This window comes from Corynebacterium uterequi, assembly GCF_001021065.1.
GTDB lineage: Bacteria > Actinomycetota > Actinomycetes > Mycobacteriales > Mycobacteriaceae > Corynebacterium > Corynebacterium uterequi.
Genome location: NZ_CP011546.1, coordinates 1,484,166 through 1,541,836 on the forward strand (window position 1 = coordinate 1,484,166; position 57,671 = coordinate 1,541,836).

Below are 57,671 nucleotides of genomic sequence, written 5' to 3' on the forward strand. Positions count from 1 at the left end.
AAGCCCTACTTCGGTGACCTCGCCGAGATGACCTACGCCGAGGTCCTACGCCGCTATGTCGAGCTGACCTTCCCCTTCACCGACATCTCCTGGCAGCAACGCCTCCTCGACCTGTGCCAGCGCTTCGAGGCCCGCCTGTGCAAGCAGGACTACGGCCCGATCGAGCCGATCTTCGCCGACCTGGACGACGTCGCCGACGCGTCCACCGTCATCCCCCGCTTCGTCGACGCCTACCCCCTAGCCATCGACATCACCCTCACTCCCTTTGACGTCGCCTGGTTCATCGAGCTGTGCCGCCGCTACCCCAAGCCGGTGCCCTTCGTGCCGGCCATCGACGAGTCCCTGCTCGCGTGGTGGGGCACGGACGGGCTGTGGCAGTCGCACGACCGCCGCTACCGCGCCGACGAGGTCCGCATCATCCCCGGCCCCGTCTCTGTCGCGGCGATTACCACCGTCGACGAGCCCGTCGCCGAGATCCTCGGCCGCTACGAAGACGCCATGATCGAGGCGATCGGCACCGACGCCGACGCTCCCGAGGTGTTCTCCCGCACCGCCGAGACGGTCGAGGACTACCTCCGGCAGTGCCCGCACATCAGCTGGCACGGTCACCTGATGGATAACCCGGCGGCCGTGCTGCCCGAGGCGACGCTCACGCCCACGGACGCCGGGATGGACATCGTCGTCGCCCTGGACACCGCCTGGGACGCCACCGGCTCCGACCAGCACGCCGTGAAGGAGCTGCGGATTCCGCTCCTGCTCGGCGACGGGGTGCGCACCGGTGCCGTGCCCGTCGTCGACGACGCTCGCCTCAGCGACACCATGTTCGGCCTGCTGGCCGCCACCGCCGGCGTGGGGTCCACCACGGTCACCGGCACCCCCATTACCTCCCTGCCGAGCATGACCGACTCCGCGGATTCGCCCTTCGGAGAGGCGCACGCCGACGTCGCGCTCTCGGCGGACCTGGGGGCCCTGCACGCCGGGGTCACCGCCGCCACCCTGCCCGCCGACCTGCCCTTAGCCGGCATCGTCCCCTCGGCTGTGCTCGGGCTGTGCTGGCCGACGATCTACGCCGCACTCGGCTCCGCCCTCGTCGACGACTACCCGGTCATCGAGGGCCTGCTCAACGCCGTGCACCTCGATCACACCGAGGCATTCGACGTCGCCGAGCTCGGCTCCGCCGACGCCATCCACACCCGCTCCTGGTGCGCCGCCATTACCGAATCCTCCTCCGGCCGGGTGGTGGTGGTCCCCACCGAGGTGAGCATCGACGGCCGAGTCATCGGCCGCTTCACCGAACGCTTCGCCATCCGTGGTCGCGTCCACGGCAGTGAGCTGCCCGCGGACCCGCCGGTCGCCGGCGGGGTCCTCAAAGAAACGGCAGACACCCCGCACAGCCTCCTGCGCCGGGTCAGCGTCACCGCCCCGGCGGACATGACCGCATTCGCCATGGTCTCTGGCGACTACAACCCCATCCACACCTCTCACCGGGCCGCCCGCGTCGCCGGCATGGCGGCGCCGTTGGTTCACGGCATGTGGCTGTGCGCTGCCGCCCAGCACGCCGTGGCCTGCGACTACCGCATCATCGGGTGGACCTACCGCATGTTCGGCATGGTCAACCTGGGCGACCAGGTCGACATCAGTGTCGAACGCGTCGGCATCGGCGCCGGCGGGCACCTGCTGCTCGACGTCACCTGCCGCGTGGGCCGGGAGATCGTTTCCCAGGCGACTGCCGCCGTCGCCCCGAAGACCACCGCCTACGTCTACCCCGGGCAGGGCATCCAGGAGCGCGGCATGGCGTTGGCCGACCGGGCCAACTCCCCGGCAGCGCGCGAGGTGTGGCGTCGTGCCGACGAGCACACTCGCTCCCACCTCGGCTTCTCCATCCTCGCCGTGGTCCGCGACAACCCCACCGAAATCACCGCCGGTGGGCGCGTCTTCCGCCACCCGGAGGGCGTGCTCCACCTCACTCAATTCACCCAGGTGGCACTCGCCACCGTCGCGTTCGCCCAGACTTCGACGCTGCGCGAGGCCGGCGTGCTCGTCGACGGCGCATACCTCGCCGGGCATTCCCTCGGCGAATACAATGCGCTGGCGTCCTACGCGCAGATCTTCCCGCTCGAAACCGTGCTCGACATCGTCTACCACCGCGGCTCGACGATGCATCACCTCGTCGAACGCGACGCCGAGGGACGATCCAACTACCGCATGGCGGCGCTGCGCCCGAACCAGTTCGGCGTCACCGACGCGAAGGTCCGCGACTACGTGGCCGACGTCGCCGAGCGCTGCGGAGAATTCCTCGAAATCGTCAACTACAACGTGGCTGGCTCGCAGTACGCCGTCGCCGGCACCGTCGCCGGCATCGACGCTCTCACTGCCGACGCCACCCGGCGCGCCGAGGCCGCCGGTGGACGCCGCGCCGTCATCCCCATCCCCGGCATCGACGTGCCCTTCCACTCCTCGCGGCTGCGCGCCGGCGTGCCTGAGTTCCGAGATACGCTCGACGCGCTGCTGCCCGCGGACATCAACCCCGACGTGCTTCTGGGCCGCTACCTGCCGAACCTGGTGGCACGGCCCTTCGAACTCAGCGAGGATTTCCTCGACGCAATCCTGGCCGTGGCTCCCTCCGAATACGTCACGCAGCTCAAGGCGCGGTGGTCGGAGGTGGACCTCATCGCGGAGCGCGCTCAGCTGTGCCGCGGCCTGCTCATCGAGCTGCTGGCCTGGCAATTCGCTTCGCCGGTGCGGTGGATCGAGACCCAGCAGTGGCTCTTCGGCCGCGCCGGTATCTCCACCGTTATCGAGGTGGGGCTAGGTAATTCGCCGACCCTGGCCAATATCGCTGCCCGCACCCTGGCCATGCCTGAGTTCCGCGCAGCGAACTGTACCCCGCTCAACGTCGAGCGGGACCGGGACGAGGTGTTCCATCGCAGCGTGCGCGCAGCGGAAGAGCCCGAGCCCGAGCCCCAGGCGGCACCGGACACCGCCCCGGCACTCGAGGCCGCAGCGAGCCAGCCGGTCTCGCCTGCGCCCGCAGCGCCCGCCACGACTACGGCCGTGGTCGCGACCATCGCCGACGTTGACTTCACCGCAGCCGACGCGGTGCGGGTGCTGCTCGCGGCGTCGACGAAGCTCTCGCTCGCGCAGATCGCCGAGGCGGACACCATTGAGTCGCTCACCAACGGCGTGTCCTCGAAGCGCAACCAGGTCCTTATGGACATGTCCTCCGAGCTGAGCCTGTCCGCCATCGACGGCGCCTCCGAGGCCACCATCACCGAGCTGTCCGCCACCGTCAACGCCGCCGCGCACAACTACCGGCCCTTCGGCCCCGTCCTCGGCGAGCACGTTCACGAGGCCATCCGGGCCGCCTTCGGAGCGGCCGGGGTGAAGGCCTCCGCCATCGAACGGCGAGTGCGCGACGCGTGGGCACTCGGCGACGGCTGGGTGACGTGGACCACCGCCATGATTCTCCTCGGCACCCGCGACGGGGCCTCTCTGCGCGGCGGCGACCTGGGCTTCCTGCCATCGGCGACGAACGCGAGCGACGTCGATAGCCTCATCGATGCCGCCGTCGAGGCCGCCGGCGCTCATCTCGGCGTGGCCGTGGCGAAGCCCGCCGCGGCCACCAGTACCGGCGGCGTCGTCGACTCCGCAGCGCTGACCGAGTTCCGCGAGCAGCTCACCGACGCGTTGGCCGCCAATGCCCGCGACTTGCTGGAGCGGCTCGGGATCTCCTCCCCCGCTGTCGAGGCGCCCGCCGCCGAAGACCTCTACCCCGTCATCACTGCTGAGCTCGGCACCGGCTGGGTGGAGCTGGTCTCCCCCGCCTTCGACGCCCGCAAGGCCGTCGAGCTCAACGACCGGTGGGCCACCGCCCGCGAGGACCTCGCCCACATCGCCGCCGGTGAGGACGTCACCGCCTGCTTCATTGCGACCGGCGCTGAGGTCGCCCGCCAGGCGCGTTACCGCGCCGAGTGCGCCGAGGACCCGGCGATTCGCGCCCGGCTGCTCGCCGCCGCAGATGACGCCGAGGACACCACCGCCGGCGAGTTCTCCGGCCAGGTGGCCGTCGTCACCGGCATGACTCCGGTGTCTATCGCCGGCGCCGTTGTTCGTCGCCTTCTCGCTGGTGGCGCCACCGTCATCGCCACGGCGTCGTCGATCAGCCAACAACGCCTGCTCGACGCCCGCCGTCTCTACCGCGAATCCGCCCGCGGCGACGCCAGCCTGTGGCTGGTCCCGGCAAACCTCTCCTCCTACCGGGACATCGATGCTCTCGTCGAGTGGGTCGCCACCGAGCAGGTGGAGTCCGTCGGCGGGGCACCCAAGGTGATCAAACCGGCGCTGCTGCCGGATTTGCTCTTCCCCTTCGCGGCCCCGCCGGTCGCCGGCACGCTCGACCAGGCCGGCCCCGCGGCGGAGAACCAGGCCCGCCTCATGTTGTGGGGCGTGGAGCGCCTGCTCACCGCGCTCGCGGCCATCGGTTCCGATACCCACGTCGATCACCGGCTTCACGTCGTGCTCCCCGGCTCGCCCAACCGTGGCCTCTTCGGCGGCGACGGCGCCTACGGCGAGGTCAAGGCGGCTTTCGACGCGGTGGTCAACAAGTGGTCGGCGGAAGACTGGGGGCGTCGCACCACGCTGGCTCACGCCCGCATCGGGTGGGTGCGCGGCACCGGCCTCATGGCCCACAATGATCCCCTCGTCGCGGCCGTCGAGTCGCGGGGCGTGCGCACGTTCAGCACCGCAGAGATGGCCGACGAGCTCCTCGCTCTCGCCTCTGTTGACACTCGCCACGAGGCGCTGAGCGGCCCCGTCGACGCTGATCTCACCGGCGGGCTCGCCGCCGTGGACTTCGCCGCGCTCAAGGCCGGCGTCGAGGCCAACAAAGACGCCGAACCCGCCGATCCGCCGGCATCACCGAGGCTCAACGCCCTACCCACCCCGGAGTCGATCCACCTGCCGGATAATTCCGGCGCCTTCCTGTCCGGCTCTGCCCGACCGGAGGATCTGGTGGTCATCGTCGGTGTCGGCGAGATCGGGCCCTGGGGCTCCGCCCGCACCCGAGGCGCCGCGGAGTTCGGCATCGCCGCCGACGGCGATGTGGACCTCACCGCCGCCGGTGTTCTCGAACTGGCGTGGATGATGGGCCTGCTCACCTGGCATGAAACCCCGCAGGCGGGGTGGTATGACTCCGCTGACCAGCTCGTTGAGGAAGGCGACATCTACGCCCGCTTCCGCGACGAGGTTGTCGCACGCAGCGGCGTGCGCGAGGTGTGCGACCTGGGCGCCATCAGCGACGGTGGCACCGTCGACGCCGCCACGGTGTACCTCGACCGGCCCATCAGTTTCACCGCGGCCGACGCCGACGAAGCCCGCGCCTACCAGGCTGCGGATCCCCAGTTCACCGAGATCGCCTGCGTCGACGGCGAGTGGGTCGTGACCCGCAGGCAGGGTGCCACCGTGCGCGTGCCGCGCCGGACCACCCTCACCCGGCATGTGGTGGGCCAGATTCCCACCGGCTTCGATCCGGCGCGGTGGGGCCTGCCGGCGTCCCTCATCGAGAACATCGACGTCATGGCCCAGTGGAACCTCGTGGCCACCGTGGATGCGTTCCTTTCTGCCGGTTTCACCCCGGCCGAACTGCTCGCCGCCGTGCACCCCACCCAGGTCGGCTCCACCCAGGGCACCGGCTTCGGCGGCATGTCCTCCATGCGGCGGCTGTTCGTGGACCGCTTCAACTCCGAGGCCATCCCTCACGACGTGCTTCAAGAAACCCTGCCCAATGTCATCGCCGCCCACACGATGCAGTCCTACGTCGGCGGTTATGGTCCCATGGTCCAGCCGGTCGCGGCGTGCGCGTCGGCGGCGGTGTCTCTGGAAGAAGGCGTGGACAAGATCGCCACCGGCAAGGCCAGCTTCGTCGTCACCGGCGCCATCGACGATCTTTCCGTGGAATCCCTCCAGGGCTTCGGCAACATGAACGCCACCGCTAACTCCGACGAGCTCGCCGCCAAGGGCATTAACCCGCGCTTCAATTCCCGGGCCGGCGATTCTCGCCGCGGCGGCTTCGTCGAAGCCCAGGGAGGCGGTACGGTGCTCATCGCCCGCGGCGACCTCGCGCTACAGCTCGGCCTGCCCGTCTACGCCGTGGTGGGATACGTGCAAACCTTCTCCGACGGCATCCACAGCTCCATCCCCGCCCCGGGGCTGGGTGCGCTCGCCGCCGGGCTGGGTGGCCGGTACTCGCGACTGTCGCGCCAGCTCTCCGCACTGGGTATCAGCGCTAACGACATCGCGGTGGTGAGCAAGCACGACACCTCCACCAACGCCAACGACCCCAACGAGGCCGAGCTGCACGAGCGGCTCGCCACGGCGATCGGCCGCAGTGAAGGCAACCCGTTGCACGTCATCTCCCAGAAGACCTTGACGGGACATGCCAAGGGCGGCGCCGCCCTCTTCCAGATCGCGGGCCTGACCCACGTGTTCGCCTCCGGGTGGGTGCCGGGCAACCGAAGCCTCGATAACCAGGATCCGGTCTTCGCGGACCGGAAGTACCTGGTGTGGCCACGTCAGCCGCTGGAGCTGGGTAAGGCCGGGCCGATCAAGGCCGCCCTGGCCACGTCGCTCGGCTTCGGCCACGTCTCCTCCGTCATCGCCCTCGCTCACCCGGGTGCCTTCGAGGCCGCGGTTCAGCGGGCGCGCGGTCCGGAAGCGCTCGACACGTGGCGTGCCTGGGCCACCGAACGCCTTCGCACCGGGGTGCACCGCTTCCAGCAGGGCATCATCGGCCGCGGCGAGCTCTACGCCCCGGTGGAGGGCCGTCGCCTCACCGGTGACGCCCACGACGCCGAGGTCACCATGCTCCTGGACCCCAACGCCCGGCTCGGGGCCGACGGCACGTATTCGGTGTAGCACGCACTGACTAGCGTTCGCGGAATCCTACCTCGCCTCTCGGGGCGAGGTACTGCTCGACGACGACGTCAACCCGCCCCGGGCGGCCACACCGGCTCGGATTCTCCCGCAGGAGAGTGAGGAGTTCGTCAGTGGCCTTCCGGGGCCCTTCCGCGACGACCTGCACGCGCCCATCCGGCCGGTTAGTGGCGTGCCCGCTAAGGCCCAGCTCCAGGGCCCGCGCACGAGTCCACCAGCGGAAACCTACTCCTTGGACCCGACCGTGGACAAAGGCCACCATCCGCGTGTCAGTGCTGCTCATGACTCGAAAGCCTAACCTGGGCTCGGTTAGATCTTGTTGGGGTAGGTGCCATTCGGGTCATCGGGATCCTCGTAGATCCATTCCCCGATCACCCCAGGCAGCACCTTGCGCGGCTCGCCCAGCAGCGCCAACCGGTTCGCATCCCGCTCCACCTCAGTAATCATGATCTTGGGTGGCTTGTTCTTGCGCCCTTCTCTGCGGCCAGCACCGCCGAAGCCTCCGGCCATCATCGGCGATGCACCGCCGCGCCCACCTGCCCCCGGCGCGGCATTCATCGATTCTCGACCCGGCGACGGCTGCGAGCCGAACCCCGGTGAAGAGCCGCGTTGTAGCCTGCCGTTTGTGTGGGCTCCGGAATCGCCACCGCGAAGCTGACTCGATGCGCCACCCCTGCGCTGCGCCCGATCATGCCCGATCGGAGTTGAATCAGGCACCGCCATCAACTCCGAGTACCCGGTTCCCATCAGGTAGCGTGCCGTGGCGGACAGCGGCTGCCCCTGGCGGCTGTGCGCCACCGGCATGCCCGAGTCTCGCGACGCCTGGGCAGCCCCATTCCACGCCGGCATCGACAGTGACGGCGACGCGACAGTAGGGGCCGCGGGCGACGGCGCAGCGGCAAGAGGACGCGGCGAGAGTTCACTCGGCGGCGTAAGCGTACCCGCCGTCGACGGCGCAGTGCCGATGGATGCCGGATGAAGAATGCCCGGATGCTCCAGGTTGCCGGAGTGGCGTGACATCTCCTGCGTCAACGCGTTGATCCGGCCAGCCTGATCCGGGTTCGCGTAGGCGAAATCACGCAGTGTATCGACCATCGCCTGCGGTGCGACGAAACGGGTGCCGTCGAACCCAATCCCGCCGTCCGCCGCAGTGAGAGTGGTAATGGGGCTGGCCGCGGCGGCCAGGACCGGGTCGGTGAGCCGAATAACGCGCGGAGTGATCCCCGCCAGTGTGGCCTGCGTCGTCACTGCGTTGTGTGCAAGCAGAACCCGCTCGGTCGCCGCTGCGATGGCCGCCCCTTCTCCACCTGTGGCGGCAAGGGCTGTCAATTCTGCCTTGAGCTGCTCCAATGTGGTGAGGTTGGCTATCCTGGCCGGCTCGAGCTGTGAGAGCGTGTCCTCGAAATGATGGGCGTTGCTGCCAATCGTTCGGGCGGCGACGCCGGTGCGTTGCAATCGGTTGATGATTGCATCAACGGTATCGCCGTAATTGGCGGCACCGAGATAGTTGGAGATATCGATAAGCCCTTCGGAGGCATTCTCGGCGGCGACAGCCAAGTCGGCCCACGTCGAGGTGGCGGAATGGACGGCACCGGCATCCGTCGCGGTGAGATCAGCGATGAGTTCATCGAGGCTCGCCGCCGGCACGACGACGACCTCCTTTCGGTACATACCGGGAATATGGCCGAGCCCGCCGTGTGCCAGCGCACCCAGGGCAGCCGATCCGGCCTCTCCGATGTCTGCGCGATGCAACACCCGCGCAAAAATGGAATCCTGCTCCTGGTAGGCGTTGCGTGTGATAATGAGATTCTCGGCAAGTGCAGAGAGCTCATCAGTCACTCTCTGCATAACCGCCGACGCGGAGCCGGGCGTGGTATTCAGTGATTTTCCGTGAATGACACCGAGTTCGTGGTACCCCGAGGCTGGTGAGTAACCGGGGCCGATTGTTGTGTGGCTGGCGTTCTGACTGGCATGATCTGCCTGGTCAATGTTAGATCCGAAACCGCTGGCTGCTACGCCGAAAGACTCAGGATCAATTGTAAACTTCACTTTCCCTCCCTTAGCGAATTGTAGATTTTGTAGAAAGCCTTCTCTGCCATGTCACAGTGCTCCGAGATAGGCCGCTCTTCGGAATGATGTCGGACAGAGACGATAAATATACCTCTTGGCGTATCTGCAGATATGAAGCAGCCATTTCCCGGCATCGAATTGAAAATTGCGCCGTCGATCCCTTCTAGCTTCCGATCTTCGATACGCATCCCCCGTTCCACATATTCACTATTAAAGGGCGGACCACCATTGATAACCAGACCATAGTCTCTGCCAACCAAGTCAGGGTCATGTTTTAGATTCTCATCCACAGAGGCGGAGCACCCGACTAAACCGAAGTATGTTCCCCCGCTACGCTCCCCGCGTTTCATCCCGATGTCCTCCAGGACCTCTTCCGGGATCTCATTGCACGGATCAATCCATTCCGGATCCGGTGCGCTCGGATCCCTGGGTTTGAACTCAAGGAATTCTCCGCTCAGGTAGAAGCCCTCTGGTAAGTCATCGTTGAGAACCCTTGAGTAGGAACTATCTGAGCATCCCACCAGCGAGCCCAGCAACGCCACGGCGCCACACGCCGCTAGCGATCGCCGAACCCACCGCGGGCAGCGCTCTGTTGCTTTCACTGCACACCCCCGAAGTCAGGAATCAAGACATCTTCTTAGACGGCTGTGAGCCCCTAGCGGTTCCCCTCAACCGCATTTCCCCCCGATGCAACGGGTTTGGCCCCCAGCCAGTCATCTCCTGACTTCAACTTTGCACACCACCTGGCTGTTCGCAACAGCTCGGGGCGGCTGGTGGCTACACGTGTAGCCACCTGTCCCCCTGACTACCGCGGGTTAGTGCATCCCGTGCTGGTCGGCAATGAGCCGATCCTCGGCGCTGCGGCGGGTGACGGGATCGCTGCCGTCCCAGCATTCGACGTTCTTCAGCTCGGGCAGCATGTCCCGGTGGAACACCGGGTCGACGCCCTTCGCACGCTGCTCGGCGTAGTTCTTGAGCAGCTTCACCGCCACGCCGCCCAGCGGGACGATGGCGAGGCAGTTGATAAAGACCATGATGGCGGCGAAGGTGTCGCCCAGGCTCCACACCAGGGAGATGGAGCCGATGGCGCCGCCGAACACGCAGAGCACCACCAGGCAACGGAACCCGTTGAGCACGATCTTCGAGTCGGACAGGAACTGGATGTTGGCCTGGGCAAGGTAGTAGTTGCCGATGATCGAGCTAAAGGCCAGGAAGAAGAGGATGAAAGTGACGAAGTGCGTGCCCCAGGCGCCCACCTCGCTGGACAGGGACGCCTGCGTGAAGGACGAGCCCTGGATTTCTTCGCCGTAAACCGGCTGGGGGCCGAGCAGGACGATGAACGCGGTGATGGAGCACACCACGAGGGTGTCGAAGTAGACGCCGAGGGTCTGCACGAGGCCCTGCTTCACGGGGTGAGACACCGTGGCGGTGGCTGCCGCGTTGGGGGCAGAGCCCTGGCCGGCCTCGTTGGAGAACAGACCGCGGCGCATGCCGTGGGCGAACGCGGCGCCGATGCCGGCACCGGCCACCTGCTTCAGCCCGAGGGCGTGGCCGAAGATGAGGGCAAACATGCCGGGCACTTCGCGGATGTTGATGATGATGACGAGCAGGCCGACGACGATGTAGGCCACCGCCATGAAGGGGACGATGATCTGGGTGACGTTGGCGATGCGCTTCAGGCCGCCGAAGATGATGCCGGCCGTGACCAGGGCAAGCACCAGGCCGACGACGACCTTCATGCCGAGATCGTCACGCTCCAGGGATCCGCCGATGGCTTCAACGATGGAGTTGGTCTGGATGGAGTTGAAGACAAACCCGTAGGTCACAGAGATGGCGACGGCGAAGATGACAGCCAGCGGGGTCCAGCCCAGCCCCCGAGTCATGTAGTAAGCCGGCCCGCCGTGGTAGGCGTCGCCCTCGCGCACCTTCCATAGCTGTGCCAGCGTCGACTCAACGAAGGCGGTGGCGCCACCAAGGATGGCGATCATCCACATCCAAAACACCGCGCCCGGCCCGCCGAGTGTGATGGCCAGTGCCACACCGGCGATGTTGCCGGTGCCGACGCGGGAGGCGGCGGAGATGGTGAACGCCTTGAACGCGGAGATACCACCGTAGTCGGCGTCGTGGTCCTGCCCGCTCGGGGATTCGACGACGGCGCGGAACATGTCCGGAACGCGTCGGATCTGGACCACCAGCGTGCGGATGCCGAAGTACACGCCCACGGCAATGAGGAGCACCGGGATGACGCTCCACAGGTGCGCGTTGATGACGTCGGCTACGAACGTCTCGATAGATTCCATGGGGATAGACTAGTACTCGACAGGTATTTTTCGTAAGTCTTTCAGATGACTTGACACTCCGGGCAGTAGTGCGTCGACCGGTTTTGGAAGGCCACACGCGCGATGTCACCGCCGCAACGACGGCAGGGCTGCCCCTGGCGACCGTAGACGTTGAGCGAGCGGGAAAAGTACCCCGACGCCCCGTTGACGTTGACGTAGAGGGAGTCGAAGCTCGTCCCCCCGGCTTCGAGCGCTTGGGACATGACGTCCGTGGCGTCGTCGAGCAGCCGTCGCACGTCGCGCTGCAGCATCCACACCGCCCGCCGGGACGGGTTGATCCTCGCTCTCCAGAGGGATTCGTCGGCGTAGATATTCCCGATGCCGGAGACAACCTCCTGGTTGAGCAGCACCGACTTAATAGTGGCGCGCCTGGTGCGGATGCGCCGGGCTGTAGCCACCGGATCGAAGGCAGGCTCCAGCGGGTCCAGCGCGATGTGCGCGACGGGCAGCGGTACCTCGCCGCGACCACGGTCGATGATCGGGGTGACCAACCATCGGCCGAAAGTCCGCTGGTCCACGAACGCCAATTCGCGTTCCCCCGCATCCGTTGCCAGCAGCGCCCGAATGCGCAGGTGCGGGGAGGTGCACGCGCCCGGCCGGCCGACGAGCATCTGTCCGCTCATTCCCAGATGAACAAAGAGGGCATGTCCGTCGTCGAGGACCAACCACAAATATTTCCCCCGTCGGCGCACGGCATCGACGCGTCGACCCCGCAGTAAGTCCGCGAGCGGCGCATCCTGTTCACGGTTGGCGCGCGGGTGCAGGACGGCGGCGTCGAGAAAGGTCGCGCCGAGCACGTGATGCTCAAGGCCGCGACGGACGACCTCAACCTCGGGCAGCTCGGGCATCAGCCCGCGGCCGGCTCGCGGTTTTCGCCCTCATGCAACAGCGCCGGGTTGTCACGCACAGCGTGCCAGGCGTTGCGGGCTGCCTCCTGCTCGGCGAGCTTCTTGTTGCGTCCAACACCGATGCCTAGCACGCGGTCATCCAGGGTGACTTCAGAGGTGTACACCCGGTCATGGTCCGGGCCTTCCGAAGTGGACTGGTAGTGAGCCATGGCGACCTTGCCCTCGGAGAGGCGGACCTGCAGGGCGGTTTTCCAGTCCTGACGCCGCCCCTTCGGAGAGGCGTTGGCGATGCGGTGGGCGAAGAGTCGAAGGACCATCTGCCGGGCGGTTTCAAAGCCGTGTTCCTCGTACACCGCACCGAGCAGCGCCTCGAACGTGTCCGAAAGGATCGAGTCTTTATCCGCCCCGCCGGTGATCGCCTCGCCCTTGCCGAGCAGCACGTGCTCACCGAGCTTGATCTCCCGTGCGATCTCGGCCAGCGCGTAGCGAGACACCAACGAGGCGCGCATCTTGGAGATATCAGACTCGGAGCGGCTGGGGTGGTCTTGAAGCAACTTCGTCGCCACGGACAACCCGAGCACCGCATCACCCACGAATTCCAGGCGTTCGTTGTTGGGCAGGTAGCCGTGCTCATTGGCGAAAGAGCGGTGGGTCAGCGCGCGACGCAACCGTTCCGGTTCCAGCTCCACGCCTAAGCGCTTGAGCAACGGGGCGTGGTCGGTGCTGTCGAAGGCCCTATGCCACACGACTTCGCCGTGGCTGAGATGCGCGTTACTCACAGAAACTTCTCCAATCCGGCCCAGCGTGGATCGACGCTTCCCTCGACGCGTTCGCCAGAAACGCCGTCCGGCTCCGGGACGTCGGACTCGCCCTCGGGGCACTGCCCCTCGCACGTCGGGTTGAAGGGCAGCGCCAGCACCGCCTCATCAATTACCGTCTGCTCCAGGTCGATGGTCTCGTTGACGATGAGCGGCACCTCGTCGTCATCCTCAGCATCGTCACCGGTGATGACGTCGGCATCGGCGACGAACATCTGGCTGACGTGCAAGGAGAAGTCCGGCGTCAGCTCCCGCAGGCAGCGAACACAATTGCCGGATAGCGTCGCGGTGATGGTGGCGTCGACGAGCACCCCGGCGCCGATGGGGGTGAGCGTGGCGTCGACGTCGACGGGGGCGCCTTCGGCAATGGCGATCATCTCCGGGCCGATCCGCGAGGGGCTCGGTCCGGTTTGATGACGCTCTTCCGGCATCGTGGCACTGGGGCGAGTCAGCTCCGCCACGGGGAATACAAACGGTGACTTCATAGCGCGGACCAGTCTACCGCGCTGAGGTTAACGCTCGGTACGTGGGCGACGCTGCCGCGGCTGGCGCTGGGCGGCGGAATAGCTTCCGGCTGTGGTCGGCCGCGGGGTGGGCGCCGAAACCCCGGCGCCGCGGCGCAACGCCGCCCGATCGCTGGTCACGGTGCGCAGGATGGCCGACAGCGAGCTTTCGAACTCGGCGAGCTTACCGTCGACGAACGTATCCGCCTCCGTCCGCAGCCGGTCGGATTCGGCATGGGCGCCGTCGACGATGCGATGGGCCTCCTCGTTCGCCCGCCGCATAACTTCGGACTCGTCTACGAGGCGCTGCTGTTCGGCGAGGCCTTCGTCGACATAGCGCTGGTAGGTGTCCTGCCCATCCGTGATGCGGCGTTCCGCCTCGGCGTGGGCTTCACCGACGATACGATCCGCCTGCTGCTCGGCCTCCGAGACCATAACCGTGGCGTTGTGCTGCGCGTCGGCGATGATAGCTTCGGCGTCGCTATGTGCGGTGGCCACAGCATTCTCCGCTTCCGTGTCGGCCGCGGCTAGGGTCTCAGCGGCACGGTCCTCGGCCCCACGAAGAATCTCGTCCTGCTTGTCCAGAACATCCTGGGCGTCGTCGAGCTCCACGGGCAGTGCGTTACGAAGGTCGTCCAGCAGCGTAAACACTTCGTTACGCGGGACGACACAGTTAGAGGTCATGGGGACGCCGTAGGCGTTTTCAAGGATCTGGTTGAGTTCGTCGAGGGCTTCAAAGACTCGGTACATGGGCCAACCGTACCGCGACCGGGGCCGAAAATGCGGAAAGGCCCGCAGGGCATGTCCTGCGGGCCTAGCCTTAGGCGGTCTTAGATGACGCCCTGGGCCAGCATCGCGTCGGCGACCTTCTTGAAGCCGGTGATGTTGGCACCGACGACGTAGTTGCCTTCGCGGCCGAACTCGGCAGCGGTGTCGGCGGAGCGACGGAAGATCGAGGTCATGATCTTGTGCAGGCGCTCGTCGGTGTACTCGAAGCTCCAGGCGTCGCGGGAGGCGTTCTGCTGCATCTCCAGAGCGGAGGTGGCGACGCCACCAGCGTTGGCGGCCTTGCCCGGGCCGAAGTGGACACCGTTCTCCTGGAAGACGTCGATGGCCTCCGGGGTGGACGGCATGTTCGCACCCTCGGCGACGTACTTGACGCCGTTGTCCACGAGCATCTGGGCGTGCTCGCCGTTGAGCTCGTTCTGGGTGGCGCAGGGCAGGGCGACGTCGGCGGTGAGGCTCCAGATGGTGCCGTCGGTGTGCAAGGTCGCGCCTTCGGTCTGCTCAACGTAGTCGGCCACGCGGCCGCGGTCGACCTCCTTGACCTTCTTGAGCAGTTCGACGTCGACGCCGTTCGGGGTCTCGACCCAGCCGGAGGAGTCGGAGAAGCCGATGACGGTAGCGCCGAGCTGCTGGGCCTTTTCGATGGCGTAGATGGCCACGTTGCCGGAGCCGGAGACGATCACCTTGGCACCGTCGAAGGACTCGCCGTGCTCCTTCATCATTTCGGCGGTGAAGTAGACGCAGCCGTAGCCGGTGGCCTCGGTGCGCACCAGGGAGCCGCCCCACGTCAGGCCCTTGCCGGTGAGGACGCCGGACTCGTGCTCGTTGGTCAGGCGACGGTACTGGCCGAAGAGGAAGCCGATCTCGCGGCCACCGACGCCGATGTCGCCGGCGGGGACGTCGCGGTACTCACCGATGTGGCGGTACAGCTCGGTCATGAAGGACTGGCAGAAGCGCATGATCTCGCCCTCGGAGCGGCCCTTCGGGTTGAAGTCCGAACCGCCCTTGCCGCCGCCGATGGGCAGGCCGGTCAGCGAGTTCTTGAAGATCTGCTCGAAGCCGAGGAACTTGATGATGCCGAGGTTGACGCTCGGGTGGAAGCGCAGACCGCCCTTGTAGGGGCCGAGGGCGGAGTTGAACTGAACGCGGAAGCCGCGGGAGACGTGAACGTTGTTGTTGTCCGAGACCCAGGGGACGCGGAACATAACCTGACGCTCCGGCTCGCACAGCCGCTGGATGAGGCCGTAGTCGGCGTAGTGCGGGTCCTTCTCCAGGACGATCTTCAGCGAATCAAGCACCTCGGCGACAGCCTGGTGGAACTCCGGCTCACCGGCGTTGCGCTTGAGCAGCTTGTTGTAATACTCGTTGACCTGGTCGTCGATGTTCGACATCCCGTCCTGCCTTTCCTTGTGTTGGCTACCCGTCGTGTCAGCACCGGGTTTTCTAACGATGAACAGTTTTATATTTTTTGCCCGGTTTCGCAAGTCCGCCGCGCCCAGCCCGGGTGTGATCTCCCCCACTATCCTTCACGCAGCGGTGACGATCACCGCGTTATGCTGAACAACCATGACCACCTCCCCGACCACTGGCCACCCCGTCACCGCCCTTGTCGCCCCCTCAGCATGGGCCCTGACCAGCGCCGGAAGCGCACTCACCCCCGATGCCGCTGCCCAGGCGATCGCCGAGGGTATCACCAGCGTCATCCACGACGCCGAGGTCACCCTCGCCGCCGTGCCCGACGGCACCCAGGACGTGGCAGCCCTCATCCCGGGCGAGAGGATCACCCTACCGACCACCGACGCCACCGGCGCGCTCACCGAAGCCACCTACACCTTGCACCGCGAGACCCGTACCGCGTATGTGGACCTCGCGAGCGTAGCCGGAGACGTCGACGCCGGCGACCGCGGCGACACTTTCGGCCTAGGAGTGCTCATTGCCGACGCCGCCAGTCGCCGAGCCCAGCGCATCTACATCGCGGCCGGCGGAGGACGCTGCGTCGACGGCGGCACGGGCGTCCTCGTAGCGCTCAGCGCTACCCCGGTTGACGCCGCCGGGCGGGTGTTAAGGAAGGGCGCTGCCGGTCTGAGCGACCTTGCCGACCTGGATACCGCGAAAATCAACGCGGCCGCCGCGGCGATGGACTACGAGCTCGCCGTCGACGCACCGGCACCCGTCGACACCAGCCACCCGGGCCTGGCGCACCTGTGCGACGTCGCGGGCGTCGACGCCACCACGCCCGGCTACGGGGCGGCCGGGGCACTCGCCGTGGGCCTGCACTGGCTCTCCGGCATCATTCACCCGGCGGCGCCGCGCGTCCGCGTGCGCGCCGGATCCGGCCTCCTTGCCGAGCATCTCGGATTTACCCAGGAAGCATCCGCCTTTGATCTCGTGGTGTGCTCCGCCGACCTCGGCGGCGATCTCCCCGCTACCGCTGCGACGAAGCAGGACTTGTGGACTGCTGGCGCCCAGGCCGCCAGCGATTACCTGCGGATCTCAACTGTCCAGGGATAAAGCGCCGGAACCTCGAAATCGAGCTGCCGCTCAAGGGCTACCGGGTCGGCGGGAAGCTGCGCCCGCGGGGTGAGGATCCTCGCCAGGCTCATGGCCAGGTCGTTGTAGCTCAGGCCCGGCGCGTCGGCGGCGATGGCGAAGCGATGCAGCTGCGCTTCCCCCGGCGAGCGTCCGTGCTCGCGGGTATACACCTGCGCCAATTCAGCGACGACGGCCGGCGGCACCCCCTCGGCCACACCCGCGGTGACCTCCGCGGAGGTCAATCGTCCGTGGCTTACGAGAATCTCGACCGCTGTGGTAAACGCTTGGTGCAGCTGAGCCGGCGCTTCCCCGTCGCGGCGCGGGATGAACACGTCAAATACTATCGTCGGCATAACTTCAAACCTTAATTTATCCTGGTAGCCATGACTATCAACGGACTGCATCTGCCCGCTCCCCTGACCACCATGTCGGACGGAACGATCAAGCAACTCAATCCCTTCTCCGGCACCGAGGTGTGGTCCGTCCCGGGCCGCGGTAATCGTCCCCTGTCCAAGCCCAAGGACAACCCCGCCCCCCTCACTCACTCCGGCCCGGAGGACTACTGCGCGTTCTGCGAGGCCCGTCCGTTGGCCACCCCGCCGGAGAAGTCTCGCATCACGGCGCGCGGGGACATTCTTTATGGCGTCATTCCCGAGGCCCTCGACCACTCCACGGCTGAGTTCCGCCGGGTCCCCAACCTCTTCGAGATCGTGTCCTACGACTACTGGCGCCGCAACTACGGCTACAAGCCGGACATTGAAACCCGCAAGCGCATGCACGGCTATCTCACCGCAGAAGGGGGCCTGGAGCACGTCGACGCGATCGTCAACACTCGCATGAAGGCGGCGGGTCGAAACCCCGAGGAGCTCACCGAGGAGGAGCGCGAGCACTTCCGCGAGGCGTACTTCAGCGGCAGCCACGACGTCCTCGTGGCCCGTCGCCACTTCGTCGACGGCGCCACCCACGACGATCAGCTCGCCTCCTCCGGCACCTTGAGCGTCGCCGAGCACCGGCTATTCATCCGCCACGCTGTGAACTCCATGTTCGACCTCTACGAGCGCAACCCCTACGTCCGCTATGTCTCGGTGTTCCAGAACTGGCTCTCCGCGGCCGGCGCGTCCTTCGACCACCTGCACAAGCAGCTCGTCGGCATCGACTCCCGCGGCGTCCACGCCGAGGAGGAGATCCAGCGGCTGCGAGGAAACCTCAACATGTACAACGAGCTCGGGGTCGACTTCGCTGCTCAGAACAATCTCATCATCGCCGAGAATGACCACGCAGTCATGGTCGTCGGCGTGGGTCACCGCTTCCCCACCGTCAGCGTCTACTCCACGTCGGCCACGTGCCGCCCGTGGGAGCAGAGCTACGAGGAGATCGACGCCATGAGCGACCTCATTCACGCTGGCCACGCCGCCACCGGTCCCGACGTCGCGTGCAATGAGGAGTGGCACCACCAGGCCATCGACCTCGACCTGCCGATGCCGTGGCGCATCAACATCAAGTGGCGGGTATCCACCCTCGCCGGCTTCGAGGGCGGCACCAAGATTTACGTCAATACCCTCACTCCCTTCGACACCCGTGATCGCGTCGTATCCGCGCTGTACCGGCTGCGCGATGAAGGGGTCATCGACCCGTCGATCCGCATCGCCACGGAATGCTCCCTGGCGCCGAACCGGCTGCTGTACAACCCGATCCTGTCCTCCCGAACGACGCGGCTATAGTGGCGGACACATTGTCTGCCCTATAACCGCCGCGTAGCGACGCGGCAGAAGGATCGCCTCGCTGTGCCCGCCCCGTCCGATATCGCCCAACTGCTCAACCATCACACGGCCGACTTGAGTTTCCAGCGCCCGTTCTACGAGGACCTGCACGAAAGTCCTGAGTTGTCCGGGCAGGAGGCGGAAACCTTCGCCAAGATTAGCCAGCAGCTGGAGCGTTTCGACTGCGAGATCGTGGCACCGATCGGCGGTTTCGGGCTTTGCGCCGTCTTTCGTAACGGCGCCGGCCCCACCGCGCTGTTCCGGGCGGACATCGACGCTCTTCCGGTCAAGGAGGAGACCGGGGTGGCGTACGCGTCGACGCGTGTGCGCCCCCGGGCAGACGGCACCATGAGCGGGCTCATGCACGCCTGTGGCCACGACATGCACACCGCCGCCCTGATGGGGGTGTGCGCCATTCTCGACGCCCACCGGGCAGACTGGTCCGGCACCTTCGTCGCGCTCTTCCAGCCCTCCGAGGAGACCGGCACCGGCGCGAGCGCTATGGTGGCGGACGACTTGACCAGCCGCATTCCCCGCCCCGACGTCTGCCTCGGCCAGCACATCATGCCGGGGCGCGCCGGCGAGGTGCAGACCATGCCGGGCGCGATCTTTGCCGCGTGCGACTCCATCCGCATCACCGTCTACGGCCGGTCCGCCCACGGGTCGATGCCCCACCGCGCCATCGACCCGACCTACATCGCCGCCATGGTTATCGTCCGCCTCCAAGGCATCGTCGGGCGCGAGGTGGACCCGGACGATTTCGCCGTCGTCACCGTCGGGCAGATGAAGGCCGGCGCCGCCAACAACATCATCCCGGACTCTGCGGAGCTGGTGCTCAATTGCCGCTTCTTCTCGCTGGCGACGAAGCGTCGCGTGTACGCCTCCATCCGCCGAATCGTCGAGGCCGAGTGCCACGCCTCCGGCGCCACCCGCGAACCGGAGTTCGAGTTCTTCGCCCACGGCGAGCTCGTCGACAACACCCCGGAGGTCTACGCCACCGTCCGCCCCACGTTTGACCGGGTCTTCGGCCCCGCCAGCGTGGACGCGCAGCGCTACAGCGTCTCCGAGGATTTTTCGAACATCCCGCGCGCCTTCCACAGCCCGTACCTGTTCTGGACGGTGGGCTGCACGCCGGCGAGCGTCTGGGACGCCGCGATGGCCGACGGCACCGTCGATACGACGGTGCCTGTCAATCACCAATCGACCTTCCTGCCTGACTATGAGCCGACCGCCGACGCCGCCACGAAGGCCGGCGCCGCAGCCGTGCTGACTTACTTGGGACGATAAGTCCGCGGCGATAGTCTATTCTGACGAAGCATCCCCAACCTTGATTATTGAAAGTAGGTAATGCTAGTGGAAATCTCTTCCACCGCCGGACACGTCCGGGCCGCTGCCGGCAGCACCCCGGAGCAGGCCACCGATCGAAAGTTCTGGTTCGGTCTCTCCCGCGCCGTCATCGACCGCATCGCCGACAACTGGGAGAAAACCCGGCAGCAGTACGCCGGTACCCGCCAGCAGCACTATTTCTCTGCTGAGTTCCTCATGGGACGAGCGCTGCTCAACAACCTCACCAACCTGGGTCTCGTCGAAGAAGCCCGCGCTACCGCCGACGAGCTCGGCCACAATCTCACCGATGTGCTGGAGGCGGAGAATGACGCCGCCCTCGGCAACGGTGGCCTCGGTCGCCTCGCGGCCTGCTTCCTCGATTCCGCTGTGACCCAGGATTACCCCGTCAACGGTTACGGCCTGCTGTACCGCTACGGTCTGTTCCGCCAGGAGTTCGAAGACGGCTTCCAGAAGGAACACCCGGACCCGTGGCGTGAGGATGGCAATCCCTTCACCATCCGCCGCACTCAGCGTCAGCGCACCGTCGCCTTTGACGACATGGTCGTCCGGGCCATCCCCTACGACATGCCGATCACCGGCTACGGCACCAACAACGTCGGCACCCTGCGCCTGTGGAAGGCGGAGCCGCTGGAGGAGTTCGACTACGACGCGTTCAACTCCCAGCGCTTCACCGAGGCGATCATCGAGCGCGAGCGCGTCAACGACATCGTCCGCGTCCTCTACCCGAACGACACCACCTACGAGGGCAAGAAGCTGCGTGTTCGCCAGCAGTACTTCTTCACCTCCGCATCCTTGCAGGAGATCGTCGAGAACCACCTCGCGCAGCACGGTGACATCGAGTCCTTCGCCGAGTTCAACTCGGTTCAGCTCAACGACACCCACCCGGTGCTGGCCATCCCGGAACTGATGCGCATCCTCATCGATGAGCACGACCTCGGCTGGGATAAGGCGTGGGAGATCGTTTCTGCCACCTTCGCCTACACGAACCACACCGTGCTCACGGAAGCCCTGGAGACCTGGGAGGTCTCCATCTTCCAGCAGATGTTCTTCCGCATTTTCGAGATCGTCCAGGAGATTGATCGCCGCTTCCGCGAGGACATGGCCGGCCGCGGCCTGTCCCAGGAGGTCATCGACCGCATGGCGCCGATCCAGGATGGCTTCGTCCACATGGCCTGGATCGCCTGCTACGCCTCGTTCTCCATCAACGGTGTTGCCGCATTGCACACCGAGATCATCAAGGCCGACACGCTCAACGACTGGTACGAGCTGTGGCCGGAGAAGTTCAACAACAAGACCAACGGCGTCACCCCCCGTCGCTGGCTCGCGATGTGCAACCCCCGCCTGGCGACCCTGCTCACCGAGCTCGCCGGCGATGACTCCTGGGTGACCGACCTTGACCGTCTCGCCGAGCTCGCCTCCTACGAGGACGACGCGGAGGTCCTGGGCCGTCTGCGTGACATCAAGCGCGCGAATAAGGAAGACTTCGCCGCCTGGATCAAGGACCGCCAGGGCATCGACGTCGATCCGGATTCCATCTTCGACGTACAGATCAAGCGCCTGCACGAGTACAAGCGGCAGCTGCTCAACGCCCTGTACATCCTCGACCTGTACTTCCGGATCAAGGAGGACGGGGAGACCGACGTGCCGAAGCGCACCTTTGTCTTCGGTGCCAAGGCCGCCCCGGGCTACGACCGCGCCAAGGCGATCATCAAGCTCATCAACACCATCGGCGAGCTCATCAACAACGACCCGGAGGTCTCCAAGACCCTGCGCGTCGTGTTCATCGAGAACTACAACGTCTCCCCGGCTGAGAAGATCATCCCCGCCGCGGATGTCTCCGAGCAGATTTCCACCGCCGGTAAGGAAGCCTCCGGCACCGGCAACATGAAGTTCATGATGAACGGCGCGCTGACGCTGGGCACCATGGACGGCGCGAACGTGGAGATCGTTGAGGCCGTCGGTGAGGACAATGCCTACATCTTCGGCGCCCGTAACGAGGAGCTGCCGGAGCTGCGCGCGTCGTACTCCCCGCACGAGTTCTACCTCAACGTCCCGGGCCTGAAGCGGGTGCTCGACGCGTTCGACAACGGCGTGCTCGACGACCGCGGCACCGGCCAGTTCCACGACCTGAAGAACTCGCTCATCCACGGCTATGGCGACACCGCCTCGGACGTGTACTACCTGCTGGGCGACTTCGAGGACTACCGCGCCACCCGCGACCGCATGGCCTCCGACTTCGTCTCCGACAACGATCACTGGAACCGGATGTGCTGGCGTAACATCTGCCACTCCGGTCGCTTCTCCTCCGACCGCACCATCCGCGACTACGCCAACGAGGTGTGGAAGCTGGAGCCGAGCCCGATCGCGTCCGCGGAGCCGACCCCGGCGGCGCAGGGCAACAGCGACGCCGCCCAGGCCGCGAAGAGCGGCGAGGAGAGCGACGGCCTGCTCTCCAAGCTCACCAAGAAGGTTCTGGGCTAGAACTCGCTGAGGTCGACTTCGGTCGTGGTGCCCAATAGGGCCCACGCACCCGTCGGCTGGCGGGAAAACGTGAGCGCGTCGCCGTCGATCCGCCCGATGGACGGCGACAAGGAGCCGCAGAGCAGGAGTTCGCGCTCCGGATAGATGTGACTGTTGAGTTCATCCCCGGAGCGAACGATGAGTGCGGCCTCCCCGGCGTCGGGGACCGGGAATCCCTCAGGGAGCGGACCCGTCGGCCAGGAGCAGGCGGTCAACGACACCGCGACGGCGAGCAGAGCCAGCGCTGGGGACATACTCATCGCAATCCATCCTCTCCTTACTAACGACTAAAGGCCGGTACCCCCGCAAGCCACGGGGTACCGGCCTTTCCGCTAGGCGGACGTTACTTCGTCTCGGCCTTATCGGCCTCCGTGACGGCGTTCAGCGAGGCCGTCGTCGGCTCGCCGAGGGAGTGAACCTGAATCATGTTGGTGTTACCCGAGACTCCCGGAGGGGTACCGGCAACCACGACCATCATGTCGTTCTCCTCGTACTGCTCCAGCTTGAGCAGGTCACGGTCGAGCACCGCCATCATGTCGTCGGTGCTGGCCGTCGTCTCGCAAAGGAAGGTCTCCACGCCCCAGGTCAGGGCCAGCTGGGAGCGCACGCTCGGGTTCGGGGTGAACACGAGCAGCGGCAGCCGGGAGTGCAGGCGGGCCACGCGGCGGGCGGTATCACCGGAGGTGGTGAAGGCAACGATGGCGCGCGCGTTGAGGCGCTCCGCGATGTCCCGGGCCGAGTAGCTCACGACGCCACGCTTGGTACGCGGGACGTGGCTCAGCGGCGGCACCTCGCCGTCGCGCTCCGCGACGCGAACAATGCGGGCCATGGTGCGCACGTTGTTGTGCGGGTCCCGGCCCACGGAGGTCTCGCCGGAGAGCATAACCGCGTCGGCGCCGTCGAGCACCGCGTTGGCGACGTCGGAGGCCTCGGCGCGGGTCGGGCGGGAGTTCTCGATCATTGAATCGAGCATCTGCGTGGCGACGATGACCGGCTTGGCATTCTCTCGGGCGATGCGAATGGCGCGCTTCTGGACCAGCGGGACCTGCTCCAGCGGGATCTCTACGCCGAGGTCACCGCGGGCAACCATGATGCCGTCGAAGGCCAGCACGATGGATTCGAGGGCGTCGACCGCCTCCGGCTTCTCGAGCTTGGCAATGACCGGAACGCGACGGCCGACCTCGTCCATGATCTCGTGCACCAGGTCAACGTCCGCCGCGGAGCGGACGAAGGACAGCGCCACGAGGTCAACGCCCAGCTTGAGGGCGTAACGCAGATCCGCCTTGTCCTTCTCACTCAGCGCCGGCACGGAGATGTCCATGCCGGGCAGGGACACACCCTTGTTGTTGGAGACGGGGCCGCCCTCGACGACCTCGCAGACGACATCGTCGCCGTCGACGGAGCGGCAGACGAGTGCCACCTTGCCGTCGTCAACGAGGAGGCGGTCGCCGGGCTTGGCGTCCTTGGCAAGGTTCTTGTAGGTCGTGGAGACGCGATCATGCGAACCCACCACGTCTTCGACGGTGATGCGGACGATCTCACCGTTGTCCCAATAAGTAGAACCGGTCTCGAATCGGCCGAGGCGGATCTTGGGACCCTGGAGGTCAGCGAGCACGCCCACGGCCCGGCCCGTCTCGTCCGATGCCTCCCGCACCCAGTTGTAGTTCTTCTCATGATCCGGGTGATCGCCGTGCGAGAAGTTCATGCGCGCGACGTTCATTCCAGCTTCGACCAGCCCCTTGATGCCTTCCTTAGAGGCAACTGCCGGGCCGAGAGTACATACGATCTTGGTTCTTCTATCCACGGAGTCCAGCCTAACCGCCCTGAGGGCGTAGTTCTCATTTGGTATGACCAGTTGTGTTGTTCCTGCGTATTCCAAATTACCCGTGTCGCACGCTTCCGGCTAGGGATTCGTCGTCGCCTCGCAGCCGAGGGTTGACCTCCTCCGGGGTCTCCTGCCCGCGCGGTAGCCGAAGGAACACCACCAGGGCGACGAGGAACACGCCGAGGGACACCCACGTATTGACTCGCTGGCCCAGGATCATGGTTGCGGCGTCGTCGCGCATCAATTCCACCCAGAAGCGCCCAAGCGTGTAGCTGACGACGTAGAGGGCGAACACTCGGCCGTACCCAAGGCGGAAACGACGCTGCGCCCAGATCAGGAAGAAGCACACCGCCACGTTCCACAGCATCTCGTAGAGGAATGTCGGGTGCACCGACGCGATCACCTCTCCCGTGGAATGCCCGGTGACCGGCGCATAGCGGCCGGCCTCGTCAACACGGTAGTAGATGTCCAGCGCCCACGGCACATCGGTTGGGCGACCGTACAGCTCCTGGTTGAACCAGTTACCGGCCCGGCCGATGCCCTGGGCCAGGATCACGCCCGGGGCGGCCGCATCCGCGAAGGGTGCCAAGGGCACACCTTTATATTTAAAGAGCAGCCACACGCACAGCGTGCCCAGCGCAATCGCCCCCCAGATCCCCAGGCCGCCGGCGGTGAAATTCAGTGCCTGCCAGGGGTTACGCCCCTCCCCGAAGTACTTCTGGTAATCGGTGAGCACGTGATAAGCCCGCCCACCGATGAGCCCAGCCGGAATGGCGACGATTGCCGCGTCCCACACGTCGTCGGCGTGGCCGCCCCGGGCGGTGTAGCGCTTGAGCGTGAGCCACAACGCCACCACAATGCCGGTGATGATGCACAGCGCGTAGGCCCGCAGCGGAATGGGACCGAGGTACCACACCCCCTGCGGCGGTGAGGGGATGTTGGCCAAAATCATGGTTTGCACCTGCCCCACCTTAGCCGACCCTATCGGGACGGACACGCCGGATGCTGACCGGCCGCGACCAGCGTCCGAGCCGCCTTCGCCGGGTCCTCAGCGGTCATGATCGTCTCCCCGACCAGCACCACATCCGCCCCCGTACCCGCGTACGCCAAGAGATCCACGGAGGTCCGCACCCCGCCGAGGGCAACCCGGTACACCTCCTCCGGCAGACCCGGCACGATGGCGGCAAAGTTCTCCCGATCCAGGTCGGCGGACGTGATCGACCATGCGTTCACCCCGATCACCCGGGCACCGGCAGCCAGCGCCCGGTCCGCCTCCTCCGGGGTGCGGACCTCGGCCAAACCCAGCATCCCTAGCGACTCGATCCGGTCGAGCAGGGACACGAGGCGGGCCTGCCCCAGCAGCTCCACTTGGAGGGGGACAATGTCCGCACCGAAGCATCGAGCCTCGTGGATCTGGTAGGGGTCGACGATGATGTCTCGACACATGACCGGCAGGGACACCGCTCGGTGCACCTCCCACATGTCCTCTAGGGAACCGGCGAAGCGCAGCCGTTCCGTCTGACAGGCCAGGATGTGGACGCCGGCGTCCTCCAAGCCGGTCGCCAGGTCCGCCATGGAGGCGATGTCGACGCGCCGACCGCGATGAGGCAGAGTGCGCTTCATCTCCACCGCCACGCCACAGCCGCGACGCCGTAGCGCCGCCTCCCCGTCGCGGGGCGGGGGGCAGCTGCGCGATCGCGCCTTGATGTCGGGGAAGGGGACCTGGGATTCCCGAGCGGAGACGTCTTCGAGGATGCCGGCGACAATCCGGTCTAGCGCCCATGGGGGTTCCATGACCATCCCTCCCCTGCCTCTCACGACGCTCGTTGTCCGCCTAAGAATATCCGGGGCTAGTGACCACGGGGAAATGGTCCCCCGGCCTCGGTGGGATCGATGTCGTCGTCGAGGGCGTCCCACAACACCCGCCCGGAGTCCGGAGCTTCCGCCAGGTCCGCGGCCAGGTGATCGCGTCGCTGCGACGAACGCGCATACTTGCGGTCCTGCGACGGGTCTGCACCTGGGCGCATGGCCAGCACCACACCGGCGACGATCGCCAGTGCCGCACCACACAGCGTCACCGCCGGGCCGGCCACGGCGGGGTCAATCGCCTCGACGCTCGCCCACTGCGCCACATGGACCGGATGGCTCGCTCGAGCACTCGCGGCGCCTGCCACGAGCAACCGGTGGGCCCGCTCCGGATCCGCTTGGCCGGCGAGAACAAGCGTTCCCGGCAGCGCCATGAACGCCGCCGCTACCGCTGCGATTACGCCAACGACCTGGCGGCCCCGTCGACGCAGCGCCACGCCAGCCACCGCCGCAGCCATGAGTACGAGGGCCAAGGCGGGAACCTCCGTGGCCCACGCCGCCCCGGGCAGCTCGATGCTGCGCGCCCCCGACAGGTCGTCCGTCACGTTCACGGTCAACCACGTGAGGCGCGAACCCAGCCAGCCCAGGACTGCGGCACCACCGAGCACAGCCGCGGCGAGGTGGGCCAACCGGCGGGAATCCTTAGACGCCATCGGCCTCGCCCAGCAGGAGATCGGCGTCGAAGCAGGTGCGGTCGCCGGTGTGGCACGCCCCGCCTTGCTGCTGCACGGTCACCAGGAGGGTGTCGCCGTCGCAGTCGAGCCGCACCTCCTCGACGGCCTGAGTATGCCCCGACGTCAGGCCTTTGATCCAGTACTCGTTGCGTGAGCGGGAGAAATACGTGCCCCGGCGAGTCGCCAGCGTGTAGGCCAGAGCGTGGTCATCCATCCACGCCATCATGAGCACCTCGCCCGTACCCGCCGCCTGAACGACGGCGGGCACCAGGCCGCGGTCATTGAAGCGCACACGTCGGGCAATGTCCGGGTTGAGCGCATACGTCGACGGATCGTCGGACATCTCAACGCACCTCGTATCCGGCGTCGGCCAGGCTCGCCTTGACGTCGGAGATAGCGACCTCCCCGAAGTGGAAGATGGAGGCGGCGAGCACCGCGTCCGCACCGGCTGCCACTGCTGGCGGGAAGTGGTCGGCGCGCCCTGCACCGCCGGAGGCGATAACCGGAACGCTGACCTCTGCCCGGACCTTCTCGATAAGCTCAACGTCGAAGCCGTTCTTCGTGCCGTCCCCGTCCATGGAATTGAGCAGAATCTCCCCCACACCGAGGGCTTGGCCGCGCACCGCCCACGCGACGGCGTCGATGCCCGCCGATCGGGTGCCTCCGTGGGTGGTCACCTCGAAACCGGAGGGTTGCGCGGGTTGTCCTTCCGGCACCCGGCGGGCGTCCACGGAGAGCACAATGCACTGGGAGCCGAAGCGCTCGGCGAGTTCGGTGAGCAGCTCTGGGCGGGCGATGGCTGCGGTGTTCACCGACACCTTGTCCGCCCCGGCGCGCAGGAGCTCGTCGACGTCCTCGACGCTGCGCACCCCACCGCCGACGGTGAGGGGGATGAACACCTGCTCGGCCGTCCGGCGCACCACGTCCAACATAGTGCCGCGACCAGCCTTGGAGGCGGTGACGTCGAGGAAAGTCAGTTCGTCGGCGCCCTCTTCGTTGTAGCGGGCGGCAAGCTCCACCGGGTCTCCGGCGTCGCGGAGGTTGTCGAAGTTGACTCCCTTGACAACGCGACCGTCGTCGACGTCCAGGCAAGGAATGACTCGGATAGCCACGGCCATGTGAAAGTGTCGCCTCTCTGTGTAAAAGTTCAAAAATTAACGTAGGTCCTGCAAAATACCGAACAGTGTCGCGTGCGCCCCCGGAGTGCCGGCGATGACGCCGCGCGAATCCGGGGTCCATTCCGCGCCATCGAGGTCCGTCACGACGCCGCCGGCCGCGCGCACATGAGCAACACCGGCAGCGTTGTCCCACAGGTGCGGCGAGAAACTCACCGTGCCGTCGGACACCCCCTGAGCGGTGAGCGCCAGATCCACCCCCACGGCACCCGTGATGCGCGGGCGCAGCCGGGTCCGGGCGACGCGGGCGAGCAGTTCCTGACGCAGGGACGTCGGGTAATCCCGGGTCGACGACGCAATCGAGGACAACCCCACCTGGGTAACGAGCTCATCCCGATCCGCCAGCCCGTCGAGGCTTCGGCCGTTGACCAGCACCGATTCCCCATCAACGGTGGTCAACCGCCGGTTCAGCAAGGGCATGGCGCTCACCGCGACCACGGGGCGGCCGTCGATCACGAGGCTGACCAAGATGGCGCACAAGGGATTGCCGGCGGCGTAATTGGCGGTTCCGTCGATGGGGTCCACCACCCACACCGCATCGGAGTGGTAACTGCCGCCTTCTTCCTCCCCCAGCACGGGGATGGCGGTACGCCGGGTGAGCACGGAGCGGATCGTCGCCTCGATCTCCAGGTCCACCTCGGTGGCAAAGTCCCCGGCGCGCTTGAGCTCCGCCGGGTCCGCGCCTAGGCCGGCGACGAACATCGCCTCGGCTTCGTCCACGGCCTCCTCGGCGATGCCGAGCATGTCATGTAGGTCTCGCACCGGTGAGCTCCGCTTAGGCGACGGCGGCCAGGGCTTCGGCGAGCGTGAAGCGACGCTCGTAGAGGGCCTTACCGATGATGACGGAATCGATGCCCTCGTCGGCGTAACGTGCCACCTGCTCCACATCCGCCAGGTTGGAGATTCCGCCGGAGGCGGTGACCGCCGCGTCCGTGGCTGCGGACACGTCGCGCAGCAACTCGATGTTCGGCCCGGCGAGGGTGCCGTCCTTGGACACGTCGGTGACCACGAAGCGCTGGCAGCCGGCGGCGTCGAGCCGTTCGAGGACCTCCCACAGGTCCCCGCCGTCGGAGACCCAGCCGTTGCCTTTGACCCGCAGCGTGTCACCGTCGGCGAGCACCGCCAGGTCCACCGCTACCTGCTCCGGGTAGCGGGCAAGCACTCCGGCGATCCACTCGGGACGCTGCAGCGCCGCGGTGCCGATATTAACCCGGGCGGCCCCGGTGCCCAAGGCGCGTTCGAGGGACTCGTCGTCGCGGATACCGCCGGTCAGCTCCACCTTGATGTCCAGCCGCCCGGTGATCTCGGCCATGAGTTCATGATTCGAGCCACGGCCAAAAGCGGCGTCGAGGTCCACGAAATGCAGCCACTGCGCGCCCTGTTCCTGCCACGTCAACGCGGCGTCGAGCGGGGTTCCGTAGCTCTTTTCCGTGCCGGCCTCACCCTTGTTGAGGCGTACCGCCTGCCCGTTGACAACGTCGACGGCGGGCAACAAAGTGAAAGTCATATCCTCATCCTATCTAGAAGGACCGCAGCCAGTTCTCAAGCAGCGCCATGCCGGCGTCGCCGGACTTCTCCGGGTGGAACTGGGTAGCCCACAGTGGGCCGTTCTCCACCGCGGCGACGAATTCGTCTCCGCCGTGTTGCGACCAGGACACTTTGGGCGCGGGCATGGGCTCCTCGGGGTGCAGCTCCCACCGCCGCGCCGCGTAGGAGTGCACGAAGTAGAAGCGCGTATCCGCATCGATCCCGGCGAACATCTGGGAGTCCTGTGCGGCCTGGACTCGGTTCCACCCCATGTGGGGCAGCACCGCGGCGTCGAGCTTTTCGACCGTCCCCGGCCACTCTCCGCAACCGGCGGCAACCTGTCCGTGTTCTTCGCCGCGTTCGAAAAGCACCTGCATACCCACGCAGATGCCCAACACCGGCCGGGACCCGGCCAGGCGTTCGCCGATGATGCGGGGGCCTTGAACGGCGTGGAGCCCGGTCATGCACGCGGCGAAGGCACCGACGCCGGGAACCAGCAGGCCGTCGGCGGCGACGGCCTCTTTGGGATCGGAGCTCACCGTCACCTCGGCGCCTACGCGTTCCAGGGCGCGGTGGGCGGAGCGAACATTGCCGGATCCATAATCAAGCAGTACGACGCGAGTAGCCATGCGCATCAGTGTAAAACACGCCGTCGCTACATCCGCCCATGGTGCTTCCTAGCCCGTCGGGCCAACGGTGAGACCTGCTGCCACCGGATCCGCAGATTGTCGTACTCGCTCACCCGGTGGCGCCCCAGAACCCGGTCGGCGACCGTCATACCGATGCCGGCGATGATGACACACGCCCCCAGGGCGAAGGCTCCAGCGAAGGCGAAACGGGCGACAACCATGGCGTAGATCACGGACCCAAGCCCGGTGCCCGCGTCGTAGAAAATGTTCCACACCGCCGACGCCTCGGAGACCTTCTCCCGGGGCAGGCGGGCGAACATGGACAGCAGCGCCTCATTCTGCACGATGCCGAAGGAGCCGCCGAAGAGCACCGCCGACGCGACCAGCAGCCACACCGACCAATTCAGGGCGACGATCGCGGCCATGAGCGCCATGCCCACCGCGCCAACAACCTGGGCCGGAATCATGAGCACGCCCGCCTCCCCTCGGCGGTCAGCGACCACGCCGGAGATGTAGCGGAACACCATGGACGCACCGCCGGCGACGGACAGTACCACCCCGGCGATCGCCGAGGATGCCGCGGAGTCCATGCCCCGGACGGCGGCGGGCAGGAAGGAGGACACCGCGCCGTAGCTCATGGCCAAGGTGGTCACTGCTAGCGCCGGGACGAGCACCAGTTTCCAGGCGGCGACCCGTCGGCCGGTGATTTCCGACGGCGGCAGCACCCGCGCGGCCTTGATGCGCGGGATCCGCAGGCACATGACCGCCCCCAGCAGGCCGACGACGGCCGCGGCGACGTACACCGCGGGGTAGCCGAAGGAATCGGCGATGAACAACCCCATGGCGAGAAAAACCATCTGCGCCAGGCCAACCGCCACACCGAGCAGGCCCGTGGCCTTACCCAGGTAAGTGCGGGGCACCAGTTCGGCGATGAGAGCGGACTCCGCCACCGTGATGGCGCCGAAGCCGATTCCGCGGAGCGCGGAGAAGAGCAACACCACCCAGGCCTCGGTTCCTAGCAAGTGCCCTAACGCGGGGACACCGAGCATGAACGCGGAGGCGACCATGACCGGGTTGTAGCCCACTCGCCGCAGCATCGCCGGGGTGCCGATCTGCGTGATGACGGTGGCGAGGATGAACGCCCCCGTCGACGCTCCGGCCAGCATGGCGGAGCCACCGCCTTCCAAGACGGCGAGGGGGACGACGGGCAGCAGGAGCGACCAGGCGCCGAATGCCGACGCCACCGCGATGAGGGTGGCGGTGAAGCCTGGTGTAGCCCAGATGCTGGCCCTGGGGTACGGGTTACTGATAGCGCTGTTCACCCGGCCCAGGCTACCAACTGCCCTTAGAGGGATCCCTTGGTGGACGGCACACCCGTCACTCGGGTGTCGGGTTCGGTGGCCTGCCGCAGTGCGCGGGCCACGGCCTTGTACTCCGCTTCGGTGATGTGGTGCGGGTCCCGGCCGTAGCGGACGTTGACGTGCAGGGTGGTCCGGGAGTTAAACGCCAAGGTCTCGAAGAAGTGCCGGTTGATGACCGTGGCGTAGTGCCCGCCGATGACCTGCCAGTCCATGTTGTCCGGCTCGCCGTTGAGGACGAAGTAAGGCCGCCCGGAGATGTCGATGACGGCCTCCACCAGGGTCTCGTCCATGGGCAGCAACTGGGACCCGAAACGCCGGATTCCCTTCTTATCCCCTACCGCGTCGAGCAACGCCGTGCCGAGCACGATGGCGGTGTCTTCGACGGTGTGGTGGGCGTCGAGCTCGATGTCGCCCACGGCGCGGACCGTCAGGTCGAAGGAGCCGTGGGTGCCGAAGGCGTTGAGCATGTGGTCGAAGAAGGGCAGGCCGGTGTCGATGTTGGTGCGGCCGGTGCCGTCGAGGTTGATCTCGACGGAGATGTCGGACTCACTGGTGGTGCGCCGGGATCTACCGATGCGGTCTGAGCTCATGGCTGTTCTCCTAATTGCTGATGTCGCGGGCCGCGGCGAGGAAGGCGTCGTTTTCCTCCGGCAGCCCGATGGTCACGCGCAGGTGCCCGCCAACACCCACGTCGCGGATGAGCACCCCCCGGTCGAGGAACTTCTCCCAGGCGGCGTGCGGGTCCTCGAAGTGGCCAAAGAAGAGGAAATTGGATTCACTGGGCACGCAGGTGTAGCCGTACTCGGTGAGGGCGGCGGCGACGCGGTCACGCTCCGACGCCAGCTGCGCGACGGTCGCGAGCGTGTCCGCGCGGTGCCGCAGGGCGACGATGGCAGCCGCCTGCGACAGCACCGACAGGTGGTACGGCAGGCGCACGAGCATGACCGCCTCGACGAACGCGGGCGCGGCGACGAAGTAGCCGAGCCGCCCGCCGGCGAAGTCAAAGGCTTTGCTCATGGTGCGCGACACGACGAGCGTGGCCGGGTAGTCGGCGAGCAGCGTCGTCGCCGAGGGCGAGTCCGAGAACTCCGCGTAGGCCTCGTCGACAATGACGATGCCCGGCGCGGCGTCGAGGATTCGCCGCAGGTCGGCAAGTTCCGTCACGTCGCCGGTGGGGTTGTTCGGGGTGGTGACGAAGACGATGTCGGGGCGCTGGGTGGCGATGGCGGCCACGGCCTGGTCGACGTCGATGCGGAAGTCCGCCCCGCGGGCAACCTCCAGAAACTCGGTCTGGGTGCCAGCGGAGAGAATCGGGTGCATGGAATACGACGGCGTGAACCCCATCGCGGAGCGACCAGGGCCGCCGAAGGCTTGCAGCAGCTGTTGCAAGACCTCGTTGGAGCCGTTGGCCGCCCACACGTTGTCCCTGGTTACCGGCACGCCGGTCTGGCCGCTGACGTAGTCCGCGAGGGCGTCGCGCAGTTCCACGGCGTCCCGCTCCGGGTAGCGGTTGAGGGTCGGGGCCAACCGGGCGATCTCGGCGAGCAGGTCCTCAATGAGCGCCGGCGAGGGCGAGTAAGGGTTTTCGTTGGTGTTCAGTTGCACCGGCACGCTCAGCTGCGGGGCACCGTATGCGGTTTTTCCGCGGAGCTCTTCGCGCAGCGGCAGGTCAGCGAGGGTGACCTCGGCGGCTAGGGTGTTGTCCTGCATGGTCTAGTCCTCGCTCTCAGGGGAGTCGCTGAAGCGGGCGCGGATTGCCTCGCCGTGCGCCGGCAGCGCCTCCGCGTCGGCGAGGGCGACGATGTGCGGGCCAATGTTCGCCAACGCCGCCCGGTCATATTCGATGAGGTTCACCGGGCGCAGGAAGGTGTGGGTGCTCAGGCCGGCAGCGAAGCGCGCCGTCCCGGAGGTAGGCAGCACGTGATTGGAGCCGGCCGCGTAGTCGCCGAGCGGCACTGGCGCGTACGTGCCCACGAAGATTGCCCCCGCGTGCGTGATGCGCTCGGCAACCGCCCGGGCGTCACGGGTGTGGATCTCCAGGTGCTCGGCGGCGTAGGCGTCGGCGGCGGCGATGCCCGCTTGAAGGTCGTCGACGAGCACGATGCCGGACTGGCGTCCGGTGAGGGCCACCTCGACGCGTTCGGCGTTGCGGGTGACGGTGTAGCGGGCGGACACTTCGGCGTCGACGGCGCGAGCCAGGTCTTCGGAGTCCGTAATGAGCACGCTGGCGGCCAGCTGATCGTGTTCGGCCTGGCTGATGAGGTCGTAGGCAACGTGCACCGGGTCGGCAGTCTCGTCGGCGAGGATGGCGATCTCGGTGGGGCCGGCCTCGGCGTCGATGCCAACCACCCCGTTGACCAGCCGCTTCGCCGCGGTCACGAAAATGTTGCCCGGGCCGGTGATCATGTCCACCGGCACGAGGTCGGCGGCGTCGTCGCCATAAGCGAGCAGGGCGACGGCCTGGGCCCCGCCGACCGCCCACACCTCGTCCACCCCGAGCAGGTGGCAAGCGGCGAGGATGGTCGGGTGGGGCCAGCCGCCATGCTCCGCCTGCGGCGGGCTGGCCACGACCAGCGACGTCGCACCGGCCTCCTGCGCCGGGATGACGTTCATGAGCACGCTCGACGGGTAGACGGCCTGGCCGCCCGGCACGTAAAGACCCACCCGCTCAACCGGGAGGAACTTCTCCGTCACCGTGGCCCCCGGCGCTAACGTGGTGGTGTGATCCGCCGGCTTTTGCTCGCGGTGCACCGTCCGGATCCGCGCCATCGCTTCTTCCAGCGCCCGGGTGACCTCCGGCGACAGGGTGTCCACGGCGGCGGAAACGACTTCGGCGGGCACTCGCACCGATTCGGGTCGGATGTGATCGAAGCGTTCTCCGTACTCCAGCGCTGCCTCGGCGCCGCGGCTGCGGACGTCCTCGACGATCGGCTGGACGGTGGGAAGCATGGAGGCGACGTCCGTGCCACCGCGGGGAAGACTACGACGCAGTTGGGAGGTCGACGGAGTCTGGCCTCGAAGATCAATGACACTGAGCATGTAGGTCATTGTAGGAAACCAGTCGGGCGCGGACCCCACAACGCCCCCGGCTAACGCAGCATCGCGTCAACCCAGTACGTTGTCCCGGCCATCAGCGGCCCCGCCAGCAGGGCCGTACCCGGGTTGATCGGCGGCACCACGGTCACCGCCTGCCCCACCTCGGCGTCCTCGGCGTGGCGGAAGAGCACCACCGCCAGGTCCCCGCCGACGGCGAAGGCCACCACGGCGATGGCGGCGCAGGCTATAGCCCAGCCGAGCACCCCGGGACGGGGTCGGCTCGACAAGCGGCGGGCTGCCAGAAGGGCCAACCCCACGGAGAGCAGCCCGGTCAACAGCACGAACGAGGCGAAGCCGGCAAACTCCACGTTGGCCGAGGCATGCACCGCCAGCAGCGAGTCCTCGGCCACCGTCGCGTCGTAGCCCGGCCGGAGCAGTCCCCACGCCACCCCGACGGCCGCGTAGCTAGCAATAGCGAGCGCAAGGAAACCGCCGCCCGCACCGAGGTTGGCGGGTACCCGCGACACCTACTCGCAGATCTTCCACTCGCCGCCCTCGCGGGCGAAACGCCAGGTACGGACGTCGTCACCGTTCGAGGTGACCGTCGCCGACGCTTGATCGCCGTCGACACGAATGTCGCTGACCTGGGGGTTGGGATCCCACGTGTCAAGGTCGGACAGCCGGTAGTCCGGGACGCCCTTAGTACTGAAGCCGCTTTCCGGTGCCCGGTCGAGGATCGGCTGGCACAGGTGGGCCTCCATGAACTGGATCTGGTCCACCAGGGTCTCCTGGGAGGCGGTAGCCGTCACGAGCTGGGTGAGCGCGTCGGCGTCGCCGGCGCCCGCCGGAGCAGCACCTTCGAGGGGGGCCGCCATCCCCTGCGGGAGGTTGGCGCCGGGTTTATCGGCGTCCTTCGTGGGCAGGGCGAGGGTGCCGCCCTGCGCGGACGCCGAGGCCGACGACACACCGCCAGCCTCCACGTCGACGGTGGGCTTGTCCGATGCCCGAGGAGACGGCGCCGTGGTGGTCACGGGGGCGGCGGTGGCCGTCACCCGGCTAACGTCCGAGGCCTCGCCGTCGTCCTGGGAACCGCACCCGCTCACCACCAGCGGGGCCACCAGGACCATCGCGGCAGCAGCTCGCGGCTTGATTCGCAAGGATGACGAGATCACGATGGTTTCTCCTCTATCGGTGGTCAGGTCTGGACTAGGAATCCAGAGTAGCAACTGGGATCGTGACGCTTCCGCATAAGTGTCGCACAAAAAACTGTGAATTATGATGTGCACCGTGCACTTACAGCGAGACACCATCGTGGACGCCGCCACCGAGATTCTCGACACCTACGGTCTCGCCGACATGACCATGCGCCGAGTCGCCACTCAGCTGCAGGTAGCGCCCGGGGCGCTGTACTGGCATGTGCCGAACAAGCAAGCCCTGCTTGCGGCGGTCGCGGCCCGCATCCTCAGTCCCTGTCTGAGCGCCGGCGCGCCGTCGGACGCCCGGGAGTTCTGTGGCCTCCTGTACGAGCAGCTGCGCTCCGTCACCGATGCGGCGGACGTCGTCGCGGCCGCGTTGGCGCCTGCGGAGTCGCCGCTGCGCTCAGCACTGCACGAGCAGCTTCGTGCCCGGCTCAGCGGTGTCGACGACGCCGAGCTCGTGGCCGACGCGCTGGTTCTGCTCATCGTTGGTGCCACGGCCCGGGAGCAGTTGGCGGGCTCGGATACCCCTTCAGTGGTAGCGGCCTACGTCGATCTTGTTTTACGAGGCTGCTAATCGGCACACGGCGGTTGTTTGCCGTTAGACTTCGGAATTATGAGTTCTCAAGCTTCCCACGATCAGCAGGTGTGGCCGGGTCAGGCGTACCCGCTGGGATCTACCTACGACGGTGCCGGTACGAATTTTGCGTTGTTCTCGGACATCGCGGATCGCATTGAACTGTGTCTGTTGGACCGTGACGACAACGAGACTCGAATCGAGCTCACCGAGGTCGACGCCCACGTCTGGCATTGCTACCTGCCCGGCGTGGTGCCCGGCCAGCGCTATGGTTACCGCGTGTACGGCCCCTATGACCCGGGTGCAGGCCTGCGCTGCGACCCCAACAAGTTGCTCGTGGACCCGTACGCCCGGGCCTTCGACGGCGAGTTCGACGGCGACGCCTCCCTATTCTCCTACGACATCTTCGCCCCGGAGCCGGGCACCGGCCGAAATGAGGAAGATAGCCTCGGGCACACGATGAAGTCCGTGGTCATCAACCCGTTCTTCGACTGGGGTAATGACCGCGCGCCGAACATCCCCTACCACGAGACGGTCATTTACGAGACCCACGTCAAGGGCATGACGGCGACGCACCCGGACGTCCCCGAGCACCTGCGCGGCACGTACGCCGGCATGGCGCACCCGTCGGTCATCGACTACCTCAAGAACCTCGGGGTGACCGCCGTCGAGCTGATGCCGGTGCACCAGTTCCTTCAGGATGACCGCCTGCGCAACCTGGGCCTGCGCAATTACTGGGGTTACAACACCTTCGGTTTCTTCGCCCCGCACCAGGACTATGCCGCCGCGGAAAGGCCCAGCGAGGCCGTCGCGGAGTTCAAGGGCATGGTGCGCGCCTACCACGAGGCGGGCATGGAAGTCATCCTCGACGTGGTGTACAACCACACCTCCGAGGGCAACCACTTGGGCCCGACCATCGCCTTCCGCGGCATCGATAACCAGGCCTACTACCGCCTGGTCGATAACGACCAGTTCCACTACATGGACTACACGGGCACGGGTAACTCCTTCAACGTTCGCCACCCGCACTCCCTGCAGCTCATCCTGGACAGCCTGCGCTACTGGGTGACTGAGATGCGCGTCGATGGCTTCCGCTTCGACCTCGCTTCTACTCTGGCCCGCGAGTTCAACGACGTCGACCGCTTGGCCACCTTCTTCGACCTGGTCCAGCAGGACCCGGTCGTGTCTCAGGTCAAGCTCATTGCCGAGCCCTGGGACGTGGGCCACAACGGCTACCAGGTGGGTAACTTCCCACCGCTGTGGACGGAGTGGAACGGTAAGTACCGCGACACGGTGCGCGACTTCTGGCGCGGCGAGCCCGCCACCCTCGGCGAGTTCGCGTCCCGGCTGACCGGCTCCTCCGACCTCTACGCCAACAACGACCGTCGCCCCACGGCGTCGATCAACTTCATCACTGCCCACGACGGCTTCACCCTCAACGACCTGGTCAGCTACAACGAGAAGCACAACATGGCCAACGGTGAGGACAACCGCGACGGCGAGTCCCACAACCGCTCGTGGAACCACGGCGTGGAGGGCCCGACCGATGACGAGGAGATTCTGCAGCTGCGCGGCCGGCAGCGCCGCAACTTCCTCACCACGCTGCTGCTGAGCCTGGGCACGCCCATGATTAGCCACGGCGACGAGATCGGCCGCACCCAAAACGGCAACAACAACGTCTACTGCCAGGACAACGAGCTGTCCTGGATGGACTGGGATCAGCTGGAGGAGAACAAGGCGCTGCACGACTTCACTAAGCGCCTCATCAACATCCGCAAGCGCCACCCCGTCTTCCGCCGCCGCCGCTTCCTCAAGGGCGGCCCGCTGGGCACCGACGTCCGCGATCGTGACATCGCCTGGCTGGTGCCCTCCGGCGACCTCATGACCCAGGATGACTGGGACTTTGACTTCGGCAAGGCTCTCATGGTGTACCTCAACGGCAACGCCATCACCGAGCCGGACTCCCGCGGCCAGGAGATCGTGGATGATTCCTTCATCCTCATGTTTAACGCCCATTACGAGGAGATCGACTTCACCCTGCCGCCGAAGCAGCTGGGCGTGAAGTGGCAGCTCATCGTGGACACCACGGAGGCCACCGGCTACCCGCTCGATGCCAGCGAGGTCGATTGCAATGGCACCATTCGGGTGCCGGCGCGGTCGACGATGGTGCTCAAGCAGCTGGAGCCGCCGGTGTACGACGAGCTTGACGAGGACGAGTCCCCGGAGAAGGGTCCGCGCCCCGTCGCCGAAGGAATCGACGTCCTGGAGGCCAGCACCGTGAGCATTCCGGAGGAAGAGGAACCGGCCGTGGAGGTCGAACGCCGCACCGAGTTGACCCCGGGAGTGGGGCACCAGAATAAGGCCGTCGACGTTTACGAGGAGGACCCGGAGGATGTTTAACGCCCACGGTGCCACCGTCGAGGTGGAGCCGGGGTTCGTGGTAGGGCACCGCAGCGCCTTGGCGGCTGCGTTGTCCGGCGAGGACTCCTTCCGGATTTCCCTGGCCGACGCCACCGGCGTCGACGTTCACGAGCCCACCGCCCTGCTGCCCGGCCGGGTCCGTGTGCTCGGCACCGGCGCCGACATCGCCGTCGCCCCGAACCAGCAGGCCGTGGCCCGTGACCTCGCCGAGGCGATCTCCGCCGCCCTGCGCGGTGAGACCGCGGAGGTGGGCGTGGACGGCCTCGACTTCGTGGCCGTGGACGTCGAGACGGCCAATAGCCGGTGGGGGTCCATCTGCCAGGTCGGGGCTTCGCGCTTCCGTCATGGTCAGCTTGCGGCGCAGCGCGAGTGGTGGTGCCGGCCCCCGGCCGGGATCGATAGCTTCGACGAAGCGAACGTGGCCATCCACGGCATCACCGCCGACGCCGTGGCGGATCAGCCTCGCTTCGGCGAGATCCTCGACGACGTGGTGGCCTTCGTCGGCGACGACGTCGTCATCGCCCACAATGCTCAGTTCGACGCCTCGGCCATTCGGGACGCCGCCCAAGCCAGCGGGCTGGCTGCCCCGTCGTGGCGCTTCGGCTGCACGCTCGCTCTTGCCCGCGCGCGTCGGCTCGACGTCGCTAATCACCGCCTGCCCACGTTGGCCGCGCATTTCGGCATCGAGCAGACCGCGCACCACGACGCCGGCGATGACGCCGTCGTCGCCGGGCGCCTCCTCGTTGCCCTGGCCCGTGACCGCGGGTATGCGGGCTCCACCGAGAAGCTCTTCGACGCCGACTCGCTCAACCTAGGCGAGCTGTCTGACCGTCTCGTTACCCCCGTGTCGGTGCACCGCACCCGACCGGCCCCGGCCGCGGCGACCCCGGCGACACCGTCACCGGCGTGGCGGAAGGTGGCGACTCCGACGACCGTGCCGGAGGCGAACCCCAACGCCGATCCCCACCATCCGCTCTTTGGCCACAACGTCACCCTCACCGGGGACTTCGACCCCCTGGACAAGGGGGAATTGTGGGAGCGGATCGCCGAGTGCGGGGCGACCATCGGCAAGAACGTCACGAAGAAGACGACCATCCTCGTGGCCGGGGCGTGGAAGACGACCACCTCGAAGGAGAAGAAGGCGCGGGAGTACATCGACAAGGGTCAGAACATCGAGATCTGGTCAGCGACCCAGCTGATCGCCGCGCTCGATAGTGCGGGGGCAGCGTCGCGATAGTGGTTAAGCTGGGTGGGGAAAATCCGCCTCCGACGCCACAAAGGATTGTTCATGCGACGCCCCATCACCGCCACGTACCGTCTCCAACTCCGCGGTCCGCAGGCCGACCCGGCGGGCCGGCGTTTCGGGTTTGCCGAGGCGGCCGAGCTGGTCGATTACCTAGCTGACCTGGGCGTCAGCCACCTTTATCTGTCTCCGATCCTCACCGCCGACCCGACGTCGAACCACAACTATGACGTCATCGATGCCACCGAGGTCAACCCCGAGCTCGGCGGCATCGAGGGCCTGCGCGAACTGGCCCGCACCGCCCACGCCGCGGGGTTGGGTCTCATCATCGATATTGTGCCCAACCACATGAGCGTCGCCACCCCGTACCTCACCCCCTGGTGGTGGGACGTGCTCAAGAACGGCCAAGACTCCGAGTTTGAGCCCTACTTCGACATCGACTTCAGCCCGGATAATGGCGCCGGCGGCAAGATCGGCCTGCCGATCCTCGGCCAGGAAGGTGACGAGGACAAGCTCACCATCGAGCACAACGAGCACGTCGACGAGCTCGTCCTCGCCTACTACGAGCACCACTTCCCCATCGCCCCCGGCACCTGCGACGGGCCTCACGACGACCCGGCGCAGGTGTACGCCCGCCAGCACTACCGCCTGATGTATTGGCGCGACGGCGTCATCTCCTACCGTCGCTTCTTCTCCGTCAACACCCTCGCCGGCATCCGGCAGGAGGACCCCCTCGTCTTCGAGCACACCCACCGGGTGCTGCGCCAGCTGTGCGCCGAGGACATCATCGACGGCGTGCGCGTTGACCACCCCGACGGCCTCGCCGACCCCTTCGCCTACCTCCACCGCTTGCGCGACCTCATCGGCCCGGACCGCTGGTTGGTCATCGAGAAGATCCTCGCCGTCAACGAGCCGCTTGACCCTCGCCTGTCCGTAGACGGCACCACTGGCTACGACGCGCTGCGCGAGCTCGACGGCGTCTTCGTCTCCCGGGAGGCGGAGGACACTCTGTCCATGGTGGCCCTGCGGCAGTCCGGTTCCCCCTGGGACGAGACCTCCTTCCAGGCCATCGAGCAGCAGCTCAAACGGGACGTGGCGGCCTCCGAACTGGCCGCCGAGGTGTCCCGCCTCGCCCGCGCCATCCGGCGCGACAACTTCTCCACCGCCGGTTCCACGGTGTCCGACGAGTTGCTGATCTCCACGGTTATCGAGCTGGTCGCCGCCATCCCGGTCTACCGTGCGGACTACGAATCCCTCTCCCGGGTCACCTCCACCGTCTTCGCCGATATGGCCTCCCGCTTCCCCTCCCGGCGTGACGCGCTCGACCTCATCGCCGCCGCCTTCAGCGAACGCGGCGAGGCGAACACTCGTTTCGCCCAGGTGTGCGGCGCAGTCATGGCCAAGGGCGTGGAGGACACCACCTTCTACCGTGCGTGCCGCCTGGTGGCGCTGCAGGAGGTCGGTGGCGCGCCGGGGCGTTTCGGCGTGTCCAGTGCGGAGTTCCACCTGCTCAACGACGAACGCGCCCGGCTCTGGCCGCGCGCGATGACGACGCTGACGACCCACGACACCAAGCGCAGCGAGGACGTCCGTTCCCGGATCATCGGCCTGACCGAGATTCCCACGGAGTTCGCGGAGTTCGTTGACCGGCTCTCCGGCCTCGTCCCCGCCCCGGACCCGGCAACCGGTCTGTTTCTCTTACAAAACCTCATCGGCGTGTGGCCGGCCGACGGCGCCGTCTCCGACACCCTGGTACAGCGCTTCCAGGACTACAGTCTCAAGGCCATCCGCGAGGCCGGGGTGCGCACCTCCTGGGTCGATCAGGACCCCGCCTTCGAGACCGCGGTCGCTGACTGGGTCGACGCGCTCATGCGTGGCCCAGCCGCCCCCATCATCACCGCTTTCGTCGCCCCGCTCGCTGACACCGCGGTGTGCGTCAGCCTGTCGCGCAAGCTCCTCCAACTCATCGCCCCGGGCATCCCGGACGTCTACCAGGGCCAGGAGCTCTTCGACGACTCCCTGGTGGACCCGGACAACCGCCGCTTCGTGGACTACACGGCCCGCCGGCAGCTGCTGCAACAGCTGGACATCACTGCCGAGCTCCGGGCCGACGACGACCCGAACCTCGCTCTCCTGCACACCGTGCGCGAGGCGCTGCGACTGCGCCGGAGGTTGCCGGAAATGTTCGACGGCGGCCGCTACGAAGCAGTCTTCGCCGAGGGTCCGCGCGCCGGCCACCTGGTGGGCATGGCCCGCGGCTACGCGGACTCCACCGCTGTCATCGCGGTGGGTACCCGCCGCCCTCACACGCTCGACGTGAGCGGCGGCTGGCAGGACACCACCCTCACGCTTCCGGAGGGCGAGTGGGTAGACAAGCTCTCGGGCCGACGCCTGTCCGGCGTGGTTCCGGCCGCCGACGTGTTTGCCGACTTCCCCACCGCGCTCCTCGTCAACGCCCAGCTCGATGAGCAGACTCGCTAGGCTCGGCACGGCCTATCACGAGTGGGTGCGCCACCACCCACAGGCCAGCGACGACTTCGCAGACGCTTTCGAGGACCTGCTCACCGACGGCGGCGTCACCTTCGACCGGGTCAGTGCCCGCGTGAAGACCTGGCCGTCGCTCAAGGCGAAGGCGCAGAAGCGGCGCGCCGACGGCCGCCTGGCCTACCCGGATCCGTGGAATGACATCCACGATCTCATCGGAGTGCGCATCAACGTCTATCACTCCACGGAGATCCCCGTCGCGCTCGCGGTGTTGCGCGAGTCCTTCGAGGTGGTCCGCTCCGTCGATAAAACCGCCCAGACCCGGGTCTCCGGGGGTTTTGGATACGGTTCCCACCACCTGGTGCTGCGTGTTCCGCCGCATCACGAGGACCTTCGGGCCTACGCCGGAATGCGCCTGGAGGCCCAGGTGCGCACGGTCCTGCAGCACGCGTGGGCCGAGTTCGAGCACGACATCCGCTACAAGTCCGGCCAGTTGGATCCCCAGGTGGACCGGGCGTTCACGCTCGCCGCCGGACTCATCGAGTTGGCGGATCAGCAATTCGACCAGATCGCGGCCCTGCGTAAGCCCACCGCCAGCCAGCCGGATCGCGGCGACGTGGACATCAGCGCCGAGACCCTCCCCGGGATTTTGGCGATGCTGCTCGGCACCCGCTTCCCCCCATCGCGTTCGGAGAATTACCGCTGGTTGGAGGAGCTCCTGGCCGCCAATGGCGTGACCACGGTAGCCGAGCTCAGTGCGCTGCTCGACCCTGCCGCTATCGCCTCCCTCGACGAGCGACTGCACTACCGCTTCACCCCCGGCCAGGTACGCCTCATCGACGATCTGCTGCTTCTGCGCTTCGGCCAGCAGCACATCGACCGGACGGGAACCACCGGCTACCGGGCGAAGAACCGCCCCCGTCGTCTGGCGGAGCGGCTGGCGAAGCTGCGCCCCTAGCGTCCCCGCAGCTTCTCCAGCTGGCGGCGTTCCTTCTTCGTCGGGCGTCCCGCGCCCCGGTCACGCACCGGCATAGCGCCACGCGGCGGCTCCGGCGGAGAGTGATCCGCGTAGCAGCGGCGCGCCACTGGCGCCCCGACCCGCTTGCTCACCGTCGCCAGCACCTCCAGGTCATAGATGCGGTGGTGGTGCCAGATCCGCACCCGGTCCCCGGGGACCACCTGCTGGGCCGGCTTGACGGCGACCCCGTTGACCTTGACGTGCCCGGCGCGCACCGCTTCCGCAGCCTCGGAGCGGGTCTTGAATACCCGAACCGCCCACACCCAGGCGTCGACGCGGACGGGACGGCCGTCGGGCTGCGTCACTGGTCCCGGTGGTTGACGATGGCCCGAACCTTCATCGCGTGGTAGCCGCCGCCGGCAACGGCCACGATGAGCCCGAGGGCCAAGAAGAACCACGTGTGGGCGATGAGCGCGAGGCCAATGCCGCCGATAACTCCGCCGCCGACGAAGGCGACCGCATTGCGGGAGTGGCGCCGGACCTGGTCTTTCCGGGCCTGGATGGGATTATTGGGACGGTGGGAAAGCGTCATAGTTCGCTATTTTAGTCCTCCACCCACGCCGTACCGGCTTCCACGGGTTCGGCCTGCCCACGGGTCAGCGCGGCGAGCATGTCGGCGAGGCCGTCGCGGCTGCCGGGGGCCACCGCCACGGTCAGCGTCACCGACGCTCCGTAGTCAGCGTCGGTAACCGCCACTCCGCGAGCGCGCAGCTCGGCCTCCAGCCGGCCGGCGTCGGCGTGGCTTGCCTCCACGAGGTAGAGCTCGCGCAGGCTGCGAGTGCGCTGCGGAACCGACTCCAGAGTGAGCCCGACGGCCTCCGAATAGGCGTGCACGAGCCCTCCAGCGCCGAGCTTGATCCCGCCGAAGTAGCGGGTGACCACTGCCGCAATATCACGCATTCCGGAGCCTTTGAGCTGTTCCAGCATGGGCCGCCCGGCGGTGCCGGAGGGCTCCCCGTCGTCGGAGGATCGCTCGATGGGATTCGCGTCGTCGACGTGCACGACGTAGGCCGAGCAATTATGGCGGGCGTCGGGGTAGCGCGCCTTGACCTCGTTGATGAAGGCGCGGGCGTCGTCCTCCCCCCGCACGCGGCGGAGGCTAGTGATGAAGCGGGAGCGCTTGATGTCGAGTTCGTGGGTGTAGAGGCCGTCGGCGGGTATGCGGTAGGAGGTGTGCATGATGACACTCGACCTTAGTGCACCTACCCTGGGCAATTATGAATAACTACGAAGTGTGGGCACCGAATGCCGAGGCAGTTCGGCTGTGCATCGACGGCGCTACCACTCCCCTGACTGAAGGGGAACGCGGGTGGTGGCGTAGTGACCGGACCCCGGTGGCCGGGGAGCGCTACCAGTATCAGCTCCTGCGCGACGGCGAATGGTCGATCCCGCTGCCGGACCCGCGCAGCCGCCGCCAGCCGGCGGGCATACACGGCCCCTCGGCGGTCGTGGCCGATGATTTCTGTTGGACCGACGGCGCTTATCCGGGCCGCGAATTGCGCGGGGCGGTGCTCTACGAATTGCACGTCGGCACGTTTAGTCCCGAGGGCACGTTCGATGGCGTCATTGACCGCCTCGATCACCTGGCCGATCTGGGCGTCAACGCCATCGAGCTCATGCCGGTACAGCCCTTCGGGGGGCAGCGAAATTGGGGCTACGACGGCGTCGACTGGTTCGCCGTCCACGAGGCCTACGGCGGCCCCGAGGGGTTAAAGCGGCTCGTCGACGCAGCTCACGGCCGCGGCATTGGCGTCGTCCTCGACGTGGTGTACAACCACTTCGGCGCCGACGGCAACTATGCCGGCTTCTTTGGGCCCTACACCGCGGGTGGCGCCACCGGCTGGGGTGAGGTGGTCAACGTCTCCGGTGCCTCGTCCGACGAGGTGCGTGCCTACATCCTCGACGCGGTGCGCCAGTGGCTGGCGGAGTTCCACATCGACGGGCTGCGGCTCGACGCCGTCCACGCCATCGACGATCGCCTCGCCGTGTCGCTCTTTGAGGAACTGGCCGACGTCGCCGCCGAGGTGTCGGCCGCCACCGGGGTGCCGCGCCTACTTATCGCCGAGTCGGATCTCAACGACCCGCGCCTCATCGCCGCCCGCGAGGACGGCGGATATGGCCTGACCGGGCAGTGGGTGGATGACGTCCACCACGGCATTCACACCCTCGTCAGCGGGGAGACAGACGGCTACTACAGCGACTACGGCACCCTCGACGTCCTGGCCTACACGCTGCGCCACGGCTGGCGCTTCAACAATGACTATTCGGAGTTTAGGGCCCGCCACCACGGCCGGCCCCTCGATCTAGAGCGCACCCCGGCCTGGCGGCTGGTGACGTACACAACCACGCACGACCAGACCGGAAACCGCGCCGCCGGGGATCGCCCGTCGCAGCACCTCTCCCCGACCAAGCTCGTCCTCAAGGCGGCCCTGGTGCTCACCTCTCCTTACACGCCCATGCTGTTTATGGGCGAGGAGTTCGCGGCGCAGACCCCGTTCCCGTTCTTCTGCTCCCACACCTCCGACGAGCTCAACACCGCCACCCGCGAGGGCCGGATCGAGGAGTTCCAGGCCATGGGCTGGGAGCCGTCGTCGGTGCCGGATCCCAGCGACCCCGCCACCTTCGCCTCCGCCAAGCTTGACTGGGAGTTCTCCAGCGAGCAACGCCGCGTCCTCGACGCCTACCGGCGCCTCATTTCCCTTCGCGGCGAGCTGGCGATCCCCGAGACCTTCCTGGACTGGGAGGTCTCCCACGGGGAGGGGTGGCTGGTGCTCAGCGCACCCACCTACCGGGTGCTGGCTAACCTCAGCGATTCCCCGTGCCGCCTCGATGTCGGCGGCCGACTGCTGTACGCTTTCGATGCCCCAGAGGTCACCGAGCACGATGCCCTGCTCGGCCCCTGGGAGTTCGCGATCGTCGCTCGCTAGATAGCGACGACGAAGTCGTACTCCGGCGTGCCCGGTTCCAGGCGCCGGCAGTCGAGCGCAGAGCCCTCGATGCGCTCCAGCAATCCAGCAAGGTCGCCGGCGTGGGACAGCTGCAGGCCGACGAGCGCGGTGCCGGTTTCCCGGTTGTTGCGCTTGAGGTACTCGAAGAGGGTGATGTCGTCGTCCGGGCCGAGGATGTCGGTGAGGAAGGAGCGCAGCTGGCCGGGCTCTTGCGGGAAGTTGACGAGGAAGTAGTGCTTGAGCCCGCGATGAATGAGCGAGCGTTCCATGATCTCGGCGTAGCGGAGCACGTCGTTGTTGCCGCCGGAGATGATGCACACGACCGTCGAGCCCACCGGCAGCTGAAGCTGGCGTAGCCCGGCAACGCTCAGCGCCCCGGCCGGCTCGGTGATGATGCCCTCCGACTGGTAGAGGTCGAGCATTTCCGTTGCCACGGCCCCTTCATCGGAGTTGATGACAGTGACCCGGTCCTGGTGAGCCGAGACGATCTGGTAGTTGAGCGCGCCCGTGCGCTTCACCGCCGCGCCGTCAACGAAGGTATCCACCTCATCCAACGTGATGGGTTCGCCCGCCGTAAGGGCGGCTGCCAGGGAGGCAGCCCCGGCAGGTTCCACGCCGACGATCTTCGTGCGCGGCGCCATGTCCGCCACGTAGCTCGTCACCCCAGAGAGCAGGCCGGCCCCGCCGACGGGCACCACGACGGTATCCAGGTTCTTGCCCTGGGCGGTGAGCTGCGCGAGGATCTCGGCAGCCACGGTGCCCTGCCCGATGACGGTATTACGGGCGTCGAAGGGTTCGATGACGGTCGCTCCGCGTTCGGCGGCGTCGGCGCGGGCCGCGGCTGCCGCCTCATCGAAGTTGGCGCCGGTAACGACCAGCTCCACCATGTCCCCGCCGTGCACCGCGATGCGGTCGCGCTTCTGCTTCGGGGTTTTGGCCGGGACGAAGATCTTGCCCGGGATGCCCATGGTTCGGCACGCGTAGGCCACACCCTGGGCGTGGTTGCCGGCCGACGCCGCAACGATGCCCGCCTGGCGCTCCGCCTGCTCAAGCTGGGAGATCGAGTAGTAGGCGCCACGGATCTTGTAGGAGCGGACGTCCTGGAGATCCTCACGCTTCAGGTACACCGACCAGCCGGTTTCCTCGGACAGCCTCGGGCAAAACTGCAACGGCGTCGGCGCAATGACCGCGGAAATTCGGGCCTGGGCGGCCTGGACGTCGGATGCATGGATGGGCTCGAAGGGCTGCGTAGAGGTCATGGGCGTAGATATTACGTTAGAACAGCTCGCGGGTAGCGATCTCCGCACCCTTGACCACGGACTCAAGCTTGGCCCAGGCGATTTGGGAGTGCAGACGCCCACCCAGGCCGCAGTCGGTGGAGGCGATGACGTTCTCCGGTCCGACCTGCTCGGCGAACTTCACGATCCGGTCCGCCACCAGGCGCGGGTGCTCGATGGCGTTGGTGGAGTGGGAGACCAGGCCGGGGTAGATGACCGTGCCGGCCGGCAGGCTGCGGTTGCTCCAGACTCGCCACTCGTGCGCGTGCCGCGGGCTGGAGGCTTCGAAGGAGAAGCCGCCCACCTTCGCTTCGAGGATGACGTCGATGATGTCTTCGAAGGGCACGTCGGTGGAGTGCGGTCCGTGCCAGGAGCCCCAGCAGATGTGCAGGCGGGTGAGTTCGCGCGGCAGGCCGGCGAGTCCGGAATTGATGGCGTCGATGCGGACCTTGAGCCAGTCCTGGAAGTCCGCCACGCTCGGCTCCGGATTGATCTGGTCCCATGCCTCGGCAAGATCCGGCGCGTCGAGCTGGACGGTGAAGCCGGCGTCAGTGATGGCCTTGTACTCGTGGTGCAGCGCGTCTGCGCAGGCCTGGACGACCTGCTCGTCGGTGTCGTAGTGCTCGTTCTTCAGCCGGGCCGCGGACCCCGGGGAGAGGGCGGCCACGAATCCGGCCTCGGCCCCGGCGGCGTCGATCGCCGTGCGCAGCAGGTTGACGTCGGTGGCGACTTCGTCCTGGCCGATGTAGGTGATGGGGCCAGTGAACTTGGGGTTACCGACCTTGGCGCGGCCGGCGAAGATTCCGGATTCCGGGTCGTTGTAGGCGTCGGCGAAGATCTGCCGGTCCCGGCGATCCGCAAAGGACGTCAGTTTGATGTTGCCCGGGGTAGAGCGGACGACGTCCTGGGCTGCCCAGCGATCCTCTTCGGTCATAGTCAACCCGCCGAGGCGGCTGAAGGAATAGTTCCACCAGGCACCGTAATCGACGGCTCCGGAGGTGATGTGCCCGTACTCGCCTTCGTTGACGATGTCCACGCCCATCTCCACCTGGCGCCGGACAACCTCGTTGACCGAGTGTTGCAGGATCTCGAAGAACTCGGCGTCGTCGATGCTGCCAGCGGCACGCTGGTTGTTAGCAGCCAGCAGTTCGGGGGTGCGCGGCAGGGAGCCGACGTGGGTGGTGCGGATCTTATTCGTCATGGGGTCCTCCATTAGTAGAAGGTGAATCGATCGCGCTGCGCCCGGAAAGAGTTCAGCGCACAACGACACACGGTGCGGCTAGCCTCGACCGGGGCTCCGGAGGGCTTCTGTGGGGTCACCTTACCGGAGGCCTCACCCCAGCCCGCTATTTATATTCAGAAGCGGTACACCATGGTCGTGTACCCGCTGGGTGCGTCGGCGACAGCGACGTAGCCGACCCGCTCGTACACCCGGCGCGCACCAGGGTTGTCGACGTGGACACACAGCGATACCCCGGGCACGTCCCAGGAGCGGGCCAGATCCAGCGCGTGGGCCATGAGCTCGGTGCCCACGCCTCGGCCTTGGTATCGGGTTTCCACCGCGATCGCCAGTTCCGGGAAGGCGGGGTCGACGAAGCCTTCCCCGTGGCACTCGGCAGTGCCGAAGATCAGCCACGCCCCGCCGGCGGGGTTGTCCAGGTCCTCGTCGACGGCGATGATCCCGCCCCGCTGCGGGTCCCAGCGGCCCACATAGAAACGGCTGGCCTCAAGAAACTCCGCGGTGTCCGGGGTGGCGCTTTCGTCGCCGAAGACCTCGGTGAGGTAGTTGAGGCGTCGGATGTATGTCAGGTCGGCGCTGGTCGACGGGCGGTACGCAATAGCCATGCCCGCCACGCTACCCGAGGATGCCCGCTCCTAATGTCGCCTTGAGATCGCCCATGAGCGCGCCGGAGCGGTCGACGCGCAGGTGCTCGCCGAGGACCATGAGCGTCGACTGATCGCCGTTGACCAGGTTGAGGTAGACGTCGGACTCGCCCTTGTTCGCCATGAGCACGTTCTTCAGCTTTCGGATCGCCTCCATCGTGCATTGCTCGGTGCGCATCGTCAGCCGCAGTGGCAGCCCCGCCCCACCACCAGGGCCCAGATCCGGAACCTTGAGGTCGTCGCAGAAGAGGCTCGTTCGGTCCTCACGGATGGTGACGTGCACCTTCGCCAGGATGATGTTGTCCTCCACGATGGAGGTTGCCACCATGGAGTACAGCTGCGAGAACACCAGTATCTCCACGGAAGCGCCGTGGTGGTCCTCCACGGTGACAATCGCCCACGGGGAGCCGTCCTTCTTGGACACCCGCCGGTCGACCGCGGAAATGAGCCCGCCGATAATCAGTTCCTGCTTGTTGTGCACCTCTTTGGCCAGGATGGCGGTCAGCGGGGTGTTCGTCTGGGCGTCGATGGCCTCCTCGAAGCCGTCGAGGGGGTGCCCGGAGACGTAGAGGCCAAGCATCTCGCGTTCCAGGGCGAGTTCATGCTTGCGCTCCCACTCCTGGTCCGGGACGTCGATGCCGAAGACATTGTCCTCCGCCTCGCCCCCGAGGCCGGCGAATAGGTCAAACTGTCCCCGGTCCGCAGCCTTTTTCGTGGTCAGTACGGAATCGACAGCGTCTTCCTGGATGAGCATGAGCCCTTTGCGGGGATGGCCGAGCGAATCGAAGGCGCCCGCCTTGATGAGCGACTCGGTGATGCGTTTATTGCAGGGCAGAAGGTCGATCTTGTCCAGGTAGTCGCCGAAGGAGGTGAAATGTCCCTTGGTGTCGCGGGTGGCGACGATGGACGCCACCACCTCGTGGCCCACGTTGCGGATGGCGCCGAGACCGTAGCGGATGTCTTCGCCGACGGCGATGAAGTCCTGTTCGGATTCGTTGACGTCCGGCGGCAGCACCTTGATGCCCAGGTGTCGGCAATCGGCAAGGTAGATGGCCGACTTGTCCTTCTTATCTCCCACCGAGGTCAGCAGAGCCGCCATGTACTCAGGCGCATAGTTCGCCTTGAGGTACGCCGTCCAATAGGACACGAGGCCGTAGCCGGCGGCGTGGGACTTGTTGAAGGCGTAGGAGGCGAAGGGCTCGATGGTCCCCCACAGCGCGTCGACGGCGGACTTCGAATAGCCGTTGTCGTACATACCCTGGGAGAATTTCTCGTACTGCGCGGCCAGCACATCGGCCTTCTTCTTACCCATGGCCTTGCGGAAGCCGTCGGCCTCGCCGGCCGTGTAGTTCGCCACCTTGCGGGAGATCTCCATGATCTGCTCCTGGTAGACGATGAGGCCGTAGGTTTCGTCGAGGATGTCGCGCAGCGGCTCGTCGAGCTCCGGGTGGATCGGAGTGATGTCCTGCCGGCCGTTCTTGCGGTCGGCGTAGTTCCAGTGGGCGTTAACGCCCATCGGCCCCGGACGATAGAGCGCCAGCGAGGCGACGATGTCGTTGAAGCCCGTCGGCTTCATGCGACGCAGCAGCTCCTGCATGCCGCCGCCATCGAGCTGGAACACGCCAAGGGTGTCGCCGCGACTGAGCAATTCGTACACGGCCGGGTCGTCGGTGGTCAGCTCCTCCAGGTGAATCTCTTCACCGCGATTGCGCTTGATGTTCTCGATTGCGTCACCGATGACGGTGAGGTTGCGCAGACCAAGAAAGTCCATCTTCAGCAGGCCGATGGCTTCGCATGCCGGGTAGTCCCAGCCGGTGATGATGGCCCCATCGGCGGCGCGCTTCCACATCGGAATGTGATCGAGCAGGCGCACGCTGGCCATAATCACCGCACAGGCGTGCACGCCGGACTGGCGCACCACGCCCTCCAGGCCGCGGGCGGTCTCGTAGATCCTGGCAACATCGGGATCGTTCTCGATCATGGTGCGCACCTCGGTCGCCTCGGTATAGCGCGGGTGCTCGGGGTCGGTGATACCCGATAGCGGGATGTCCTTGGCCATGACTGCCGGCGGCAGCGCGGCGTTGATCCGGTCCGCCATCTGGAACCCGGGCTGGCCGAAGTTGACCTTCGCGGCGTCCTTGATGGCCTGCTTGGTCTTGACCGTGCCGAAGGTGATGACCTGGGCGATCTTGTCCTCGCCCCAGCGCTGCGCCGCGTAGGCGATCATTTCGCCGCGGCGGCGGTCGTCGAAGTCGATATCGATATCGGGGGCGCTAGGGCGTTCCGGATTGAGGAATCGCTCGAAGAGCAGGCCGTGTTCGATTGGGTCAATGTTCGTGATCGTCAGCGCGTAGGCGACGAGCGCGCCGGCTGCGGAACCACGGCCCGGACCGACGCGGATGCCGATGGAGCGGGCGTGCTTGATGATCTCGGCGACGATGAGGAAGTAGGACGGGTAGCCCTTCATGTCGATGACGTCGATCTCATACTCGGCGCGAGTGAGGTACTCCTCGGGGATCTCGGCGCCGTCGAAGCGGGCACGAAGCCCTTCCATCACCTCGTGGCGCAGCCACGACGTCGGCGTCTCTCCGTCGGGGACGTCGGCGATGGGCATCCGGTCGTGCGGGTGGGCCTCCCAGATCTCCCCGTAATCCTGGACTCGCTCGGCGATCCACAGGGTGTTATCGCACGCCGACGGCACCATGTCGTCCCACATCTGGCGCATCTGTTCCGCGGACTTGATGTAGTAGCCGGTGCCGTCGAACTTGAAGCGGTCGGCATCCAGCAGCGTCTTGCCGGTCTGCACGCACAACATGGCCTCATGTGCCGGCGCCTGGGATTCCAGAACGTAGTGGCAGTCGTTGGTCACCAGTGGCGGCAGGTCGAGCTGGCGGCCGATCTGCAGCAACTCGTCGCGGACCCGGCGCTCGATGGAGATTCCATGGTCCATGAGCTCAAGAAAGAAGTTGTCCTTACCGTAGATGTCCTGCCACATGGCGGCGGCTTCGAGTGCGGCGTCGTACTGGCCGAGGCGCAGGCGAGTCTGCACGTCCCCGGAGGGGCAGCCGGTGGTGGCGATGATGCCGTCGGCGTGCTCGGCGATGAGTTCGGCGTCCATGCGCGGCCACTTACCCAGCTGGCCTTCGTAGGACGCCATCGACGACAGGTAGAACAGATTCTTCAGGCCCGTGGAGTTTTCGGCGATCATCGTCTGGTGCAGGTACGCGCCCGAGGCCGACACATCATCCGACTTTTGATCCGGGGTTCCCCACGACACGCGCTTCTTGTTGAAGCGGGACTCCGGTGCCATGTAGGCCTCAATCCCGATGATGGGTTTGATGCCGGCGGCGGTCATTTTGCGGTAGAAAGCATCAGAGCCGTACATGTTGCCGTGGTCGGTCATTCCCACGGCCGGCATGCCCTGGCGGCTCACTTCCTCCGCGAGGAGATCGATCTTGGCCATGCCGTCGAGCATGGAGAATTCCGTGTGGTTGTGCAGGTGCACGAAGGAGGAGTTCTTGGCCATGGAGGTCATCCTAGACCGGGCATGAACGGGGGGTTAATGGGGAACAGCTTTCATAGATTTCTTTCCCCCTGCTAACATGCGCGAACAACGTTCCATCAACCGTTTGACCAATGTTCGACGGACGTCGTCTCGTCAAGAAAGGACCAGCCTATGGATCTACCGTCGCGCCGCGCCCAGGCACCCCTGCTCGTAGCCGCAGCCCTCATGATCTCCACTCTGAGCGCAGGAATCGCCCACGCCATACCGGACCCCACCACCCACGTCGAGCTCAACGCCTCGGAAGAGAACACGGTGAGAGGCAAGGCCTCCTTCAACTTCGCGGACGGACGCACTGTCGGCATCCCGGCCCTGCGAGAGCTGCGTCGGTATGCCTGGCAGGAGAACCTGCCTTTCAACGGCACGTCCATCCGCGAAGCCGCAGCAGCCCACGGTCTCACCACGATGGAGGCGTACGCCAACGCGCCTCAGTCCGACGGTGGACTGGTGCGCATTGCTGTGCAGCGCGCATTCGAAGAACCGGGTTCCGTGGCGGAGGCCTCCCTCCGCGACCACTCCCGTCCCACCAGCGCCGCGGCCTGCTCTATTCCCGGCAGCGAGTTCGACCACACGGTCGCGCACTGCCAGCGGTTCAGCAGCGCCACCTACAACGGCCACAGCTCCTTCTCTGAGAACCTGGCGTGGGGAGCGGACACCTTGACCGAGGCCATCATCAACCAGTGGGGCAAAGCAGAAGTGGCCGCCCTCAAGCAGAGCAATGGCGGGTGGAACAGCGCCACCGGCCATCTGCACACCCTGCTCAACCCCGAGTACATCTACTACGGGTTCAGCGCAGTGGACACTGAACGCGGCGAGTACGGCACCTCCTATTCCACTCAGGCATCCCCGCAGCGGATCGACGCTGACAATCTGCCTGACAAAAGGCAGACCGTGTATCTTCACCGCAGCGTGACCAGCGGCGAGACTCCCACGGGTGCGCACTCTCCCGAGCCTGCTACTGCTGATCCTTCGCTGTTTTCTCAGATGAGCTCGGTCTTTAAGTCGGTCTTCCTCAGGCGCGACGCTTAACGAGTGCTTTAAGGTTGCTTCATGCTTTACGTCGTCGGCGCCTATCTCATGTGGGGATTCTTCCCTGCCTACTTTCCGCTGCTGTTGCCTGCTAGCCCGCTGGAGATCTTGGCCCACCGAGTCTTGTGGTCAGCGGTGCTCATGGTGGCGGTGTTGACGGCGTCTCGCGGGTGGGGCGAGCTGGCTCGGGCCGATCGGCGAACCTGGGCGCGCCTCGCGGCCGCCGGGGTGCTGGTGACGGCGAACTGGGGCATCTACGTGCTGGCGGTCAATTCCTCGCAGGTGGCCTCTGCCGCCCTGGGCTACTTCATTAATCCTCTCGTCTCCGTCCTGCTGGGCTTGGTGATTCTGCGGGAGTCCCTCACCCGCGGGCAGGTGACCTCGGTGGCTGTGGCGGGCGTGGGGGTGGCGTGGCTGACCTTCCAGGCGGGCGAGCCGCCCCTGGTGGCGTTGGGGCTGGCCTTCACGTTCGGCTTCTACGGCCTCATCAAGAAGCGGGTGAGCCTGTCCGCGACCGCCTCGTTGACCGCCGAGACGCTGGTGATGACTCCGGTGGCCCTGGCGTACCTGCTGTGGCTGGGGCCGGAGAACACCTTCGCCACCGAGGGCAACTCCCACACGGTGTTACTCATGCTCGCGGGGGTTATCACTGCCCTGCCCCTGTTCTGTTTCGGCAAGGGTGCGAAGGAACTGCCGCTGAGCACCATCGGCATGCTTCAGTACATGACGCCGGTGATGCAGCTGCTGTGGGCGCTGCTGGTCACCCGGGAGACGCTGTCGGCACCCGAGTGGGTGGGCTACGTCGTCATCCTGGTGGCGGTGGCGATCTTCCTGACGGATCTTATCCGTCGACGCCGGCGGGTTCCTCGCCCGGCGCGGGCACGGCTTTGATCCCGAAGCGACCCCACGCGGCGTCAGGAGGCAACAGCTCGACGCTGGCGACGTCCTCCTCCTCAGCGATCCGTTCGAACGTCTGTGGGGTGTCGTAGGCCACGACCCCCACCATCGCTTCGATGGGCGGAAAGTCGCTTCCGGCCAGGTGGCGGTTGAGCTGATCGAAGCCTCGCTCGTAGGCAGCGGCGCGATCCTCGTTCGCCAGCGGTTCCGGCAGCTGCTCGGCGCGGGCGCCGACGGTGAGCATGGCGTTGACGCGGGCGACGTCCTCGGTGATCGAGGCCGCGGAGCCGGCATCGAGCGGCGCGTCGAAGACGATGAGACCGAAGACGGGTTCCGACACGGTGGCCACAGCGTCGACGGACCGCTGGGCGCGTTGCGCGTACGCAGCCGGTGTTTCCCCCGCGTCCGGTCCGAGGGTATCGCCATTCGGCGCGGGGGGCGCGGGATGGCTACCGCCAAGAGCGAGCCCCACAACGAAGAAGAGGGTCGCCCCAGTGATGGCCGCCCACCGAGCGCGGGTCATCCGCGAACCGTTTCGAGGGCGACGCGAAGATCGTCCGGGTACGGTGCCTCAATGACCTGGTATTCCCCCGTCCCCGGGTGGGTGAAGCCCAGCGATACCGCATGGAGCCACTGCCGGGTGAGGCCGAGCCGCTTGGCCAGCTTGGGGTCGGAGCCGTACATGGGGTCACCCGCGCAGGGGTGCCCGATGGAGGACATGTGAACTCGGATCTGGTGCGTGCGGCCGGTCTCTAGGTGGACCTCGATGAGGGAGACGTCCCGGAAGGCTTCGATCACGCGGTAGTGGGTGATGGCATGCTTGCCGTCGCTGGTGACGGCGAAGCGCCAGCCGGCGGAGGGGTGCCGACCGATGGCGGCGTCGACGGTGCCGACGATGGGATCCGGCAGGCCTTGGACTAGCGCGTGGTAGGTCTTGTCCACGGTGCGGTCGCGAAACGCCTGCTTGAGGGCGGAGTAAGCGCGTTCACTGGCCGCGACCACCATGACACCCGAGGTGCCGACGTCGAGCCGCTGGACAATGCCCTTGCGTTCCGGCGGACCGGAGGTAGAGACTCGGAAACCAGCAGCGGCCAGCCCGCCAACCACCGTGGGCCCCTCCCACCCGATGGTCGGGTGCGCCGCCACGCCGACGGGCTTGTTGACCGCGATGATGTCGCCGTCGGAGTAGAGGATGTCCATGCCTTCGACCAGTTCCGCGCGCGGAGTCAAAGGCTCCGGGGCGGGAAGGGTGACTTCCAGCCAGGAACCGGCCACGAGGCGGTCGGACTTGGCGGTCGCGACCCCGTCGACGAGCACGTCCTCGCCCGCGATGAGATCCGCCGCGACCGTGCGCGACACGCCGAAGAGCCGGGCTACGGCGGCGTCGACGCGCATGCCGTCGAGCCCTTCCGGGACGGGAAGCTGGCGAATGTCGGTCATCGGGTGCGCGCCTCCCGTCGTTCCTCGGTGATCATGGCCACCACGAAGATGGCGACGCCGATGTTGATGGCCGCATCGGCCAGATTGAAAATGGCGAAGTTGCCCACGGAAATGTAGTCAACGACGTGCCCGAACCAAAAGCCCGGTTCGCGCACCAGCCGGTCGATGAGGTTGCCCAACGCTCCCCCACCGATGAAGGCAATACCCACGGCCGTCGGCCGGTCCTTGATGAACCGCGTGGCCACGAGGGTGGCCAGCACGAAGGCGAGCTGGATGCTCGTGAAAAGCCATGTGGAGTCCTGCCCCATGCCGAAGGCTGCACCCGGGTTGAAGATCAGCAACAGGCGAAACCAGTCCCCGATGACCGGCTCCGGGACGCCGGGTGTGAGGGTGGTGAGCATGTACTGCTTGACGGCTTGGTCGACGGCCGCGACGCCTAAGAGGATCGCCACCATCAGCGGAGCGTGTGTCTTCTTCACAACGGCTATTGTGTCTCAAACCGGTGACGAACCTGCAACTGGGGCGCGGTAGATTGGGGCTTATGCTTCGTCGAACCGCAGCCACCGTGTTGATCTGCCTTGCCGTGGCTGGGTGTTCCTCGCCCGCACCGGAGGCCCCGCCGGTGGGCGTGCCCGTCGACGCGCCCCGCGTGACCGTCGTCGATGCTGGCTCCGGCGCAGCCGAGGTGGTGCGCTACCAGGACATCGGCTCCGAGCAGAGCATCGAGGTGGTGGTCCGCGACGGCTTCGGCCAGTTCATGGGCCAGAATACTAACCCCGAGCCCCCGGCAGTCATCATTGAGCCCGCGTCCGTCACGATCTTGCCGTTATCCGGCGCGACCGGTGAGGCTTCCGCCCAGCCCGCGACCCGCGCGGTGGAGCTGACGCTCGGCGCCTCGACCACTATCCCCGGGGCGGAGGGCTTCGGGGTGGGCTGGCGTGGTGACGACGCGGGGCAGATTTCCACAGTGCTGCTCCACGCCCCCACGGCCGCCTCAGACAAAGCCCGGTCCGCCACCGAGGACGCGGTATGGAGCCTCGTCAACCTTCCCGTGGTGTTTCCGGCCACGCCGATTGGCGTCGGCGCGACCTGGACAGTCGAGGCACGGGTGGCCGGGGACTCCGGTCAGCTCCAGGTCATTACCTACAC

The 57,671-nt window shown here is 66.7% G+C and carries 50 protein-coding genes (2 of these 50 cut by a window edge); 14 read left to right on the forward strand and 36 right to left on the reverse strand.

Features of this window, described 5'->3' with window-relative positions; translation table 11 throughout:
- Window positions 1–6,912, forward strand: partial view of a type I polyketide synthase gene (locus tag CUTER_RS06910; protein ID WP_047259818.1) — the 3' portion only. It extends 2,076 nt beyond the left edge of the window; 6,912 of the gene's 8,988 nt are visible here — the last part of the coding sequence; its start codon lies beyond the left edge, outside the window; the stop codon is at window positions 6,910–6,912.
- A 10-nt stretch (window positions 6,913–6,922) separates the two neighbouring features.
- Here CUTER_RS06910 and CUTER_RS06915 read toward each other — a convergent pair whose 3' ends face one another.
- From CUTER_RS06915 to gdhA, 9 genes are all read right to left on the reverse strand, one after another.
- The gene (locus CUTER_RS06915; protein WP_047259819.1) at window positions 6,923–7,213 is read right to left on the reverse strand and encodes an acylphosphatase; all 291 of its coding nucleotides are present in this window, start codon (window positions 7,211–7,213) and stop codon (window positions 6,923–6,925) included.
- A 26-nt stretch (window positions 7,214–7,239) separates the two neighbouring features.
- Window positions 7,240–8,979 (reverse strand): hypothetical protein, encoded by a 1,740-nt coding sequence (locus CUTER_RS06920; protein WP_144412280.1) that lies wholly within the window; start codon window positions 8,977–8,979, stop codon window positions 7,240–7,242.
- Window positions 8,976–9,542, reverse strand: coding sequence for a hypothetical protein (locus CUTER_RS11625; RefSeq protein WP_158408118.1), 567 nt, complete (start codon window positions 9,540–9,542; stop codon window positions 8,976–8,978). Before CUTER_RS11625 ends, CUTER_RS06920 begins: the two co-directional genes overlap by 4 nt.
- Window positions 9,543–9,815: 273 nt before the next feature.
- Window positions 9,816–11,300 (reverse strand): alanine/glycine:cation symporter family protein, encoded by a 1,485-nt coding sequence (locus CUTER_RS06925; RefSeq protein ID WP_047259821.1) that lies wholly within the window; start codon window positions 11,298–11,300, stop codon window positions 9,816–9,818.
- A gap of 41 nt (window positions 11,301–11,341) precedes the next feature.
- Window positions 11,342–12,187, reverse strand: coding sequence for a bifunctional DNA-formamidopyrimidine glycosylase/DNA-(apurinic or apyrimidinic site) lyase (gene mutM, locus CUTER_RS06930; protein ID WP_047259822.1), 846 nt, complete (start codon window positions 12,185–12,187; stop codon window positions 11,342–11,344).
- Complete coding sequence (gene rnc, locus CUTER_RS06935) at window positions 12,187–12,966, reverse strand: ribonuclease III (protein WP_047259823.1); 780 nt, start codon at window positions 12,964–12,966, stop codon at window positions 12,187–12,189. The genes mutM and rnc overlap by 1 nt, the downstream gene beginning before the upstream one ends.
- Window positions 12,963–13,490 carry a YceD family protein gene (locus tag CUTER_RS06940; RefSeq protein ID WP_047259824.1) on the reverse strand — a complete coding sequence of 176 codons (528 nt, stop codon included), beginning with the start codon at window positions 13,488–13,490 and terminating at the stop codon, window positions 12,963–12,965. Before CUTER_RS06940 ends, rnc begins: the two co-directional genes overlap by 4 nt.
- Before the next feature lie 27 nt (window positions 13,491–13,517).
- A complete protein-coding gene (locus CUTER_RS06945; RefSeq protein WP_047259825.1) occupies window positions 13,518–14,258 on the reverse strand; it encodes a DivIVA domain-containing protein in 741 nt (246 codons plus the stop codon).
- Window positions 14,259–14,338: 80 nt separating this feature from the next.
- The gene (gene gdhA / locus CUTER_RS06950; protein ID WP_047259826.1) at window positions 14,339–15,685 is read right to left on the reverse strand and encodes an NADP-specific glutamate dehydrogenase; all 1,347 of its coding nucleotides are present in this window, start codon (window positions 15,683–15,685) and stop codon (window positions 14,339–14,341) included.
- Between the two features lie 175 nt (window positions 15,686–15,860).
- Between gdhA and CUTER_RS06955 the strand changes: the two genes are divergently transcribed.
- Entirely contained in the window at window positions 15,861–16,805 is a 945-nt protein-coding gene (locus CUTER_RS06955; protein ID WP_047259827.1) for a glycerate kinase, read from the forward strand.
- Here CUTER_RS06955 and CUTER_RS06960 read toward each other — a convergent pair.
- Window positions 16,775–17,179, reverse strand: coding sequence for a hypothetical protein (locus CUTER_RS06960; protein ID WP_047259828.1), 405 nt, complete (start codon window positions 17,177–17,179; stop codon window positions 16,775–16,777). The two genes, CUTER_RS06955 and CUTER_RS06960, sit on opposite strands and share 31 nt — an antisense overlap.
- A gap of 30 nt (window positions 17,180–17,209) precedes the next feature.
- Between CUTER_RS06960 and CUTER_RS06965 the strand changes: the two genes are divergently transcribed.
- The 3 genes from CUTER_RS06965 to CUTER_RS06975 all read left to right on the forward strand — a co-directional run bounded on the left by CUTER_RS06965 (window position 17,210) and on the right by CUTER_RS06975 (window position 22,414).
- On the forward strand, window positions 17,210–18,547 hold the full coding sequence (locus CUTER_RS06965) for a DUF4921 family protein (RefSeq protein WP_236684691.1): 1,338 nt from the start codon (window positions 17,210–17,212) through the stop codon (window positions 18,545–18,547).
- A 63-nt stretch (window positions 18,548–18,610) separates the two neighbouring features.
- Entirely contained in the window at window positions 18,611–19,873 is a 1,263-nt protein-coding gene (locus CUTER_RS06970) for an amidohydrolase (RefSeq protein WP_047259829.1), read from the forward strand.
- A gap of 60 nt (window positions 19,874–19,933) precedes the next feature.
- Window positions 19,934–22,414, forward strand: coding sequence for a glycogen/starch/alpha-glucan phosphorylase (locus CUTER_RS06975; protein WP_082121306.1), 2,481 nt, complete (start codon window positions 19,934–19,936; stop codon window positions 22,412–22,414).
- On the opposite strand, the gene CUTER_RS06980 is transcribed toward CUTER_RS06975, so the two are convergent.
- The 16 genes from CUTER_RS06980 to CUTER_RS07055 all read right to left on the reverse strand — a co-directional run bounded on the left by CUTER_RS06980 (window position 22,411) and on the right by CUTER_RS07055 (window position 35,718).
- On the reverse strand, window positions 22,411–22,713 hold the full coding sequence (locus tag CUTER_RS06980; protein WP_144412282.1) for a hypothetical protein: 303 nt from the start codon (window positions 22,711–22,713) through the stop codon (window positions 22,411–22,413). The two genes, CUTER_RS06975 and CUTER_RS06980, sit on opposite strands and share 4 nt — an antisense overlap.
- Before the next feature lie 83 nt (window positions 22,714–22,796).
- Window positions 22,797–24,257, reverse strand: a complete 1,461-nt coding sequence (gene pyk, locus CUTER_RS06985; RefSeq protein WP_047259831.1) for a pyruvate kinase — start codon at window positions 24,255–24,257, stop codon at window positions 22,797–22,799.
- A gap of 76 nt (window positions 24,258–24,333) precedes the next feature.
- Window positions 24,334–25,239, reverse strand: a complete 906-nt coding sequence (lgt, locus tag CUTER_RS06990; RefSeq protein WP_047259832.1) for a prolipoprotein diacylglyceryl transferase — start codon at window positions 25,237–25,239, stop codon at window positions 24,334–24,336.
- A gap of 20 nt (window positions 25,240–25,259) precedes the next feature.
- Window positions 25,260–26,072 (reverse strand): indole-3-glycerol phosphate synthase TrpC, encoded by an 813-nt coding sequence (locus CUTER_RS06995; RefSeq protein ID WP_047260670.1) that lies wholly within the window; start codon window positions 26,070–26,072, stop codon window positions 25,260–25,262.
- Between the two features lie 56 nt (window positions 26,073–26,128).
- Complete coding sequence (locus CUTER_RS07000) at window positions 26,129–26,797, reverse strand: TIGR02234 family membrane protein (RefSeq protein WP_047259833.1); 669 nt, start codon at window positions 26,795–26,797, stop codon at window positions 26,129–26,131.
- Complete coding sequence (gene hisI, locus CUTER_RS07005) at window positions 26,787–27,161, reverse strand: phosphoribosyl-AMP cyclohydrolase (protein WP_047259834.1); 375 nt, start codon at window positions 27,159–27,161, stop codon at window positions 26,787–26,789. The genes CUTER_RS07000 and hisI overlap by 11 nt, the downstream gene beginning before the upstream one ends.
- A gap of 1 nt (window position 27,162) precedes the next feature.
- Window positions 27,163–27,936 (reverse strand): imidazole glycerol phosphate synthase subunit HisF, encoded by a 774-nt coding sequence (hisF, locus tag CUTER_RS07010; RefSeq protein WP_047259835.1) that lies wholly within the window; start codon window positions 27,934–27,936, stop codon window positions 27,163–27,165.
- A gap of 36 nt (window positions 27,937–27,972) precedes the next feature.
- Complete coding sequence (locus tag CUTER_RS07015) at window positions 27,973–28,755, reverse strand: inositol monophosphatase family protein (protein ID WP_201775029.1); 783 nt, start codon at window positions 28,753–28,755, stop codon at window positions 27,973–27,975.
- A gap of 13 nt (window positions 28,756–28,768) precedes the next feature.
- Complete coding sequence (priA, locus tag CUTER_RS07020; RefSeq protein WP_047259837.1) at window positions 28,769–29,500, reverse strand: bifunctional 1-(5-phosphoribosyl)-5-((5-phosphoribosylamino)methylideneamino)imidazole-4-carboxamide isomerase/phosphoribosylanthranilate isomerase PriA; 732 nt, start codon at window positions 29,498–29,500, stop codon at window positions 28,769–28,771.
- 13 nt (window positions 29,501–29,513) lie between these two features.
- On the reverse strand, window positions 29,514–30,149 hold the full coding sequence (gene hisH, locus CUTER_RS07025) for an imidazole glycerol phosphate synthase subunit HisH (protein WP_047260671.1): 636 nt from the start codon (window positions 30,147–30,149) through the stop codon (window positions 29,514–29,516).
- Window positions 30,150–30,175: 26 nt separating this feature from the next.
- Window positions 30,176–31,471 (reverse strand): MFS transporter, encoded by a 1,296-nt coding sequence (locus tag CUTER_RS07030; RefSeq protein WP_236684692.1) that lies wholly within the window; start codon window positions 31,469–31,471, stop codon window positions 30,176–30,178.
- Window positions 31,472–31,494: 23 nt separating this feature from the next.
- Window positions 31,495–32,100 carry an imidazoleglycerol-phosphate dehydratase HisB gene (gene hisB / locus CUTER_RS07035; RefSeq protein WP_047259838.1) on the reverse strand — a complete coding sequence of 202 codons (606 nt, stop codon included), beginning with the start codon at window positions 32,098–32,100 and terminating at the stop codon, window positions 31,495–31,497.
- 10 nt (window positions 32,101–32,110) lie between these two features.
- Window positions 32,111–33,220: a histidinol-phosphate transaminase gene (locus tag CUTER_RS07040; RefSeq protein ID WP_047259839.1), complete on the reverse strand. Its 1,110-nt coding sequence runs from the start codon at window positions 33,218–33,220 to the stop codon at window positions 32,111–32,113.
- A gap of 3 nt (window positions 33,221–33,223) precedes the next feature.
- A complete protein-coding gene (gene hisD / locus CUTER_RS07045) occupies window positions 33,224–34,549 on the reverse strand; it encodes a histidinol dehydrogenase (protein WP_047260673.1) in 1,326 nt (441 codons plus the stop codon).
- 50 nt (window positions 34,550–34,599) lie between these two features.
- Window positions 34,600–35,073, reverse strand: coding sequence for a hypothetical protein (locus CUTER_RS11080; RefSeq protein WP_052844064.1), 474 nt, complete (start codon window positions 35,071–35,073; stop codon window positions 34,600–34,602).
- A complete protein-coding gene (locus CUTER_RS07055; RefSeq protein ID WP_047259840.1) occupies window positions 35,074–35,718 on the reverse strand; it encodes a hypothetical protein in 645 nt (214 codons plus the stop codon). It lies immediately after the preceding gene.
- 103 nt (window positions 35,719–35,821) lie between these two features.
- Here CUTER_RS07055 and CUTER_RS07060 point away from each other — a divergent pair, with 103 nt between their 5' ends.
- From CUTER_RS07060 to CUTER_RS07080, 5 genes are read left to right on the forward strand one after another with little or no spacing between them, the layout of a single operon-like run.
- Window positions 35,822–36,319, forward strand: coding sequence for a TetR family transcriptional regulator (locus CUTER_RS07060; RefSeq protein WP_052844065.1), 498 nt, complete (start codon window positions 35,822–35,824; stop codon window positions 36,317–36,319).
- A gap of 39 nt (window positions 36,320–36,358) precedes the next feature.
- Window positions 36,359–38,719, forward strand: a complete 2,361-nt coding sequence (gene glgX / locus CUTER_RS07065; protein WP_047259841.1) for a glycogen debranching protein GlgX — start codon at window positions 36,359–36,361, stop codon at window positions 38,717–38,719.
- The gene (locus CUTER_RS07070) at window positions 38,712–39,977 is read left to right on the forward strand and encodes an exonuclease domain-containing protein (protein ID WP_047259842.1); all 1,266 of its coding nucleotides are present in this window, start codon (window positions 38,712–38,714) and stop codon (window positions 39,975–39,977) included. The genes glgX and CUTER_RS07070 overlap by 8 nt, the downstream gene beginning before the upstream one ends.
- A 51-nt stretch (window positions 39,978–40,028) precedes the next feature.
- Window positions 40,029–42,464 (forward strand): malto-oligosyltrehalose synthase, encoded by a 2,436-nt coding sequence (gene treY, locus CUTER_RS07075; protein WP_047259843.1) that lies wholly within the window; start codon window positions 40,029–40,031, stop codon window positions 42,462–42,464.
- Window positions 42,448–43,425 (forward strand): GTP pyrophosphokinase, encoded by a 978-nt coding sequence (locus tag CUTER_RS07080; RefSeq protein WP_047259844.1) that lies wholly within the window; start codon window positions 42,448–42,450, stop codon window positions 43,423–43,425. Before treY ends, CUTER_RS07080 begins: the two co-directional genes overlap by 17 nt.
- Here CUTER_RS07080 and CUTER_RS07085 read toward each other — a convergent pair.
- The 3 genes from CUTER_RS07085 to CUTER_RS07095 are packed head-to-tail and all read right to left on the reverse strand — an operon-like array spanning window position 43,422 to window position 44,664.
- Complete coding sequence (locus CUTER_RS07085) at window positions 43,422–43,790, reverse strand: RNA-binding S4 domain-containing protein (RefSeq protein WP_047259845.1); 369 nt, start codon at window positions 43,788–43,790, stop codon at window positions 43,422–43,424. The two genes, CUTER_RS07080 and CUTER_RS07085, sit on opposite strands and share 4 nt — an antisense overlap.
- Window positions 43,787–44,017, reverse strand: a complete 231-nt coding sequence (locus CUTER_RS07090) for a hypothetical protein (protein WP_047259846.1) — start codon at window positions 44,015–44,017, stop codon at window positions 43,787–43,789. Before CUTER_RS07090 ends, CUTER_RS07085 begins: the two co-directional genes overlap by 4 nt.
- 11 nt (window positions 44,018–44,028) lie before the next feature.
- Window positions 44,029–44,664, reverse strand: coding sequence for a YigZ family protein (locus CUTER_RS07095; RefSeq protein WP_047259847.1), 636 nt, complete (start codon window positions 44,662–44,664; stop codon window positions 44,029–44,031).
- A gap of 38 nt (window positions 44,665–44,702) precedes the next feature.
- On the opposite strand from CUTER_RS07095, the gene treZ reads away from it, so the two are divergent.
- Window positions 44,703–46,412: a malto-oligosyltrehalose trehalohydrolase gene (gene treZ, locus CUTER_RS07100; protein ID WP_047259848.1), complete on the forward strand. Its 1,710-nt coding sequence runs from the start codon at window positions 44,703–44,705 to the stop codon at window positions 46,410–46,412.
- On the opposite strand, the gene ilvA is transcribed toward treZ, so the two are convergent.
- From ilvA to dnaE, 4 genes are all read right to left on the reverse strand, one after another.
- Entirely contained in the window at window positions 46,409–47,692 is a 1,284-nt protein-coding gene (ilvA, locus tag CUTER_RS07105) for a threonine ammonia-lyase IlvA (protein WP_047259849.1), read from the reverse strand. The genes treZ and ilvA overlap by 4 nt on opposite strands.
- A 16-nt stretch (window positions 47,693–47,708) precedes the next feature.
- On the reverse strand, window positions 47,709–48,911 hold the full coding sequence (locus CUTER_RS07110) for a cobalamin-independent methionine synthase II family protein (protein WP_047259850.1): 1,203 nt from the start codon (window positions 48,909–48,911) through the stop codon (window positions 47,709–47,711).
- Window positions 48,912–49,066: 155 nt separating this feature from the next.
- Window positions 49,067–49,555 (reverse strand): GNAT family N-acetyltransferase, encoded by a 489-nt coding sequence (locus tag CUTER_RS07115; protein ID WP_047260676.1) that lies wholly within the window; start codon window positions 49,553–49,555, stop codon window positions 49,067–49,069.
- A 10-nt stretch (window positions 49,556–49,565) separates the two neighbouring features.
- Entirely contained in the window at window positions 49,566–53,120 is a 3,555-nt protein-coding gene (dnaE, locus tag CUTER_RS07120) for a DNA polymerase III subunit alpha (protein ID WP_047259851.1), read from the reverse strand.
- Window positions 53,121–53,270: 150 nt separating this feature from the next.
- On the opposite strand from dnaE, the gene CUTER_RS07125 reads away from it, so the two are divergent.
- Entirely contained in the window at window positions 53,271–54,185 is a 915-nt protein-coding gene (locus CUTER_RS07125; protein ID WP_052844066.1) for a hypothetical protein, read from the forward strand.
- A gap of 21 nt (window positions 54,186–54,206) precedes the next feature.
- Window positions 54,207–55,076, forward strand: coding sequence for an EamA family transporter RarD (rarD, locus tag CUTER_RS07130; protein WP_047259852.1), 870 nt, complete (start codon window positions 54,207–54,209; stop codon window positions 55,074–55,076).
- Here the strand turns inward: rarD and CUTER_RS07135 are convergent.
- From CUTER_RS07135 to lspA, 3 genes are read right to left on the reverse strand one after another with little or no spacing between them, the layout of a single operon-like run.
- Window positions 55,027–55,605 carry a hypothetical protein gene (locus CUTER_RS07135; protein WP_052844067.1) on the reverse strand — a complete coding sequence of 193 codons (579 nt, stop codon included), beginning with the start codon at window positions 55,603–55,605 and terminating at the stop codon, window positions 55,027–55,029. The two genes, rarD and CUTER_RS07135, sit on opposite strands and share 50 nt — an antisense overlap.
- The gene (locus CUTER_RS07140; protein WP_047259853.1) at window positions 55,602–56,522 is read right to left on the reverse strand and encodes an RluA family pseudouridine synthase; all 921 of its coding nucleotides are present in this window, start codon (window positions 56,520–56,522) and stop codon (window positions 55,602–55,604) included. Before CUTER_RS07140 ends, CUTER_RS07135 begins: the two co-directional genes overlap by 4 nt.
- Window positions 56,519–57,001 carry a signal peptidase II gene (lspA, locus tag CUTER_RS07145; protein WP_269079405.1) on the reverse strand — a complete coding sequence of 161 codons (483 nt, stop codon included), beginning with the start codon at window positions 56,999–57,001 and terminating at the stop codon, window positions 56,519–56,521. Before lspA ends, CUTER_RS07140 begins: the two co-directional genes overlap by 4 nt.
- A gap of 62 nt (window positions 57,002–57,063) precedes the next feature.
- On the opposite strand from lspA, the gene CUTER_RS07150 reads away from it, so the two are divergent.
- Window positions 57,064–57,671 carry the 5' portion of a hypothetical protein gene (locus tag CUTER_RS07150; RefSeq protein WP_047259855.1) on the forward strand. The gene runs 262 nt beyond the window's last position, so only the first 608 of its 870 coding nucleotides appear in the window; its start codon is at window positions 57,064–57,066; its stop codon lies off the right edge, out of view.

What these genes read in the sequence shown, in the direction of transcription:
- CUTER_RS06915 (WP_047259819.1), bottom strand. Translation starts at nt 7,213, where the DNA reads ATGAGCAGCACTGACACGCGGATGGTGGCCTTTGTCCACGGTCGGGTC.
- CUTER_RS06925 (WP_047259821.1), bottom strand. Translation starts at nt 11,300, where the DNA reads ATGGAATCTATCGAGACGTTCGTAGCCGACGTCATCAACGCGCACCTG.
- mutM (WP_047259822.1), bottom strand. Translation starts at nt 12,187, where the DNA reads ATGCCCGAGCTGCCCGAGGTTGAGGTCGTCCGTCGCGGCCTTGAGCAT.
- CUTER_RS06940 (WP_047259824.1), bottom strand. Translation starts at nt 13,490, where the DNA reads ATGAAGTCACCGTTTGTATTCCCCGTGGCGGAGCTGACTCGCCCCAGT.
- CUTER_RS06945 (WP_047259825.1), bottom strand. Translation starts at nt 14,258, where the DNA reads ATGTACCGAGTCTTTGAAGCCCTCGACGAACTCAACCAGATCCTTGAA.
- gdhA (WP_047259826.1), bottom strand. Translation starts at nt 15,685, where the DNA reads ATGTCGAACATCGACGACCAGGTCAACGAGTATTACAACAAGCTGCTC.
- CUTER_RS06955 (WP_047259827.1), top strand. Translation starts at nt 15,861, where the DNA reads ATGACCACCTCCCCGACCACTGGCCACCCCGTCACCGCCCTTGTCGCC.
- CUTER_RS06960 (WP_047259828.1), bottom strand. Translation starts at nt 17,179, where the DNA reads ATGCCGACGATAGTATTTGACGTGTTCATCCCGCGCCGCGACGGGGAA.
- CUTER_RS06965 (WP_236684691.1), top strand. Translation starts at nt 17,210, where the DNA reads ATGACTATCAACGGACTGCATCTGCCCGCTCCCCTGACCACCATGTCG.
- CUTER_RS06975 (WP_082121306.1), top strand. Translation starts at nt 19,934, where the DNA reads ATGCTAGTGGAAATCTCTTCCACCGCCGGACACGTCCGGGCCGCTGCC.
- CUTER_RS06980 (WP_144412282.1), bottom strand. Translation starts at nt 22,713, where the DNA reads ATGAGTATGTCCCCAGCGCTGGCTCTGCTCGCCGTCGCGGTGTCGTTG.
- CUTER_RS06995 (WP_047260670.1), bottom strand. Translation starts at nt 26,072, where the DNA reads ATGGAACCCCCATGGGCGCTAGACCGGATTGTCGCCGGCATCCTCGAA.
- CUTER_RS07000 (WP_047259833.1), bottom strand. Translation starts at nt 26,797, where the DNA reads ATGGCGTCTAAGGATTCCCGCCGGTTGGCCCACCTCGCCGCGGCTGTG.
- hisI (WP_047259834.1), bottom strand. Translation starts at nt 27,161, where the DNA reads ATGTCCGACGATCCGTCGACGTATGCGCTCAACCCGGACATTGCCCGA.
- hisF (WP_047259835.1), bottom strand. Translation starts at nt 27,936, where the DNA reads ATGGCCGTGGCTATCCGAGTCATTCCTTGCCTGGACGTCGACGACGGT.
- priA (WP_047259837.1), bottom strand. Translation starts at nt 29,500, where the DNA reads ATGACTTTCACTTTGTTGCCCGCCGTCGACGTTGTCAACGGGCAGGCG.
- hisH (WP_047260671.1), bottom strand. Translation starts at nt 30,149, where the DNA reads ATGGCTACTCGCGTCGTACTGCTTGATTATGGATCCGGCAATGTTCGC.
- hisB (WP_047259838.1), bottom strand. Translation starts at nt 32,100, where the DNA reads ATGAGCTCAGACCGCATCGGTAGATCCCGGCGCACCACCAGTGAGTCC.
- CUTER_RS07040 (WP_047259839.1), bottom strand. Translation starts at nt 33,220, where the DNA reads ATGCAGGACAACACCCTAGCCGCCGAGGTCACCCTCGCTGACCTGCCG.
- hisD (WP_047260673.1), bottom strand. Translation starts at nt 34,549, where the DNA reads ATGCTCAGTGTCATTGATCTTCGAGGCCAGACTCCGTCGACCTCCCAA.
- CUTER_RS07060 (WP_052844065.1), top strand. Translation starts at nt 35,822, where the DNA reads ATGATGTGCACCGTGCACTTACAGCGAGACACCATCGTGGACGCCGCC.
- glgX (WP_047259841.1), top strand. Translation starts at nt 36,359, where the DNA reads ATGAGTTCTCAAGCTTCCCACGATCAGCAGGTGTGGCCGGGTCAGGCG.
- CUTER_RS07070 (WP_047259842.1), top strand. Translation starts at nt 38,712, where the DNA reads ATGTTTAACGCCCACGGTGCCACCGTCGAGGTGGAGCCGGGGTTCGTG.
- treY (WP_047259843.1), top strand. Translation starts at nt 40,029, where the DNA reads ATGCGACGCCCCATCACCGCCACGTACCGTCTCCAACTCCGCGGTCCG.
- CUTER_RS07080 (WP_047259844.1), top strand. Translation starts at nt 42,448, where the DNA reads ATGAGCAGACTCGCTAGGCTCGGCACGGCCTATCACGAGTGGGTGCGC.
- CUTER_RS07090 (WP_047259846.1), bottom strand. Translation starts at nt 44,017, where the DNA reads ATGACGCTTTCCCACCGTCCCAATAATCCCATCCAGGCCCGGAAAGAC.
- CUTER_RS07095 (WP_047259847.1), bottom strand. Translation starts at nt 44,664, where the DNA reads ATGCACACCTCCTACCGCATACCCGCCGACGGCCTCTACACCCACGAA.
- treZ (WP_047259848.1), top strand. Translation starts at nt 44,703, where the DNA reads ATGAATAACTACGAAGTGTGGGCACCGAATGCCGAGGCAGTTCGGCTG.
- ilvA (WP_047259849.1), bottom strand. Translation starts at nt 47,692, where the DNA reads ATGACCTCTACGCAGCCCTTCGAGCCCATCCATGCATCCGACGTCCAG.
- CUTER_RS07110 (WP_047259850.1), bottom strand. Translation starts at nt 48,911, where the DNA reads ATGACGAATAAGATCCGCACCACCCACGTCGGCTCCCTGCCGCGCACC.
- CUTER_RS07115 (WP_047260676.1), bottom strand. Translation starts at nt 49,555, where the DNA reads ATGGCTATTGCGTACCGCCCGTCGACCAGCGCCGACCTGACATACATC.
- dnaE (WP_047259851.1), bottom strand. Translation starts at nt 53,120, where the DNA reads ATGGCCAAGAACTCCTCCTTCGTGCACCTGCACAACCACACGGAATTC.
- CUTER_RS07125 (WP_052844066.1), top strand. Translation starts at nt 53,271, where the DNA reads ATGGATCTACCGTCGCGCCGCGCCCAGGCACCCCTGCTCGTAGCCGCA.
- rarD (WP_047259852.1), top strand. Translation starts at nt 54,207, where the DNA reads ATGCTTTACGTCGTCGGCGCCTATCTCATGTGGGGATTCTTCCCTGCC.
- CUTER_RS07135 (WP_052844067.1), bottom strand. Translation starts at nt 55,605, where the DNA reads ATGACCCGCGCTCGGTGGGCGGCCATCACTGGGGCGACCCTCTTCTTC.
- CUTER_RS07140 (WP_047259853.1), bottom strand. Translation starts at nt 56,522, where the DNA reads ATGACCGACATTCGCCAGCTTCCCGTCCCGGAAGGGCTCGACGGCATG.